The sequence below is a fragment of the Streptomyces musisoli genome (genome assembly GCF_016741855.1).
Taxonomy (GTDB): Bacteria; Actinomycetota; Actinomycetes; order Streptomycetales; family Streptomycetaceae; genus Streptomyces; species Streptomyces musisoli.
This window is the reverse complement of the sequence record NZ_JAERRH010000003.1, coordinates 1-57,671: the sequence shown is the minus strand read 5'-3', so window position 1 is coordinate 57,671 and position 57,671 is coordinate 1. Positions and strand designations below refer to the sequence as shown.

The 57,671-nt window shown below is 71.4% G+C and carries 43 protein-coding genes and 1 pseudogene (1 of these 44 running past the window's edge); 25 read left to right on the top strand and 19 right to left on the bottom strand.

What is annotated here, in order from left to right:
- Positions 1-442, bottom strand: the 5' portion of a protein-coding gene (locus JK361_RS08445; RefSeq protein ID WP_201815091.1) for a biliverdin-producing heme oxygenase. Its footprint begins 206 nt before the window's first position; the window shows 442 of its 648 coding nt (coding positions 1-442); it begins with the start codon at positions 440-442; its stop codon lies off the left edge, out of view.
- A gap of 149 nt (positions 443-591) precedes the next feature.
- Complete coding sequence (gene map, locus JK361_RS08440) at positions 592-1,449, bottom strand: type I methionyl aminopeptidase (protein ID WP_201815090.1); 858 nt, start codon at positions 1,447-1,449, stop codon at positions 592-594.
- Positions 1,450-1,507: 58 nt separating this feature from the next.
- On the opposite strand from map, the gene JK361_RS08435 reads away from it, so the two are divergent.
- Positions 1,508-1,741 carry a hypothetical protein gene (locus JK361_RS08435; protein WP_201815089.1) on the top strand — a complete coding sequence of 78 codons (234 nt, stop codon included), beginning with the start codon at positions 1,508-1,510 and terminating at the stop codon, positions 1,739-1,741.
- Positions 1,742-1,897: 156 nt separating this feature from the next.
- Here JK361_RS08435 and JK361_RS08430 read toward each other — a convergent pair whose 3' ends face one another.
- Together JK361_RS08430 and JK361_RS08425 are read right to left on the bottom strand one after the other, a co-directional pair.
- Positions 1,898-3,178 carry an MFS transporter gene (locus tag JK361_RS08430; RefSeq protein ID WP_201815088.1) on the bottom strand — a complete coding sequence of 427 codons (1,281 nt, stop codon included), beginning with the start codon at positions 3,176-3,178 and terminating at the stop codon, positions 1,898-1,900.
- A 258-nt stretch (positions 3,179-3,436) separates the two neighbouring features.
- Positions 3,437-4,033: a hypothetical protein gene (locus JK361_RS08425; RefSeq protein WP_201815087.1), complete on the bottom strand. Its 597-nt coding sequence runs from the start codon at positions 4,031-4,033 to the stop codon at positions 3,437-3,439.
- Between the two features lie 107 nt (positions 4,034-4,140).
- On the opposite strand from JK361_RS08425, the gene JK361_RS08420 reads away from it, so the two are divergent.
- The 3 genes from JK361_RS08420 (at position 4,141) to JK361_RS08410 (ending at position 6,216) form a co-directional block, all read left to right on the top strand.
- Positions 4,141-5,214 carry a sialidase family protein gene (locus JK361_RS08420; RefSeq protein WP_201815086.1) on the top strand — a complete coding sequence of 358 codons (1,074 nt, stop codon included), beginning with the start codon at positions 4,141-4,143 and terminating at the stop codon, positions 5,212-5,214.
- A 37-nt stretch (positions 5,215-5,251) separates the two neighbouring features.
- Positions 5,252-5,956 (top strand): NADPH-dependent F420 reductase, encoded by a 705-nt coding sequence (gene npdG, locus JK361_RS08415; protein WP_201815085.1) that lies wholly within the window; start codon positions 5,252-5,254, stop codon positions 5,954-5,956.
- Between the two features lie 74 nt (positions 5,957-6,030).
- Entirely contained in the window at positions 6,031-6,216 is a 186-nt protein-coding gene (locus tag JK361_RS08410) for a hypothetical protein (protein ID WP_201815084.1), read from the top strand.
- On the opposite strand, the gene JK361_RS08405 is transcribed toward JK361_RS08410, so the two are convergent.
- Positions 6,206-7,009 carry a site-2 protease family protein gene (locus JK361_RS08405; RefSeq protein WP_201815083.1) on the bottom strand — a complete coding sequence of 268 codons (804 nt, stop codon included), beginning with the start codon at positions 7,007-7,009 and terminating at the stop codon, positions 6,206-6,208. The two genes, JK361_RS08410 and JK361_RS08405, sit on opposite strands and share 11 nt — an antisense overlap.
- A 107-nt stretch (positions 7,010-7,116) precedes the next feature.
- On the opposite strand from JK361_RS08405, the gene JK361_RS08400 reads away from it, so the two are divergent.
- On the top strand, positions 7,117-7,614 hold the full coding sequence (locus JK361_RS08400) for a DUF6578 domain-containing protein (protein ID WP_236052699.1): 498 nt from the start codon (positions 7,117-7,119) through the stop codon (positions 7,612-7,614).
- A 14-nt stretch (positions 7,615-7,628) separates the two neighbouring features.
- Complete coding sequence (locus JK361_RS08395; RefSeq protein ID WP_201815081.1) at positions 7,629-10,886, top strand: ATP-binding protein; 3,258 nt, start codon at positions 7,629-7,631, stop codon at positions 10,884-10,886.
- A gap of 13 nt (positions 10,887-10,899) precedes the next feature.
- Here the strand turns inward: JK361_RS08395 and JK361_RS08390 are convergent, their stop codons facing one another.
- From JK361_RS08390 to panB, 3 genes are all read right to left on the bottom strand, one after another.
- Positions 10,900-11,721: an ABC transporter permease gene (locus JK361_RS08390; RefSeq protein WP_201815080.1), complete on the bottom strand. Its 822-nt coding sequence runs from the start codon at positions 11,719-11,721 to the stop codon at positions 10,900-10,902.
- On the bottom strand, positions 11,718-12,743 hold the full coding sequence (locus JK361_RS08385; RefSeq protein ID WP_201815079.1) for an ATP-binding cassette domain-containing protein: 1,026 nt from the start codon (positions 12,741-12,743) through the stop codon (positions 11,718-11,720). Before JK361_RS08385 ends, JK361_RS08390 begins: the two co-directional genes overlap by 4 nt.
- A 455-nt stretch (positions 12,744-13,198) precedes the next feature.
- The gene (panB, locus tag JK361_RS08380; protein WP_201815078.1) at positions 13,199-14,065 is read right to left on the bottom strand and encodes a 3-methyl-2-oxobutanoate hydroxymethyltransferase; all 867 of its coding nucleotides are present in this window, start codon (positions 14,063-14,065) and stop codon (positions 13,199-13,201) included.
- 336 nt (positions 14,066-14,401) lie between these two features.
- Between panB and JK361_RS08375 the strand changes: the two genes are divergently transcribed.
- The 4 genes from JK361_RS08375 (at position 14,402) to JK361_RS08360 (ending at position 19,288) form a co-directional block, all read left to right on the top strand.
- The gene (locus JK361_RS08375) at positions 14,402-15,991 is read left to right on the top strand and encodes an MFS transporter (RefSeq protein ID WP_201815077.1); all 1,590 of its coding nucleotides are present in this window, start codon (positions 14,402-14,404) and stop codon (positions 15,989-15,991) included.
- A gap of 75 nt (positions 15,992-16,066) precedes the next feature.
- The gene (locus JK361_RS08370; RefSeq protein ID WP_201815076.1) at positions 16,067-16,702 is read left to right on the top strand and encodes a TetR/AcrR family transcriptional regulator; all 636 of its coding nucleotides are present in this window, start codon (positions 16,067-16,069) and stop codon (positions 16,700-16,702) included.
- A gap of 182 nt (positions 16,703-16,884) precedes the next feature.
- Positions 16,885-17,934, top strand: coding sequence for an endonuclease/exonuclease/phosphatase family protein (locus JK361_RS08365; RefSeq protein ID WP_201815075.1), 1,050 nt, complete (start codon positions 16,885-16,887; stop codon positions 17,932-17,934).
- A gap of 94 nt (positions 17,935-18,028) precedes the next feature.
- The gene (locus JK361_RS08360; RefSeq protein WP_201815074.1) at positions 18,029-19,288 is read left to right on the top strand and encodes an MFS transporter; all 1,260 of its coding nucleotides are present in this window, start codon (positions 18,029-18,031) and stop codon (positions 19,286-19,288) included.
- Positions 19,289-19,500: 212 nt separating this feature from the next.
- On the opposite strand, the gene JK361_RS08355 is transcribed toward JK361_RS08360, so the two are convergent.
- The 3 genes from JK361_RS08355 to JK361_RS08345 all read right to left on the bottom strand — a co-directional run bounded on the left by JK361_RS08355 (position 19,501) and on the right by JK361_RS08345 (position 22,988).
- Positions 19,501-21,447 (bottom strand): S53 family peptidase, encoded by a 1,947-nt coding sequence (locus JK361_RS08355; RefSeq protein ID WP_201815073.1) that lies wholly within the window; start codon positions 21,445-21,447, stop codon positions 19,501-19,503.
- Between the two features lie 234 nt (positions 21,448-21,681).
- On the bottom strand, positions 21,682-22,314 hold the full coding sequence (locus tag JK361_RS08350; protein ID WP_201815072.1) for a DUF305 domain-containing protein: 633 nt from the start codon (positions 22,312-22,314) through the stop codon (positions 21,682-21,684).
- Positions 22,311-22,988, bottom strand: coding sequence for a thioredoxin-like domain-containing protein (locus JK361_RS08345; protein ID WP_201815071.1), 678 nt, complete (start codon positions 22,986-22,988; stop codon positions 22,311-22,313). Before JK361_RS08345 ends, JK361_RS08350 begins: the two co-directional genes overlap by 4 nt.
- 135 nt (positions 22,989-23,123) lie before the next feature.
- Here JK361_RS08345 and JK361_RS08340 point away from each other — a divergent pair, with 135 nt between their 5' ends.
- The gene (locus JK361_RS08340) at positions 23,124-23,570 is read left to right on the top strand and encodes an RrF2 family transcriptional regulator (RefSeq protein ID WP_201815070.1); all 447 of its coding nucleotides are present in this window, start codon (positions 23,124-23,126) and stop codon (positions 23,568-23,570) included.
- Between the two features lie 206 nt (positions 23,571-23,776).
- Here the strand turns inward: JK361_RS08340 and JK361_RS08335 are convergent, their stop codons facing one another.
- Entirely contained in the window at positions 23,777-24,961 is a 1,185-nt protein-coding gene (locus JK361_RS08335) for a globin domain-containing protein (protein WP_201815069.1), read from the bottom strand.
- A 307-nt stretch (positions 24,962-25,268) separates the two neighbouring features.
- On the opposite strand from JK361_RS08335, the gene glnA2 reads away from it, so the two are divergent.
- The 3 genes and pseudogenes from glnA2 to JK361_RS42595 all read left to right on the top strand — a co-directional run.
- Positions 25,269-26,630 carry a gamma-glutamylpolyamine synthetase GlnA2 gene (gene glnA2, locus JK361_RS08330; RefSeq protein ID WP_201815068.1) on the top strand — a complete coding sequence of 454 codons (1,362 nt, stop codon included), beginning with the start codon at positions 25,269-25,271 and terminating at the stop codon, positions 26,628-26,630.
- Positions 26,631-26,923: 293 nt separating this feature from the next.
- On the top strand, positions 26,924-27,850 hold the full coding sequence (locus tag JK361_RS08325) for a pentapeptide repeat-containing protein (RefSeq protein ID WP_201815067.1): 927 nt from the start codon (positions 26,924-26,926) through the stop codon (positions 27,848-27,850).
- 294 nt (positions 27,851-28,144) lie between these two features.
- A pseudogene (locus tag JK361_RS42595) lies at positions 28,145-28,231 on the top strand (glutamine synthetase); the annotation flags it as partial.
- Positions 28,232-28,485: 254 nt separating this feature from the next.
- Here the strand turns inward: JK361_RS42595 and JK361_RS08315 are convergent.
- Entirely contained in the window at positions 28,486-29,343 is an 858-nt protein-coding gene (locus tag JK361_RS08315; RefSeq protein WP_201815066.1) for a TRADD-N-associated membrane domain-containing protein, read from the bottom strand.
- Between the two features lie 325 nt (positions 29,344-29,668).
- The gene (locus tag JK361_RS08310; protein ID WP_201815065.1) at positions 29,669-30,079 is read right to left on the bottom strand and encodes a VOC family protein; all 411 of its coding nucleotides are present in this window, start codon (positions 30,077-30,079) and stop codon (positions 29,669-29,671) included.
- Positions 30,080-30,421: 342 nt separating this feature from the next.
- Here JK361_RS08310 and JK361_RS08305 point away from each other — a divergent pair, with 342 nt between their 5' ends.
- Positions 30,422-33,841 (top strand): NACHT domain-containing protein, encoded by a 3,420-nt coding sequence (locus JK361_RS08305; RefSeq protein ID WP_307787218.1) that lies wholly within the window; start codon positions 30,422-30,424, stop codon positions 33,839-33,841.
- Between the two features lie 10 nt (positions 33,842-33,851).
- Here the strand turns inward: JK361_RS08305 and JK361_RS08300 are convergent, their stop codons facing one another.
- The 3 genes from JK361_RS08300 to JK361_RS08290 are packed head-to-tail and all read right to left on the bottom strand — an operon-like array spanning position 33,852 to position 37,046.
- The gene (locus JK361_RS08300) at positions 33,852-34,871 is read right to left on the bottom strand and encodes a TolB family protein (protein ID WP_201815064.1); all 1,020 of its coding nucleotides are present in this window, start codon (positions 34,869-34,871) and stop codon (positions 33,852-33,854) included.
- Positions 34,868-36,157: an MFS transporter gene (locus tag JK361_RS08295; protein ID WP_201815063.1), complete on the bottom strand. Its 1,290-nt coding sequence runs from the start codon at positions 36,155-36,157 to the stop codon at positions 34,868-34,870. Before JK361_RS08295 ends, JK361_RS08300 begins: the two co-directional genes overlap by 4 nt.
- A gap of 1 nt (position 36,158) precedes the next feature.
- Positions 36,159-37,046 (bottom strand): alkaline phosphatase family protein, encoded by an 888-nt coding sequence (locus JK361_RS08290; RefSeq protein ID WP_201815062.1) that lies wholly within the window; start codon positions 37,044-37,046, stop codon positions 36,159-36,161.
- A gap of 127 nt (positions 37,047-37,173) precedes the next feature.
- On the opposite strand from JK361_RS08290, the gene JK361_RS08285 reads away from it, so the two are divergent.
- Together JK361_RS08285 and JK361_RS08280 are read left to right on the top strand one after the other, a co-directional pair.
- On the top strand, positions 37,174-38,064 hold the full coding sequence (locus tag JK361_RS08285; protein WP_201815061.1) for a DUF72 domain-containing protein: 891 nt from the start codon (positions 37,174-37,176) through the stop codon (positions 38,062-38,064).
- Between the two features lie 332 nt (positions 38,065-38,396).
- Positions 38,397-41,411, top strand: a complete 3,015-nt coding sequence (locus JK361_RS08280) for a bifunctional [glutamine synthetase] adenylyltransferase/[glutamine synthetase]-adenylyl-L-tyrosine phosphorylase (RefSeq protein WP_201815060.1) — start codon at positions 38,397-38,399, stop codon at positions 41,409-41,411.
- On the opposite strand, the gene JK361_RS08275 is transcribed toward JK361_RS08280, so the two are convergent.
- The gene (locus tag JK361_RS08275; protein WP_201815059.1) at positions 41,399-42,262 is read right to left on the bottom strand and encodes a phosphatase PAP2 family protein; all 864 of its coding nucleotides are present in this window, start codon (positions 42,260-42,262) and stop codon (positions 41,399-41,401) included. The genes JK361_RS08280 and JK361_RS08275 overlap by 13 nt on opposite strands.
- A 68-nt stretch (positions 42,263-42,330) precedes the next feature.
- Positions 42,331-43,365: a LacI family DNA-binding transcriptional regulator gene (locus JK361_RS08270; protein ID WP_285440305.1), complete on the bottom strand. Its 1,035-nt coding sequence runs from the start codon at positions 43,363-43,365 to the stop codon at positions 42,331-42,333.
- Between the two features lie 377 nt (positions 43,366-43,742).
- Here JK361_RS08270 and JK361_RS08265 point away from each other — a divergent pair, with 377 nt between their 5' ends.
- The 8 genes from JK361_RS08265 (at position 43,743) to JK361_RS08230 (ending at position 57,586) form a co-directional block, all read left to right on the top strand.
- Positions 43,743-45,017, top strand: a complete 1,275-nt coding sequence (locus tag JK361_RS08265; protein WP_201815057.1) for an extracellular solute-binding protein — start codon at positions 43,743-43,745, stop codon at positions 45,015-45,017.
- 105 nt (positions 45,018-45,122) lie between these two features.
- Positions 45,123-46,127, top strand: a complete 1,005-nt coding sequence (locus JK361_RS08260; protein WP_201815056.1) for a carbohydrate ABC transporter permease — start codon at positions 45,123-45,125, stop codon at positions 46,125-46,127.
- Positions 46,128-46,146: 19 nt separating this feature from the next.
- Positions 46,147-47,058 (top strand): sugar ABC transporter permease, encoded by a 912-nt coding sequence (locus JK361_RS08255; RefSeq protein WP_201815055.1) that lies wholly within the window; start codon positions 46,147-46,149, stop codon positions 47,056-47,058.
- A 170-nt stretch (positions 47,059-47,228) separates the two neighbouring features.
- The gene (locus tag JK361_RS08250; protein WP_201815963.1) at positions 47,229-48,914 is read left to right on the top strand and encodes a glycoside hydrolase family 13 protein; all 1,686 of its coding nucleotides are present in this window, start codon (positions 47,229-47,231) and stop codon (positions 48,912-48,914) included.
- A gap of 152 nt (positions 48,915-49,066) precedes the next feature.
- On the top strand, positions 49,067-50,446 hold the full coding sequence (locus JK361_RS08245; protein ID WP_201815054.1) for an alpha-amylase: 1,380 nt from the start codon (positions 49,067-49,069) through the stop codon (positions 50,444-50,446).
- A gap of 163 nt (positions 50,447-50,609) precedes the next feature.
- Positions 50,610-56,009 carry a pullulanase-type alpha-1,6-glucosidase gene (gene pulA / locus JK361_RS08240; protein WP_201815053.1) on the top strand — a complete coding sequence of 1,800 codons (5,400 nt, stop codon included), beginning with the start codon at positions 50,610-50,612 and terminating at the stop codon, positions 56,007-56,009.
- A gap of 32 nt (positions 56,010-56,041) precedes the next feature.
- Positions 56,042-56,404 carry a 5-carboxymethyl-2-hydroxymuconate Delta-isomerase gene (locus JK361_RS08235; protein WP_201815052.1) on the top strand — a complete coding sequence of 121 codons (363 nt, stop codon included), beginning with the start codon at positions 56,042-56,044 and terminating at the stop codon, positions 56,402-56,404.
- A 111-nt stretch (positions 56,405-56,515) separates the two neighbouring features.
- Positions 56,516-57,586: an IS630 family transposase gene (locus JK361_RS08230; RefSeq protein ID WP_443732161.1), complete on the top strand. Its 1,071-nt coding sequence runs from the start codon at positions 56,516-56,518 to the stop codon at positions 57,584-57,586.
- The last annotated feature ends 85 nt before the right edge of the window (positions 57,587-57,671 follow it).

Below are 57,671 nucleotides of genomic sequence, written 5' to 3'. Positions count from 1 at the left end.
CGAAGCCCCACGTCTTCTCCGCCCTGTCCCGGATGATCTGGCCGCCGGAGAGGTCGCCGAGATACCGGGTGTAGTGGTGGGCGACATAACCGCCGGGCCAGTGCTCGGCGCACTCCCGCACCCGGTCCGCGTACGCCCGGGTCGCGGGAAGGGCGCTCAGTCCCGCCCGCCAGTCCGGTCCGCGCAGGTGCGCGAGGTCCCGTTCCAGCGCGGGCAGCCGGAAGAGCTCGGGCCGGATGAACGGCCCGGCCACCGGATCCGCCGCCAGCCGCCCGGCGGTGCTCTCCAAGGCCTCGTAGACGAACCACAGTTGCTCGGTGTAGCGGGTGTAGGCGTCGACGCCGAGCCGGCCGCCGAGCAGGTCGCCCATGAACGTCGAGGTCTCCGCCTCCACGTGCTGGGCGTGGGACGCGGTGCGGATCAGGGACGAGAAGGAGTCCATGAACACATCCTCTGGGTCTACCTCAGTCGACGCCTTGCCGACCTCGTGTCGGCAACTTTACCGACGCCCTGTCGGTAAAAGCGTACAAGACAGAGCCCGCTCCGTCAGGGAGCGGGCTCTTCGAGGTCGAGGGCGGGCGGGTGGGCAGGTCAGGGGAGGGTCAGCAGCTCCGCTCCGGAGTCCGTCACCACGAGCGTGTGCTCGAACTGCGCGGTCCGCTTGCGGTCCTTCGTCACCACCGTCCAGCCGTCGTCCCACATGTCGTACTCGTGGGTGCCCAGCGTCAGCATCGGCTCGATCGTGAACGTCATGCCCGGCTGCATCACCGTCGTCGCGTGCGGGCTGTCGTAGTGCGGGATGATCAGCCCGGAGTGGAACGACGAGTTGATGCCGTGGCCGGTGAAGTCCCGGACCACGCCGTAGCCGAAGCGCTTGGCGTACGACTCGATGACCCGGCCGATGACATTGATCTGCCGGCCCGGCTTGACGGCCTTGATCGCCCGGTCGAGCGCCTCGCGCGTGCGCTCCACCAGCAGCCGCGACTCCTCGTCCACGTCACCCACGAGGTAGGTGGCGTTGTTGTCGCCGTGCACACCGCCGATGTACGCCGTCACGTCGAGGTTGACGATGTCGCCGTCCCTGAGGACCGTCGAGTCCGGGATGCCGTGGCAGATGACCTCGTTCACCGAGGTGCACAGCGACTTCGGGAAGCCGCGGTAGCCGAGCGTGGACGGGTAGGCGCCGTGGTCGCACATGTAGTCGTGGGCGGCCTTGTCCAGCTGGTCCGTGGTGACCCCGGGCGCGATGAGCTTCGCGGCCTCCGCCATCGCCCTGGCGGCGATTCGGCCGGCGATCCGCATCGCCTCGATCGTCTCGGGGGTCTGCACCTCCGGGCCCGTGTACGGCGTCGGCGCGGGCTTGCCGACGTACTCGGGGCGGCGGATGTTTCCGGGAACCGAACGGGTGGGGGAGAGCTCCCCTGGTACGAGCAGCGACTGGCCAGACATGCCAGCGAGTCTATCGAGCGGACATGGGGGAACATGTCGGTGGCGAGAGGAGCTGTCCATGGCCCTGTTCAAGAAGCGCACCGCCGGCAAGCCCGGCGAGTGGTACTACTGCCTGGAACACCGGAAGATCGAGGAGGGCCCGGACTGCCCGGGCAAGGACCGCTTCGGGCCGTACGCCTCCCCGGACGAGGCCCGGCACGCGATGGAGACCGCAGCCGAGCGCAACCTCCAGTGGGAGAACGACCCGCGCTGGCACGACACCTCCGCGCGCGGCAACGCCGACGAGGACTGATCCTTCCGCACCCGCCCGTCCCGGCCGGCCGGGCACCGGTCACACCCTCGGCGGTCACGGCGCCCGCCCATCCGTCCCGACGGGCCGGCGGACGCCGGTCACACCTCGGCGTTCACGATGTCCGCCCACCGCCCCGGCCGGCCGGCGGACGCCGGGTCACACCTCGGCGGTCACGGCGGAGGCCGTGCGCCGCTCGCGCATCCGTACCGCGTGCTCGTTCGTCCGGGCGTCGTACGTCATCAGGCCCGGCAGGCACAGCGCGAGCAGCCCCACCGCGCCGGCGCAGGCCAGGCCGCCGGACCAGACGGAGGCCCGGACGCCCGCCCAGGCGGCCAGGCCGCCGGCCCGGACCTGGCCGAGCTGCGGGCCGACCGAGTACGACAGCAGCTCGATCCCGGCGAGCCGGCCACGCAGCTCGTCCGGGATCGTCTGGTTCCACATGGCCGCCCGGAAGACGCCGCTGACCATGTCGAAGCCGCCCCCGACGGTGAGGAACAGCAGCACCAGCCACACGTTCCCGCAGACACCGGCCGCCGCGACCGCCAGGCCCCACCCCGCGGCCGACAGCACCACCAGCAGGCCGTGCCGGTGCACCCGCGAGGTCCAGCCGCTGGTCAGGCTCACCACCAGGGCGCCCGCGGGCAGGGCGGCGTACATCAGCCCGAGCGCCCACTCGGCGTCCAGGTCGTCGGCGAGGAACGGCAGCACGGCGAGCGGCATGGCCAGGAACATCGCCGCGAGGTCGACGGCGTAGGTGCCCAGGAGTTCCTTGCGGCTCCACGCGTACCGGGCGCCCTCCGCGACGGCCTTCAGATCCGGCTTCGCGGCCTCCTCGGCGGCGGGGGAGGGTGCGATCCGCGCCATGTACGCCAGCGAGAGCACGAAGGTCAGCAGATCGGCGGCGAAGGCCCAGCCGAGGCCCGCGTACGCCACGACCACGCCCGCGACCGCCGGGCCGGCGACCCCGCCGACCGTCCAGCGCAGCGAGTTCAGCGAGGCGGCGGCCGGCATGTCGTCGTGGGCGACGATCCGCGGCCACAGGGAGTCGAGGGCCGGCCGCTGGACGGAGACCAGGGCGGAGGAGAGGGCGGCGACGGCGTACAGCGGCCAGACCGCGGGGTGCGGCAGCAGGGCGTTCAGCAGCAGGACGGCGCTGAGCAGGCCCTGGCCGGCCTCCGTCCACACGATGAGCTTCCGCTTGTCCAGGGCGTCGGCCAGGGCGCCGCCGTAGAGGCCGCAGACGATGAGCGGAAGCAGCTCCACGGCGCCGATCGCGCCGACGGCCGCCGCCGAGCCGGTGAGTTCCTTCAGCTGGACGGGCAGCGCGACGAAGGTCAGGAAGCTGCCGAAGTTGCTGATCAGCCCGGACTTCCACAGCCGGCGGAAGTCGGCCGAGGCCTTCCAGGGGGAGAGGTCGGGGAGGATATCGCGGAGCACAAGGGGCCATGCTCGGCCGCCGAAGAGAACACGGCAACCGCTTTTCCCCACGGCCCCGCCCGCCCCGCCACGCCGACGCCCCACCCGCCCCCGCCACGCCGACGTCCCGCCTGTGCCGCCACGCCGACGTCCCGCCCGCCCCCGCCGCACCGACGTCCCGCCCGTCCCGCCGCACCGACGTCCCGCCCGCCCCCGCCACGCCGACGCCCGCCTGCCCCGCCCACGCCCCGCCCGTCCCCGCCAGGCCGGTATCCAAGGTCACCAAGGGGCGGGTGGCGGGGCCATCAGGGCCTCCGCCAGCCGGGACAGCCGGTCACGGAAACCCCGCCGCCCCCTCGGAGAGCCCGCGTTCTCGCCCGCCGCCGCGCTCACCAGGTGCTGCACGGTGTCCAGGTCCAGCTCCGCCCCCTCCGGCACGGCCAGCGTGTCGTGCGCCATGGCCGCCAGCTCGCCCCCGCCGGCGCCCAGAGCCAGCACCGTGACCCCGGCCCGCCGCGCCGAGTGGACCCGCTCCAGCAGCGGCTCGGGCTCCTCGGGCGCCACGACCAGCAGCGTCTCACCGCGCCGCGCCGCCGCGATCCGGCCCGGCCCGACCGCCAGATGCGCCGGATCGCCGGGCCGCGCGTCGTGCCGTACCAGGGTCGGCGCCAGCTCGGGCGTGCCCGACCAGGCCGCCTCGTCCACCAGGTGCGCCGCCAGGTGCCACGGCTCGTACTCCGGCGTGCCCACCAGCAGCAGTCCGCCCCCGTGCGCCACCACCGAGCCGCGCAGCACCCCCGCGAACCTCCGGGTGGCCCCCAGCCACTCCGTCCCGGTGAGCACTTCCCGCAGCCATGCGACCCGTACGGCGTCCATGCGACCGCATCCTGCCGCAACCGGACACTCGTGACCCGGAGTTCACCCCGAATTCGCCCGACGTGGGGATGGTGACGACCCAGCCACACATCGTGAGGAGCCGCCCGATGACCGATGTGACCGTCCCCTTCCGCGCGGGCCACGAGGGATACGCCGGCTTCCGCATCCCCGCCGTCGTCGCCACCAGGTCCGGCGCCCTCCTCGCCTTCTGCGAGGGCCGGGTCGACTCCGCGGCCGACCACGGGCACATCGACATCGTGCAGAAGCGGTCCACGGACGGCGGCCGCACCTGGGGCCCGCTCCAGGTCGCCGCGAGCAACGGCGGGAACCTGGCCGGCAACCCCGCCCCCGTCGTCCTCGACACCGGCCGGATCCTGCTCGTGCACGTCCGGGCCGCCGCCTCGGCCACCGAGGCCGCCATCCTGCGCGGACAGGTCGGGGACGCCGACGGCCGCCGGGTGTGGGTGCAGCACAGCGACGACGACGGGGCCGGCTGGTCCGCACCGAGGGAGATCACCGCGCAGGTGAAGAAGCCCGGCTGGCGCTGGTACGCCACCACCCCCGGCCACGCCCTCCAGCTCACCTCCGGCCGCGTCCTCGTCCCCGCCAACCACACCCTGCCCCCGACCGGCACCGACACCGGCGCCGAGGCCAGGTACAACAGCGGGCACTGCCTGCTCAGCGACGACCGCGGCGAGACCTGGTACCTCGGCTACCTGGACGAGAACACCGACGGATACGTCAACGTCAACGAGACCACCGCCGCCGAACTCCCCGGCGGCCGCGTCTACTTCAACACCCGCAACGACTCGCCGTCCCCCGGCAACCGCGCCGACGCCCACTCCGAGGACGGCGGGCAGACCCTCGTGAAGCCCTTCCGTCCGCAGGCCGGACTCACCGCACCGGTCTGCGAGGCCTCCGTGCTCCAGCTCCGCGACCCCGACCTGCTCCTCTTCTCCGCCCCGGCCGACCCCACCGCCCGCGCCCTGATGACGATCCGCGCCTCCACCGACGGCGGCACCACCTGGCGCACCGCGTTCACCGCCGACGGGCTGCCCGCCGCCTACTCCGACCTCGTCCGCGTCGACCCGCACACGGTCGGACTGCTCTACGAGACGGGCGACTTCGGGCCCTACGAGACCATCACCTTCCGCCGGGTCCCCGTGCACCGGCTCACCTGAGCCGGTGCCGTGCCGGCCACGGACGTAGAGTCGGGCCATGACCTCTACCGACAGCGCACAGAAGGCCCCCGCCAAGGACCCCTGGGACCTGCCCGACGTCTCCGGACACGTCGTCGGCGTGCTCGGCGGCACCGGACCGCAGGGCAAGGGCCTCGCCCACCGGCTCGCCCGGGCCGGCCAGAAGGTGATCATCGGCTCCCGCTCCGCCGAGCGCGCCCGGGCCGCCGCCGAAGAACTCGGCAACGGCGTCGAGGGCGCCGACAACGCCGAGACCGCCCGGCGCAGCGACATCGTGATCGTCGCCGTACCGTGGGACGGCCACGGCGACACCCTGAAGGCGCTGCGCGACGAACTGGCCGGCAAGCTCGTCGTGGACTGTGTCAACCCGCTCGGCTTCGACAAGAAGGGCGCCTACGCCCTCAAGCCGCAGGAGGGCAGCGCCGCCGAGCAGGCCGCCGCCCTGCTGCCGGACTCCCGGGTCACCGCCGCCTTCCACCACCTGTCGGCCGTCCTGCTCCAGGACCCGGAGATCGAGCGGATCGACACCGACGTGATGGTGCTCGGCGAGGACCGCGCCGACGTGGAGATCGTGCAGGCGCTGGCCGGGCGCATCCCCGGCATGCGCGGCGTCTTCGCGGGCCGGTTGCGAGGCGCCCACCAGGTCGAGTCGCTGGTCGCGAACCTGATCTCCGTCAACCGCCGGTACAAGGCACACGCCGGGCTCCGCGTCACCGACGTGTGAGCCGCCGGGGGCGATGGGGGACACTGGTCGGCGAAGCAGTTCCGAGCAGTGTCCCCGACAGGAGCCGACCGATCATGCCCCGCATCGCCCTCTACACCCTCGCCGTCTGCGTCCTCGCCGTGGCCGCGGCCGTCGTCTCCTTCACCCGGGGCAGCTGGCTGGGCGTCGTATGGGTGCTGCTGGCCGGCCTGTCGTCCAACATGACCTGGTACTACGTCAAGCGCGAGAAGGCGACCCGCGGCCCGTCCGTCACGAGCTGACCGCGGAGCAGTACTCGTTGGTGTCCTGCCAGAACCGGTAGAGGTCCTGCCCGCAGTACTGCGAGAAGTAGTCCACGTCCATCGCGCGCATGATCGCGTCGATCACGTCGAAGAACGCGTCGTTGACCGCCGGCAGCCACAGCAGCGCGAACACGAACAGCAGGCCGAACGGCGCGTACGGCTCCACCTGGCGCTTCACCTTGTACGACAGCCACGGCTCGATCACCCCGTAGCCGTCCAGGCCCGGCACCGGCAGGGAGTTCAGCAGCGCCGCCGTCACCTGGAGCAGCGCCAGGAACGCCAGCGCGAACCGGAAGTCCGCGGGCACGCCGTCCAGGGCGCCCAGCCAGAACGGGGCCGTGCACACCACGGCGAACAGCACGTTCGTCAGCGGCCCCGCCGCCGAGATCAGGCTGTGCCGCCAGCGGCCCCGGATCCGGTTCCGCTCGATGAACACCGCGCCGCCGGGCAGCCCGATCCCGCCCATGATCACGAACAGCACCGGGAGCACGATGCTCAGCAGCGCGTGCGTGTACTTCAGCGGGTTCAGCGTGAGGTAGCCCTTCGCACCGACCGTGATGTCCCCGCTGTGCAGGGCGGTGCGCGCGTGCGCGTACTCGTGCAGGCACAGGGAGACGATCCAGGCCGCCGTCACGAACAGGAACACCGCGATGCCCGGCTGCGCGGCGAACCCGCTCCAGGTGGCCCAGCCGGTCACCGCCGTCACGGCGAGAATGCCGACGAACACGGGACTGACCTGGCGGTCGCCGTGACGGGTGGTGGCGGTGGTCATGGTCGGACTCCTGTACGGCCGGAAGGGTCGGGACTGCGACCGTACCGGCCGCCGACGCGAGGGGAAAACGTCTCGCGGTGCCCGTCCGGTTCCAGGAGGGTGGGGGAATGACACGGACGAGGGTGTTCTACGAGGACTGGCAGATGGAGTGCTGCGGCACACCCTTCGCCGTCGGCGACGAGGTCGCCTGGCGGCTGGTCGCCGTCGACGCGCTCGCCCCGCGGGGCGAGTACTACGGCGCCGGGGCATGGGTGGAGAACCACGGCGGCCCCGAGCACGAGACCACCGGCCGGGTCCGAGCCATCGACCTGGTGCACCAGGAGTACCTGGCCCACCACGACCCGCTCGCCGTGACGCACCCCGTCCCGGAACCCGGGACCCTCGTCCTGCGCGGCACCGGACGCCGGATGGAGCCGGTGCCCGGCGCCCACACCCTGGAACCCGTCGACGACTGCCCGAAGTGGTTCGACGCGTTCGAGGACGAGGAGCCACCGCCCCGGCAGGTGCCGTTCCGGGTCCGCCGCGCCATCGGCGTCCTCGCCACCCTCGACGTCACCCCCGACGTCCCGGACGGCACACCGCAGCAGCCCCGTGACCCCCACTGACCACTCCGGAGACAATGGACCCCGTGCGATACCGGCTGCTCGGCACCACCCAGGCAATACGCCCCGACGGCACGGCCGTCCCGGTCGGCGGGGCGCGGCTGCGCGCCCTGCTGAGCGTGCTCGCCCTCCGGCCCGGCCGGACCGTGCCGGCGGCCGTACTGGTGGACGAGGTGTGGGGCGCCGATCCGCCCGCCGACGCCGCCGGCGCGCTCCAGGCACTCGTCGGCCGGCTCCGGCGGGCCCTCGGCGCCGACGCCGTCGCCTCGGCCGACGGCGGCTACCGGCTCACCGCCCCGCCCGAGGACGTCGACCTCACCCGCTTCGAGCGGCTGACCGGCGACGGCCTCACCGCCCTCGCCGACGGCGACCCCGCCAAGGCCGCCACCCTCCTCGACGACGCCCTCGCCCTGTGGCACGGGCCCGCCCTCGCCGACCTGCCCGACCACACCGCCGAGGCGGCCCGCTGGGAGACCCGCCGCCTCGACGCCCTGCGCGCCCGGCACACCGCCGCCCTCGCCCTCGGCGGAGCCGAGCAGTCGCTGCCCGAACTGACCGCCCTGTGCGACGACCACCCGCTGGACGAACCCCTCCAGGCGCTGCGGCTGCGCGCCCTGCGCGACGCCGGCCGCCCGGCCCAGGCGCTCGCCGCCTACGAGGACGTACGCCGCCTGCTCGCGGACCGGCTCGGCTCCGACCCGGGACCGGAACTGCGCGCCCTGCACGCCGAGCTGCTGCACCAGGAACCGGCGGACGCGCTCCCCGCCGCGGGCCCGGGCAACCTGCCCGCCCGGCTCACCTCCTTCGTCGGCCGGGAGGCCGACATCGAGGACATCGGCACCGACCTCGCCGGTGCCCGCCTGGTCACCCTGCTCGGCCCCGGCGGCGCCGGGAAGACCCGGCTCTCCCAGGAGGCCGCCGAGGCGGTACGGCACACCGTCCGCGACGGGGTGTGGCTCGCCGAGCTGGCCCCCGTGAGCGACCCGGACGCCGTACCGCAGGCCGTGCTCACCGCGATCGGCGCCCGCGAGACCGTGCTGCACGGCGCCGGCGTGGAAAGCATGCGCGCGGTCGCCGACCGGCACGGCGACCCCCTCGAACGGCTCGTGGAGCACTGCGCCCGCCGCCGGATGCTGATCATCCTGGACAACTGCGAGCACGTCGTCGACGCCGCCGCCCGGCTGACCGAGGGCCTGCTGGCCCGCTGCCCGGACCTCACCGTCCTCGCCACCAGCCGCGAACCCCTCGGCGTACCCGGGGAACGGGTGCGTCCGGTGGAGCCGCTGCCCGAGCCGGTCGCGCTCCGGCTGCTCGCCGACCGGGGCGCGGCGGCCCGCCCCGGCTTCCGCGTCGACGACGACCCCCAGGCGTGCGCCGAGATCTGCCGCCGCCTGGACGGACTCCCGCTCGCCATCGAACTGGCGGCGGCCCGGCTGCGCATGCTGACCCCCCGCCAGATAGCCGACCGGCTGGACGACCGCTTCCGGCTGCTCACCTCCGGCAGCCGCACCGTGCTGCCCCGCCAGCAGACCCTCAGAGCCGTCGTGGACTGGTCCTGGGACCTGCTGGACGACGGCGAACGGGACGTCCTCGCCCGGCTGTCGGTCTTCGCCCGCGGCTGCGACCTGGCCGCCGCCGAGGCCGTGTGCGGGCCGGCCGCCCTCGACGCCCTCGGTTCCCTGGTCGACAAGTCCCTCGTGGTGGCCGCCCCGGCCGCCGACGGCGGCATGCGCTACCGGCTGCTGGAGACCGTCTCCGAGTACGCCGCCGAACGGCTCGCCGAGACCGGCCACCGCACCGAGGCCGAACGCGCCCACCTGACCTATTACCGCGAACTCGCCCGCACCACCGACCCGCTGCTGCGCGGCCCCGACCAGCGTGCCGCCATCGACCGCTTCCAGCTGGAGTACGAGAACCTGCGCACCGCCCTGAGGCACGCCGTCGACGCCCGCGACGAGCAGGAGGGCCTGTGCCTGATCCACTCCCTGTTGTGGTTCTGGCAGATGCGCGACCAGCGGGTCGAGGCCCGCAACTGGTGCCGGGACGTCATGGCGCTCGGCCCCGACCCGTTCGCCGAACCGGTCCGCCGCGCGGAACCGGTGTGGGAGCGCTGCACCGACACCCCGCCCCCGTACACCGGCGAGGTCCTCGCCGAGGCCCGGCGCGGGATCCATCTGGCCCACCTCGCCTGCATGGACACCGAGATGCAGGCCTGGCAGAACCCCGCGTCCCAGGCGAAGCTGCGCGCGATCACCCGGGTCTACGAACCCGGCATGCCGCAGACCTGCCGGACGCCCGGCCTGCTGTGGTTCTTCGCCGTGCTGCTCACCGGGGGCGTCGACCTGCTGCGCACCATCGTGGACGCCGCCGTGCAGACCTCCCGGGACACCCCGGGCTACGAGTGGGAGCTGGCCGGAGCGCTACAGATGCGCGCCGGGCTGTTCGCCAACCGCACCGCCTGGGCCGGCGACGCGGCCCGCGACGCCGACGAATCCCTGGAGATCTACCGCCGCCTCGGCGACAACTGGGGCACCACCGAGGCCCTGTCCGCCCGCGGCGAGGCCCGTGAACGCAAGGGCGACTGCCACGAGGCCGCCGCCGACTACCAGGCGGCCATCGGCCACGCCGAACGCCTGGGCGCCCCCGCGCAGGTGGCCGTCCTGCGCGCCCGGCTCGGCAACGTGCTCATCGAGGCCGGCGAGAGCGAACGCGGCGAGCGGATGCTCCGGGACGTCATCGCCGGCCAGGACGGCAGCCTCAACGACGCGATGCCCACCGCCCGGCTCCACCTCGCGGCCTGGCTCGCCCTGACCGACCGCACCGCGGAGGCCCGCGAACAGCTGCGGCTGCTGCGCGAGGAGGGCGCGCTCGCGCACTTCGTCGTCTTCGACGCCGTGATCCTCTGCCAGGAGGGCTGGCTGGACGCCCTGGACCGGCGCACCGAGGAGGCCCTGTCCCGGATCCGCAAGGCACTGCGGCTCGCCGCCGACCCGCTGACCCAGGCCATCAACCCGCACCAGCACTCCCTCTGCCTCTCCGCCGCCGCGATGGCCCTGGCCGACGCCGACGGCGGCGGCCGGGCCGCCGACGGCGCCCGCTGTCTGGCCGCCGCGCACGCGCTGCTGCCGGCCGGCCATGTGCCCTCGGCCGCGGAGCGGCGCGGCCTCGACCTGACCGAGGCCCGGATCCGGGAGCGGCTCGACGAACGCTCCTACGCGGCCGCGTACGCCGAGGGCGGTGGCCTCTCCCTCGCGGAGGCCACCGCCCTGGTCTGACCGGCTCAGAACGTCAGCTCTTCGTACGGAACTTGTGGACCGCGACCGGGGCCATGACCGCGGTCAGCGCCACCGACCAGATCAGCGTCACCCAGAGGGCGTGCGCATCCGTGCCGCCCTCCATCAGCGCGCGAGCGCTGTCGGCCAGCGAGGAGAGCGGGTTGTAGTCGGTGAACGCCTGGAGCCAGCCGGGCATCGACGCGGTCGGCGCGAAGATCGAGGAGCCGAACTGGAGCGGCATCAGCACCAGGAAGCCCATCGCCTGCACCGACTGGGCGCTCTTCATCATCACGCCGAGGGTCAGGAACACCCACATCAGCGCCGAGCCGAACACCGCGGACAGCGCCACGGAGGCCAGCAGGCCGCTCCAGCTGTGGACGTCGTAGCCCACGAGGAGGGCGACCACCAGCAGGACCGCGCTCGCGAACAGCATCCGCATCATCTCCACCGCGATCTTCGCGAAGAGGACGGAGCCGCGCCCGATGGGCAGCGAGCGGAAGCGGTCCATGACACCGGAGTTGAAGTCCTGGTTGAAGCCGGTGCCCACGCCCTGGGCCATGTTCATGCCCATCATGGCGAGGAGTCCGGGGATCACGTACTGGACGTACCGGTCCTGGCCGCCGCCGAGCGACTGCCCGATGGAGCCGCCGAAGACGTACACGAACAGCAGGGTGAAGACGACCGGGAACAGGATGGCGTCGAACATCGACTCCGGGTCCTGCCGGATCCACAGCAGGTTGCGGCGGATCAGCGCGCCGGTGTGCCGCAGGTGGGACCGCAGCGGGATCGGCGTGTCGGTCTTCGTGGCGGCCGGGGACAGGGTTGCGGAACTCATACGGCGACCTCCTGGCGGTCGTCGGCGGGCGCGGTGTCCTGCGGGGCACTGGCACGGTGGCCGGTGAGGGACAGGAACACCTCGTCCAGGCTGGGCAGTTCGGTGGTGATGGAGGAGACCGTGACGCCGCGCGCGGTGACCGCGCCGACGACGGCGGTCAGCTGCTCGTCGCTCAGGATGGGCACCAGCAGGGTCCCGGTCGCGGTGTCCACGGTGGTGGCCGCGAGCCCGGTGAGACCCAGCTCGTCCAGCATCCCGGCGAGCGGGCGCAGCTCCAGCGGGTCGACCGGGCGCACCCGCAGCGTCCGCCCGCCGACGCGGGCCTTCAGCTCCTCGATGCCGCCCTTCGCGATGACCTTGCCCCGGTCCACCACGGTCAGCTCGGAGGCGAGCTGCTCGGCCTCCTCCATGTACTGGGTGGTGAGCAGCACGGTGACGCCCTCGCCGACCATCGCCTTCACCTCGTCCCACACCTCGTTGCGGGTGCGGGGGTCGAGGCCGGTGGTCGGCTCGTCCAGGTACAGCACGGCCGGCCGGCCGATCATCGAGGCGGCCAGGTCCAGCCGGCGCCGCATACCGCCGGAGTAGGTGCCCGCCGGGCGCCGGGCGGCCTCCGTCAGCGAGAACCGTTCGAGCAGTTCGTCGGCGCGGGCCCGGGCGTCCTTGCGGGACAGGTCCAGCAGCCGGCCGATCAGGTACAGGTTCTCCCAGCCCGGGAGCTTCTCGTCCACCGAGGCGTACTGGCCGGTGAGCCCGATGGTCCGGCGCAGCTGCCGGGGCTGCCGGACGACGTCGTATCCGGCGACGGTGGCCTGGCCGGCGTCCGGGGTGATCAGGGTGGACAGGATGCGTACGAGGGTGGTCTTGCCGGCGCCGTTCGGCCCGAGGACACCCATCACGGTGCCCTCGCGCACGTCCAGGTCGACACCGTCCAGCGCCTTGGTCTCGCCGTAGTGCTTGACCAGCCCCCGTACGGTCACGGCGGAGCGTCCGCCGGCGGGGTTGTCGTCGATTCGCGTCATGGCCAAGACAATGACAGCCCCCACCGACAAACCACCGACAGGCCACCGACAGGGGCCGCGGCACCACCGACACATCGCCGACGAGACCGCGACGCGGCATCACCGGTACATGCCCGACGAGCACCGCGGCCGTCGGCCGGGGGCCACGCCGACGGGCCGTCACGTCGGCGAGAGCGGCGCCGGAGCAAGCGCAAGGCGCAGGGGCGACGGACCGGATGCAAGGCGCCGGAACAGGCGCAGGGCGCCGGACGAGGCGTGAGGCGCCGGACCGGACGTGAGGTGCCGGAACAGGCGCAGGGCGCCGGACCGGACGTGAGGTGCCGGAACAGGCGCAGGGCGCCGGACGAGGCGTGAGGCGCCGGACCGGACGTGAGGCGCCGGAGCGGGTGCGGAAAGGCGACAGCCCCGCCGACGGGGGAAGATCGGCGGGGCTGTCGGGGTGTTGCCGCAATGGCCTAGTGGACGGAGTGCTCCTCCAGCGGGAACGTCCCGCCGACGACGTCCTCCGCGAACTCCTTCACCGCGTTCCCCATGACCTCACGCAGATTCGCGTACTTCTTGACGAACTTCGGCACCCGGCCCGACGTCAGCCCCAGCATGTCGGTCCACACCAGCACCTGCGCGTCCGTCTGAGGCCCGGCACCGATACCGACCGTCGGGATGTGCAGCACCCGCGTCACCTCGGCCGCCAGCTCCGCCGGCACCAGCTCCAGGACCACCGCGAACGCGCCCGCGTCCTGCACGGCCTTGGCGTCCCGGAGCAGCTGCTGCGCCGCCTCCTCGCCGCGGCCCTGCACGCGGTAGCCCATGGCGTTGACGGACTGCGGGGTCAGGCCGATGTGGGCCATCACCGGGATGCCGGACTCCACCAGCAGCCGGATCTGCTCGTGCGAGCGCTCGCCGCCCTCCAGCTTGACCGCGCCGACCCCGGCGTCCTTCACCAGCCGGGTCGCCGAGCGCAGCGCCTGCACCGGGCCCTCCTGGTAGGAGCCGAAGGGGAGGTCGCCGACGATCAGGGAGCGCTGCGTGCCGCGTACGACGGCCGCCGACAGCATGGTCATCTCGTCGAGGGTGACGGGCACGGTGGTCTCGTACCCGAGGTGGCAGTTGCCCGCCGAGTCGCCGACCAGGATCACCGGGATCCCGGCCTCGTCGAAGACGGACGCGGTCATCGCGTCGTAGGCGGTGAGCATGGGCCACTTCTCGCCCCGCTCCTTGGCGAGGGCGATGTCGCGGACGGTGATGCGGCGGGTGCCCTTCCCCCCGTACAGCGCCTTGCTGCCGTCGGAAGGCTTGTTCTGGGCAGCCGAAAGCTGCGTCATGGCAACGGCTCCTTCAGTCATCTCGAGGCGCCCTGACGGCGTCCCCGGATCGTGTCCATGGTGGCACTTCGTGCCGACCAGGACCAGGGGGACCCCCTGTGATCCCCGCCCGCGGTCCGGCACGAGCCCGCACCCCGGTCCCAGCCCGCGACCCGGTCCCAGCCCGCGACCCGGTCCCTCCCCACGGCCCGGTCCCCGCCCGCGGCCCGGTCCCCGCCCGTGGCCCAGTCCCTCCCCACGGCCCGGTCCCCGCCCCCGGACAGGGGCGAGTAAGGGCTTGGTAAAGAAATAAGATACGAGACGGTACCGTATCGAAATGCTCGTAGCCTCGGACGCATGACAAGTCCCGTCCATGCCTCCCCCCGAATACCGGAAGCGGTACACCGGCGCCGCTGGGCGATCCTCGGCGTCCTGATGCTGAGCCTGCTCATCGTGGTGCTCGACAACTCGATCCTGAACGTCGCCATCAAGACGATCGCGACCCCGGCCCCCGTCGGCCTCGGCGCCACCCAGAGCGAGATCGAGTGGGCGATCAACTCCTACACCCTCGTCTTCGCCGGTCTGCTGTTCACCGCCGGACTCGTCGGCGACCGGCTCGGCCGCAAGAAGGTCCTGATCGGCGGCACCGCCCTGTTCGGCATCGGCTCGGCGCTCGCCGCCGAGTCCGGCTCGCCGGCCCAGCTGATCGCCTTCCGCGCGCTGATGGCCCTCGGCGCCGCCTTCGTCATGCCCGCCACCCTCGCCGTCCTCATGAACGTCTTCGAGCGCGAGGAGCAGCCCAAGGCCATCGGCATCTGGGCGGGCGGCGTCGGCCTCGCCATCGCCATCGGCCCGATCACCGGCGGCGCGCTCCTCGATCACTTCTGGTGGGGCTCGGTCTTCCTCATCAACGTGCCCATCGTGATCCTCGCGCTCGTCCTGATGGCCTGGCTGGTGCCCGACTCCCGCGACCCGAAGCCGGGCCGCCTCGACCCCGTCGGCGTGGTCCTGTCCGTCGTCGGCCTCGTGCTGCTGGTCTACGGCATCATCAAGGGCGGCGAGCTGGCCGACTTCACCGACGCCAAGGTGCTGGGGACGATCGTCGCCGGCCTCGCCGTGCTGACCGGCTTCGTCGTCTTCGAGAAGCGCAGCGACCACCCCTCGCTCGACGTCACCTACTTCAAGAACAAGGTCTTCTCGGCCGCCATGAGCGCCATCGCCCTGGTCTTCTTCGCGCTGATGGGCGTCACGTTCTTCGGCGTCTTCTACACCCAGAGCGTGCGCGGGTACTCCCCGCTGGAGTCCGGTGTGCTGATGCTGCCGCTCGCCGCCGCCCAGCTGATCTTCGCGCCACGCGCCCGGCTGCTGGTCGACCGGTTCGGCTACCGGGCCACCACCACCGCCGGCCTGCTGCTGGTCGCCGCCACCCTGGCCGCCTTCGCCGCCTTCGAGGCCGACACCCCGATCTGGCTGCTCGAGGTCGTCTTCTTCCTCATGGGTACCGGCATGGCGCACATCATGACGCCGACCTCGGTCGTGATCATGCAGGCGCTGCCCCGCGAGAAGGCCGGTTCCGCCTCCGCGCTCAGCAACACCTTCCGCCAGGTGGGCGGTGCCCTCGGCATCGCCGTCCTCGGCTCGGTCCTCGCCACCTCGTACCGCAACGGCATCGAGGGCAAGCTCGGCATGCTGCCGCCCGGCCTGCGCGGCACCGCCGGGGAGTCCATCGAGGCCACCCTCGGCGTCGCCGAGAAGCTCGGCCCGCAGGGGAAGGCCCTGGTCACCCCCGCCAACGACGCGTTCCTGCACGCCATGCACGTCACCGCCCTGTGCGGTACGGGCGTCGCGCTGATCGGCGCCGTGGTGACCGCGCTGTTCCTGCCGGGCAGGCCGCCCGCCGGCCAGGAGGGCGAGAAGGAGCAGGAGTTGGTCGCCGCCGCGGACTGAGTCCGCGAGCGATTCCACGGGGGAGGGAGGCGGTTGCGGGACAATCCCCGCGACACAGTGAGAGGACGGAACGACGTGAGCCTTGCCGACAGCCGACCGCGGCCGGACACACCCGTGCGGGGACGGCCGCGCAGCGAAGCCGTGGAGCGCGCCATCCTGGAGGGCGTGATAGAGCTCCTGGAGGAGGGCGTGCCCCTCGCCGAGCTCTCCATCGAGCGCATCGCCCGCACCGCCGGGGTCGGCAAGGCCACCATCTACCGCCGCTGGAGCGGCAAGGAGGAACTCTTCGTCGACGTGATCCGGGCGGCCGAGCCACCCGAGCCCGAACTCCCCGGAACGTCCATGCGCGACGATCTCCTCGTCCTGCTGGAGAACCTGCGGCAGCGCGGACTGGCCAGCCGTTCCTCGGCGCTTCTGCACAACGTGCACGCCCAGATGAAGACCAACCCCAGGATCTGGGCCGCGTACCACGAGAACGTCATAGCGCCCCGGCGCAATCTCGTGCTCAACGTGCTGCGCCGCGGGCAGCGCGACGGCGAACTCCGGCCGGACGTCGACGTGGAGCTGGCGAACGACCTGTTCGTCGGCCCGATCCTCGTCCGCTCCGTACTGCGCCCCGACGCCGAACTGCCCGAGGGGCTGGCCGAGGACATCGTCGACACCGTCCTGGCCGGCCTACGACCCGTCAGCTCGACAGTCTCGCAGCGCTAATGTGCGCGTTTCGTCACAGACACCGCCCGCCCCGGGGATAACCGGAACTCCCCGCCCCGGCCCGTTCGTCCTCGTCTTCCGTACGGCCGTCATGGGACGGCAGGAACGGAGCCGATCATCCCCTAGGGTCGGAAGTGAACGGGGGACGAACGGTGTGCACGGCAGGCAGTGAGGCAGACGGTATGGCGCAGCAGGCGTACGTGACGGAGACGGCGGACGGCGGCTCGGGGCCCGAGCGACCGGGGGCCAGGCTCCGGCGTCTCGGGCGCCGTCTGCTCGCCGGCTGGCGGGGCGACCCGCGCGTCTGGCGCCGCGGCCTCGTCCTCGCCGTACTGGCCCTGCTGCTCGCCCTGGTGATGCTGGTCCACGCGCACATCCCGAACCGGGTGGGCAACCTGGGCAGTCTCACCGAGACGTTTCTGCCCTGGCTGGGCCTGGCCATCCCGGTGCTGCTGGTGCTGGGCCTGATCCGCAGGTCGGCGACCGCGCTGATCGCCGTACTGCTGCCGGCGACCGTGTGGCTGAACCTCTTCGGCGGACTGCTGACCGACAAGTCCGGCAGCGGCGGCGACCTCATGGTGGCCACCCACAACGTCAACGCCGACAACCCCGACCCGGCCGCGACCGCCACCGACGTGGCCGGGTCCGGCGCCGACGTGCTGGCCCTGGAGGAACTGCCCGCCTCCTCCGTGCCCGTCTACGAGAAGGCGCTCGCGGCGACGTACGAGTACCACGCGGTGGTCGGCACGGTCGGTCTGTGGAGCAAGTACCCGATGACCGACGTGCGGGCCGTCGACATCCGGCTCGGCTGGAAGCGCGCCATGCGCGCGACCGTCGCCACCCCCAAGGGCCCGTTGGCCGTGTACGTCGCGCACATGCCCTCGGTGCGGGTCAAGATGGAGGCCGGCTTCACCGCCCGGCAGCGGGACAAGAGCGCCGACGCGCTCGGCGAGGCGATCAGCGACGAGCCCCTGGGGCGCGTCGTCCTGCTCGGTGACCTCAACGGCACGATGAACGACCGCTCGCTCAACGGCGTCACCTCGCAGCTGCGTTCCACGCAGGGCGCGGCCGGCAGCGGCTTCGGCTTCAGCTGGCCGGCGTCGTTCCCGATGGCGCGGATCGACCAGATCATGGTCAAGGGCGTCGAGCCGGAGAGCTCCTGGACGCTGCCGCGGACGAACAGCGACCACCTGCCGGTGGCGGCCCGTGTGAAGCTGGACACAGCCTCGTAACCCGCTGGAATGCCGGGCCCCGGAGTATTTGTTCCGTACGGGAACTTACTGAGAGACTCGAACCCGTACGGCACTCCGCTCTGAAAGGTCCTTCATGCCCCTGGCCCTGCTCGCCCTCGCCGTGGGCGCCTTCGGCATCGGTACGACCGAGTTCGTGATGATGGGCCTGCTGCCCGACGTCGCGGACGACCTGCACATCTCGATCCCCGCCGCCGGGCACCTGGTCTCGGCGTACGCGCTGGGCGTCGTCATCGGTGCCCCGCTGCTGGCGGCCGTGACCGCGCGCATGTCCCGCCGCACGGTCCTGATGGCCCTCATGTCCCTGTTCGTCGTGGGCAATGCGCTCTCCGCGCTCGCCCCCGGGAACGGCTCCCTGCTCGCCGCCCGCTTCCTCAGCGGCCTGCCGCACGGCGCCTTCTTCGGTGTGGGCGCGGTCGTCGCCACCGCGATGGTCCCGCCGGAGCGCAAGGCCCGCTCGGTGTCCCTGATGTTCCTCGGCCTGACCGTCGCCAACATCGCCGGTGTGCCCGCCGCCACCCTCATGGGCCAGCACTTCGGCTGGCGGGCGACGTTCCTGGCGGTGAGCGTGATCGGCCTGGCCGCGATCGCCTCGCTGGCCCTGCTGATCCCGCACGACAGGGAGCACGCGGCCTCGTCGGCCGGCCTGCGCGGCGAACTCGCCGCCCTGACGTCACTGCCGGTCTGGCTGGCCCTCGGCACCACCGTGGCCGGCTTCGGCGCGCTCTTCGCGGCGTACAGCTACGTGACCCCCATGCTGACTGACGCGGCCGGTTTCGCCGAGGCGAACGTGACCCTGCTCCTCGCCCTCTTCGGTGTCGGCGCCACGGCGGGCAACCTGTTGGGCGGCCGCCTCGCGGACCACTCCCTGCGCGGCACCCTCTTCGGTGGCCTGGCCTCGCTCGTGGCGGTCCTGGCGCTCTTCCCGCTCCTCATGCGGGCGGAAGCGAGCGCGGCCCTCGCGGTGACCCTCCTAGGCATGGCGGCGTTCGTCACCGGGTCCCCGCTCCAGCTGATGGTGATGGAGAAGGCCGCGGCGGCCCCCTCCCTGGCCTCCTCGGCCAACCAGGCGGCCTTCAACCTGGCCAACGCCGGCGGCGCCTGGATCGGCGGCCTGGCCCTCGCCGCGGGCTTCGGCACGACGTCCCCCGCCCTCGCGGGCGCGGCCCTGGCGGTACTGGGCCTGGGCGTGGCGAGCGTGGCGCAAGCGGTCGACCGCCACAGGAAGACTCCCCCAACGCCCCGGAACACCCCGCCGTCCGGCCGTGGAACCCCGCCGCCCGGCCGGGTGGTCACCTCCCACCTCCCGGAGGAGCCGGGAGCCCTGCACCCCTGACCCCACCCCACCCCACCCCGCCCTCACCGCGGTGATTGGCAGTTCTGTACCACTTCCGCCACCCGCTCGCTCCTCTGACCAGCAGCTTTGTTACGCCCCCTGGAACGAATCCGCCAATCGCGGTGGGGGCTGAGGGGGCGGGGGATGCGGAGGGGGCGTGAGGCCGGTAGGCCTCACGCCCCCTTTGCTCGGTGGGTCAGAGCGTCAGCGGGTCAGTGCTTTCGCGTGTACGACTTCACGTAGCCGTTGGCCGGGGAGCCGACGCCCGTCACGTCGTCGTAGCCCTTCACCGCGGACAGCGAGCTGTCCTTGCCCAGGCTGCGGACCGAGTACAGCAGGCCGTCCTTGGCGTTCAGGCCGTTGGCGAAGTCCACGCGGGCGACCGCCAGGCCGGAGCCCGTCGGGTTGTCCGTGACGTCGTGGAAGACGCCCTTCTTGCCGTACTTGGCGTAGATCGCCGGGTTGGCGAAGCCGAGCGCCTTGCCGCCCTGCGCCTCCTGGGCCAGGGCCTGGACCGCCGCGATCACCGGAGCGGCCAGCGAGGTGCCGCCGATGCGGTACTCGCTGTACCTCTCCGAGCCGTCGGGGAAGGTCTGGGTCTGCCCGACGAGGAAGCCGGTGTTCGGGTCGGCGATGGCCGCGATGTCCGGCACGACGCGGTTGCCGGCGGCGTTGTTGGCCGTGGCCAGCGCCTTGGGCACGACGTTCTTCTGGTAGTACGGCTGCGGCACGGTCTTGCTGGTGCCGCCGCCCGCGCCCGAGGTGAACGCGCCGGGGAAGCCTGCCCAGCTCTTGCCGTCGGCCGACAGGGTCGCCTTCTCGGTGCCCCAGCCGGTCTCCCACTGGTACTTGTCGCCCTTGCCGACGGCCAGCGAGGTGCCGCCGACCGCGGTCACCCAGGCCGAGTTGGCCGGGGTGTCGACCTGCTTGGTGCCGGAGGCCGCGGCTTGGTCGCCGTCGTCACCGGAGGAGAAGTAGAAGCCGATGCCCTGCACCGCGCCCAGCTGGAAGACCTGGTCGTAGGCGGCCGCGAGGTCCGGCGTCTGGTTGGCCTCGATGTCGCCCCAGGAGTTGGAGACGATGTCGGCCAGGTGGTTGTCGACGATCTTGCCGAGCGAGTCCAGCAGGTCGTCGTCGTAGCAGGAGGCCGCGCCCACGTACGTGACGTCGGCGGCCGGCGCGACCGCGTGCACGGCCTCGACGTCGAGGGTCTCCTCGCCGTACCAGCCGGCCGCGCCGCACTCCTCGGTCTTCGTGTAGTTCTTCGGCAGCACCTGGTGCAGCTGGCCGGTCTTCCAGGCCGCGTCACCGTTCTTCTTCGCGTACGAGGCCGCGTCGAAGGCGATCGTCGGGGAGGCGTACGCGTCCGTGATCGCGATGCGGACCTTCTTGCCGGTGTACGCGCCGGCGCCGTACGCGGCGCGCAGCTGCTTGCCGGTGTAACCCTTGACCGCGTACGGGATCTTCTGGCCGTACGCGTCCGGCAGCGTGGTCGCGATGTTCGAGCCGTAGTACGAGGAGAACGGTCCGGCGTTCTTGAACACGGCGTCCGGCGGCGGAAGCTGGTCGTCGTGGTTCGACTTGTGCGGCGCGCTGTCCAGGCCGGTGACGGTCAGGACGGCGCCCTTGAGGCCGGCCGGCACGGAGGCCGTCTGCGCCGGGGCCCGGTAAGTCTTCGAGCCCTTGGCGAAGTTGTGCAGCTGGGTGCCGAACGCCTTCTCGGCGGCGGCCACGTCACCGGAGACGGCGACGTAGTGCGGGGTGACCGAGGTGATGGTCAGACCGGCCGACTTCAGCCAGGACTTGACCGCGGTGACCTGCTCCTTGGTGGCGCCGAAGCGCGCCTGCGCCTTCTTGGCGCTCAGGTACTTGCCGTAGAGAGGCGAGTTCGGGTCGGACACGGCCTTGGCGTAGGCGGCGAGTCCTGCCGCGTCCTTGCCGGCCAGGTAGACGCGGGCCTTGACCTGGGCGCTGTTCGAGGTCGCGCCCTTGTCCGCCTTGGCCGTGGCCCAGAGCGGCTTGCTGCCCTTCAGAACGTCACGGGCGGGGCTGTCCGCAGCGTGTGCCGCGGGTATGCCCAGCGCCAGCGCGCCGGCGATCATGGGCAGTGTCGCTGCCATGCTCACACCGGCGCGTACGGTGGCGCGGTTGGATCTCATAGAACCCCCTGCGATGCGGTTCGCATGCACGTAGTGGCTGGTACGTCGCGTTTCCGCGCGCCGGCCCGCGGCGGTGTCGGCCGGCGAGTGGATCACACGATGGGGGCCACTCTTTCGATGAACCGTTCATGCCAGGGGAACGTAAAAGTCAAGAGAAGCTCAAGTAGCCGTCAGATAGGGGGAATTGCGCCTTTCGTTCCTCACGGTTACGTAACGGAACGGCCGGTCGGCTGTTCACTGACGCGGTTGTGCGCCCCGCTCCTTGAGCATCCCGGTCATCAACTCGATCTCCGACTGCTGCGCGTCGACCATGCCCTGCGCGAGCCGCTTCTCCACGTCGACGGTGCACTTGGCGACACAGCCCTCGGCCATGTGGATGCCGCCCTTGTGATGGGCCGTCATGAGCTGGAGGTAGAGGATCTCCGCCTGCTTGCCGTTCAGCGACTGGAGCTTCTTCAGCTCCGTGTCGGTCGCCATGCCCGGCATCAGCGCGCCGTCCTCGCCGGAGACCATGCCGCGCATGCCCATCCAGGTCATCGGCGGGTCGGCCGACACCTTGGGCAGCTCCCACAGGTCCAGCCAGCCCAGCAGCATCCCGCGCTGGTTGGCCTGCGTCTGCGCGATGTCGTACGCGAGCCGCCGCACTTCCTCGTTCTTCGTGCGGTCCCGCACGATGTACGACATCTCGACTGCCTGCTGGTGGTGGACGGCCATGTCCCGCGCGAAGCCGGCGTCGGCCGACTCCGCGCTCGGCGTCCTCGCGCCCGGTCCGCCGGACTCCTCGGCGACCGCGTAGGTGATCGCGCCGGCCGCGACGAGCACCGCCGCCGCGGATCCGGCGACCCAGCCGATGCGGCGCCGGCTCACTTCATGACCCCGCCGGTGCACGAGGCGCCGGGCTCGGGCGTCTGGCGGCCCTGCACGTAGGTGGCGAAGAACTTGTCCACTTCCGGATCCTTCGCGCTCTTCACCGCCACCTGGTGGCCCCAGGCCGACAGGATCAGCGGGGCGTCCTGGTTCTCGTACGGGCTCATCAGCGAGTACGGCGTCTTCTTCACCTTGGCCGCGAGCGCGTCGACGTCGGCCTTCTGCGCCTTGGCGGTGTACGTCACCCAGACCGCGCCGTGCTCCAGCGCGTGCACGGCGTTCTCGTCCTGCACCGGCTCGGTGTACACGTTGCCGTTGCAGTTCAGCCAGACCGGGTTGTGGTTGCCGCCGACCGGCGGGTGCATCGGGTACGCCACCTTGTCCGTCACGTGCGTCCGGGACAGCTTGCCCGTCCAGGTCTTCACCCCGTCCTCGCCGGTGGTGAAGTGCCCGGAGTCACCCGAGCCCTTGCCGTCGTCGCTCGTGGCGATGTCCTTCTTGTCCGACTGCGAGTTCACGAGGACCACACCGCCGACCGCGAGACCGGCGACGACCACCACGCTGGCGGCGATGACGAGGATCCGGTTACGGCTCTCCCGGGCACGCTCGGCGCGCCGCATCTCCTCTATGCGCGCCTTGCGCGCCGCGGTGCTGCTGTTCTTGCCGGAACCCATGAGGCGTGTCCTTCTGGAAGGGAATGGGCTGGACGGTGGGGCCCGCTGATCGTAGTGCGGAAAGGGCACGCTTCCGTAGAGGGCACGGCAAGCGGAAAATTTGAAGCCAGGATGCGTATTACTTACCCTCGTCGTATGCGGCTGTTGCGCTCCACCGACCTGGCCCTGCGTGTCCTGATGCGACTGGCCGTGGCCGTCGGCACCACCCCCACGACCCGCCAGGTCGCCGCCGACATGGACGTGCCGTACACGCACGCCGCGAAGGTCGTCGCCGAACTCCAGCACCTGGGCCTGGTCGACGCCCGCCGGGGCCGGGGCGGCGGGCTGGCGCTGACGGAGCGAGGCCGCGCGGCGTCGGTCGGCGCGGTGGTCCGCACCTTCGAGGGCGACGGCGACGTGGTCGAGTGCGAGGGGGCGACCCCCTGCCCGCTGAACTCGGGGTGCCGGCTCCGCGGGGCGCTGCGCCGGGCCCAGGAGGCGTTCTACGCCGCGCTGGACCCGGTGACGGTCTCCGACATCGTCGCCGACCCGACCGGCCCGCTGCTGCTCGGCATCACCCGCGGTCCGGCCGAAAACGGCTGACCCCTGGCCGGAACCGGCCGCTGGTCACCGAGTGCGTCTGGTGACGGCCGGCCCCCGACTCGATACGACGACGGGGCCGTCATGACAGGCCGGACGCCTTCGACCTGGCCGTCGGCGCCGGCGCCGGCCACTCCGTGGTGCGCCGTCGGTCTTCGGCCCGCACTCCGGGGTGATCCGGCGCCTCGGGCTGTCCGAAGGGCCGGCGCTCAGCCCTGCGCCAGCCACAGGTCCGGGCCGAACACCTCGTAGTGGATGTCGGCCGGGGCCACGCCCTTCTCGACCAGCTGGGCGCGGACCGCGCGCATGAAGGGCAGCGGACCGCACAGGTACGCGCGCGTGCCGGGCCGCACCTCGATGCCGGTCAGGTCGACCAGGCCGGTACGGGCGCCCGGCCCGGCGTCCCGCTCGTAGAAGAAGTGCACGGCGGCGTCCGGCAGCTTGCCGGCGTACGCCTCGTGGTCGGCGCGCAGGGCGTGGTCGGCGGGGGAGCGGTCGCCGTGCACGACGGTGACCGGGCCGCCGTGGCCGGTGGCGGCGAGGTCGGCCAGCATCGCGACCATCGGGGTCACGCCGATGCCCGCCGAGGCGAGCAGCACCGGGGTGTCCGGACCGGCCTCCAGGACGAGATCACCGTACGGCTCGGACAGCTCCAGGACGTCGCCGGGCCGCACGCGCGCGTGGAGGTGGTGCGAGACCTCGCCGTCGGGGGTCTGGCCGCCGTGCACGCGCTTGACGCTGAACTGGCGCACCGCCTCGCCCGGCGCGCCGGACAGGCTGTACTGCCGTATCTGCCGGGCGCCGTCGGGCAGGGTGACGCCCACGGAGACGTACTGTCCGGCGCGGAAGCCGGCCACCGGCCCCCCGTCCGCCGGCCGCACCCGGAAGCTGACGACGTCGGCGGTCTCCTCGACCCGTTCGACGACCTCCCACGCGCGCAGGCCCGGCCCGCCGCTCTCCGCGTACAGCCGCCGCTCGATGGCGACGAGCGCGTTCGCCATGAGCCAGTAGACCTCGTCCCAGGCGGCGGCGACCTCGGGCGTGACCGCCTCGCCGAGGACCTCGGCGATCGCGGCGAAGAGGTGCTCGTGGACCACCGCGTACTGCTCGGGGGCGACACCGAGGGAGGCGTGCTTGTGCGCGATGCGGCCGAGCATGGCGTCCGGCCGCTGCTCCGGGTGCTCCAGCAGGTGCGTGGCGAAGGCGGCGATGGAGCCCGCGAGGGCCTGCTTCTGGGTGCCGGCGGCCTGGTTGCCGCGGTTGAACAGGTCGCGCAGCAGTTCGGGGTGGGCGGCGAAGAGGCGCGTGTAGAAGCGCTCGGTGATCTCGCCTATGGCCGCGCCGACGGCGGGCAGGGTGGCGCGGACGGTGGCTGCGGATTGCTCGGTCAGCATCGACACTCCTCGGAGAACTCGGCTGATCACCACGCTATGAAAACTTGCATTTGGGATGCAAATTAAACGGGGGTGGTGTCGGTCACGCCATGAAGCGGACCGGCCATTACGGATGTCGGTCCGAGCAGGCAAGATGGGCGTGAGCGCAGTACACCTGCCGTACGGGAGGCGTTCAGGGCGCGGACGCTCGGGCGATCAAGGTCCGCAACGCGCGTGAAATGGTGTTGTGGTGGGATGCTCAGGTGCCCGACCGCCTCCCGTGGTACCGGAACAGGCGGCCTGACCAGCAAGGATGGGGAAGCGGAAGATGGACAAGCAGCAGGAGTTCGTGCTCCGGACGTTGGAGGAGCGCGACATCCGGTTCGTACGCCTGTGGTTCACGGACGTGCTGGGCTTCCTCAAGTCCGTCGCCGTGGCCCCCGCCGAGCTGGAGCAGGCCTTCGACGAGGGCATCGGCTTCGACGGTTCCGCCATCGAGGGCTTCGCCCGGGTCTACGAGTCCGACATGATCGCCAAGCCGGACCCGTCCACCTTCCAGGTCCTTCCGTGGCGTGCGGAGACCCCCGGCACCGCCCGCATGTTCTGCGACATCCTCATGCCGGACGGCTCCCCGTCCTTCGCGGACCCGAGGTACGTGCTGAAGCGTGCCCTGGCCCGCACCTCCGACCTCGGCTTCACCTTCTACACCCACCCGGAGATCGAGTTCTTCCTCCTGAAGGACCGCCCGCTGGACGGCTCCCGCCCCACCCCGGCCGACAACTCGGGCTACTTCGACCACACCCCGACCAACGTCGGCATGGACTTCCGCCGCCAGGCGATCACCATGCTGGAGTCCATGGGCATCTCCGTGGAGTTCTCCCACCACGAGGGCGCCCCCGGCCAGCAGGAGATCGACCTGCGCTACGCCGACGCGCTCTCCACGGCCGACAACATCATGACCTTCCGCCTGGTCATGAAGCAGGTGGCGCTGGAGCAGGGCGTCCAGGCGACGTTCATGCCGAAGCCCTTCTCCGAGCACCCCGGCTCCGGCATGCACACCCACCTGTCGCTGTTCGAGGGCGACCGGAACGCGTTCTACGAGTCCGGCTCGGAGTACCAGCTCTCCAAGGTCGGCCGCTCCTTCATCGCGGGCCTGCTCAAGCACGCGGCGGAGATCTCCGCGGTCACCAACCAGTGGGTGAACTCCTACAAGCGCATCTGGGGCGGCTCGGAGCGCACGGCCGGCGCGGGCGGCGAGGCCCCCTCGTACATCTGCTGGGGCCACAACAACCGCAGCGCCCTGGTCCGCGTCCCGATGTACAAGCCCGGCAAGACGGGCTCCGCGCGCGTGGAGGTCCGCTCCCTCGACACCGGCGCCAACCCGTACCTGGCCTACGCGGTCCTGCTGGCCGCCGGCCTGAAGGGCATCGAGGAGGGGTACGAACTCCCGCCGGGCGCCGAGGACGACGTCTGGGCCCTCTCCGACGCCGAGCGCCGCGCGATGGGCATCGAGCCGCTTCCGCAGAACCTCGGCGAGGCCCTGACCCTCATGGAGCGCAGCGACCTGGTCGCCGAGACCCTCGGCGAGCACGTCTTCGACTTCTTCCTGCGCAACAAGAAGAGCGAGTGGGAGGAGTACCGCTCCGAGGTGACCGCGTTCGAGCTGCGGAAGAACCTTCCTGTGCTGTAACCGCAGGTCGGAATGGGTTTCCGCTAAAACGATCCCTTGGGGCCGGCGGTCGCAGACCGCCGGCCCCAAGGTGTCTCGCGACCTCTGGGCCGTCTTTGGGCCGTCTAAGTACATCTCCGTCTGGCGTACGACAAGTTGCTGCTGCTTGTCCCGCAGGATGGGCTGAGCAGGTGGTCGGGAATCTGAGGGCTGACAGGCTTCGCCGGACCGTTCGTCGGCATCGTGTCCGCCGGCGCCGGGACCACGGCAGATCGGCGCTGCCCAGGTCCGACAGGCGGGACCGGGTGCAGTGGGTGGGTCTGGTCGCGGCCGGCCTCCCGGGGCTCGCCGCTCTGGGGGCGCTGCTGTTTACCTGGATGCAGGTCGGACAGGCCAGCAAGGAACTGCGGATCTCTGAACAGGGACAGATCACCACTCGGTTCAACACCGCAATCGGCAATCTGGGGTCGCAGTCCCTGGACATCCGTCTGGGTGGCATCTACGCCCTGCGGCGCATCATGGAGGACTCCGCACGCGACCATCCCGCAGTCGTCTCCGTGCTGAGCGCCTTCGCACAGGAGCATGCCGGGTCGAGTACAGAAAGCTTGAAAGAACCTTTCGACGATCTCACTAAAGCCCTTGGTAACAGGCCGAAGCCAGACGTTCAGGCAGCCATCGACACGCTGGCCAGACGCAACCCCGACCGAGACGCCGGAGCAGTCATCGACCTCAGCAAGACCGATCTCCGTCACCTCCGCTTTCCTGGCGAAGCCGCCATCAGGCTCCCTAGGGTGGTCTTGATCGAGGCGGACTTGCGCCAGGCCTCTCTGACAGGAGCGGACCTTCGGGCCGCGAACCTGTACAGCGCACACCTGGACAACGCTTGGCTGGACAAGGCCAACCTCCAGGGCGCGGCCCTGTACAGGGCGAGCTTGGCCGGCGCAGCCCTCTGGGGCGCGAACCTGCGGGGCGTGGACCGCACATGCGGGGAGCAGGGGCCAACCAAGCGAGGAGAGTGCGTTGACCTGCATGATTCCCAGCTATCCGGTGCGGATCTTCGAAACGCCAAGTTGAGCGACGTGAACCTTCAGCACGCGTTCTTGCAGAGCGCTGACCTTCGTGGTGCGGACCTTACTCGCGCGAATCTGGCCGGCGCGGACTTCAGTGGCGCCAAGCTGGCCGGCGTGAAGCTGGAGGGTGCAAAGCGGGACGGCGCGACCGGGCTGCCGAATGAGCGCTAGTCGCGCTGGTTGGGCGTCGCGAGTCCCATGACCTTGGTCACGATCGCATGCGTGGCCCCTCAGGCGCGTCCGGCCAGGTCGCCATCGTCTCTCCGACCTCCGTGTCAGGGAAAGTGCAGGTCGCAGGGCGTGGGCGGAGCCCGCTGTAAATCTCCCGACGCTCTGAAGCTGGGCCGTCTCTGGGCCGTCGAAGGGTGGCCCGCGACGCCCGACGACGACCAACAACGACCGCTCGATTGCTGGTCTGCGCTGGGCCGGCCTCGATCGCGCCAGGTCCATCCGGGCCGCCGTCACTTCCTGCGCAACAAGAAGTCGGAGTGGGAGGAGTACCGCTCCGAGGTCACGGCCTTCGAACTGCGGAAGAACCTGCCGGTGCTGTAGGCGCAGCCCGGAGCCGGTTTCCGGCGAAACGATCCCTTGGGACCGGCCGCCGCGACGCGTCGTCCCGTACCGTCGCCGCGATCGTGACCACCGCGCGAGCGCCGCGTCTTCGGCGACGGCCGATCCCGGCCGTCGCCGGAGACGGTCGCCGCTGTCGCAGGGATCTGCGGGGGCGCGTGGGAGTCACCGGTTTCCCAGGGGTAACGGTTCGACGGTCATGACCACCTACGGCCGCATGTTCCGCCCGCCCCCTCCTACGGCTGGGTCTGCTGCTGCGCATCTCCTTCGTTCGCCGCGGTCGGTCCACCTGGCGGAGCCACCATCGTCTGCACCAAGGCCATCAGCACCTCCGCCCGCTGCGCCGGCGTCAGCGCCGCGTCCGTGATCAGACGTTCCGCGGCCAAGTGGCGGGAGAACTCCAGTGGCTGATCGAAGTAGGCCCGCAGATGAGCAGCAGCAGTTTCCTGAGATTTCACGAAAGTGCGGCTCACGAACCCGGCGAGTGCGGCCGACACGGCCCCCAGCCCACCGGCCACGATGCTCCCCGCGGTTGTGCTTGCCCGGAGAGCGACGGCCACGAAGACGACCAACAGGAAGAACCCGGCAAACATCGCGATCTGCGCGTTGCGGAAGGAGCGGCGCGCTTGCCCCGTAGCGATGTCGTGATACAGATCGAGTCGCCTGTGGGTCAGTGTCCACAGCTCCGGCAAGGTCAGGCGTGAAGCCGGGATCCGCTCGTCCGCGACCCGGGCGCCATGCCTCGCCGGCACCACTTCACCAGCATGCTCACCTGCCCGCCGGGCGGCTTCTGGATCTTGGGCGTCCCGCAGTGCCGCTTCCAGGTCACGCTCGGCTGCGCGCACGCGCTGGCGACTTTCCGTGATGCGGACATCCTGCCGTTGCGCTTCCCGCCAGGCCGAGTAGCTGCCACCGAAGAGGGCCACGCAAGAGGCGGCAAGAACGGCCAACTTCGACAGCGAATCTATGATCCCGAAGGGATCCAGCGCCACCACGCCGAAGACGAGTACGCCGGTGACGGTGGCCAGTATCGCGGTCGCGATGCGGCGGACGGGGCCACGCTCAGGGCCGGCTGTGGAATCGGATCTCGACACGACGGTCAGCCTGCTTGCAACACGTACGCCGCGCCACCGCTTCCCGGGAATCACCCGACATCACGAGGCTCATCGGTCACGGTGAGCAGCCGATGGGCCCGGGAACGGGGAAGCGGGGGCTGCGGGGAGCGGCGGCGAGGGTGCGGTCGCGGCCGGATGCCGCCGTCATGGAGCAGGTGCGGCTCGTCCGCCGGAGGAGGGATGGGGGGCGACGGCCGTGGACCGCCGGCGCCCCCCGGATGCGCCGCCGCTGCCCAGCCGCTCCCGGGTCGTTCTCCGGCCGCCCCCGGTCGGCCTTCCCGGCGCGCTCGGAATCGCCCCGGGGCTACCGCTCGACGATGTTGACCATCCATGTGATGCCGAACTTGTCGGTGCACATGCCGAAGACGTCGCCCCACATCTGCTTCTCCAGGGGGACGGACACGGTGGCGCCGTCGGACAGCTTGTCCCAGTAGCCCCGCAGTTCGTCCGCGTCGTCGCCGCTCAGGCTCACCGCGATGTTGTTGCCGGGGGTGCGTTCCATGCCCGGCGGATTGTCGGCGCCCATCAGGGTGAACCCGCTGCTGGTCTCCAGCATGCCGTGCATGATCTTGTCGCCGTACCCGGGCGGCGTCTCGGAGCCGAACTCGCCGAAGGTGTGGACGGTCAGGTCGCCGCCGAAGACCTCCTTGTAGAACTCCAGGGCTTGCTTCGCGTCACCAGCGAAGCTGATGTACGGATTGAGGCGAGAGGCCATGTCCACACCTTTCATGACGAATGGTCGGTGCGGGCAGCCTACGTCCGCCGGCGGCCGATCCGGGTGACCCGAGGGCCGCGGCCGGCGGCGGCGACGACCGTGTCCGCCGGCGGCCGGCGCGCAGGCACCGGGTCCCACGTGCCCCCGCCTCCCCGCGGCTCGCCCGGCCGCCGCCCCCGAAGGTCTCCGGGACGACCGTGTGCGACGACGGCGACCGTGCAGCGCAGACCACCGTGACGACGGAAAACCGGGGCCTCGATTTGCCCCGAACCGGCACCCGGACGCGGGCCGGACGTCCTACGATCGCCGTGAAGACGGGCAGTTGCAAAGAGAAGGGCACGCGTGGAACCCGCGACCACAGGCACTCGCCTCGCCTCGGCCGTCGTCGGCCCCCTGGTCAAGAAGCTCTTCGTCACCGAAGGCCCCGGCGCCGGCCTGGTCGACAAACCGGTCCGGCTCTCCGGATACGTCTCCTTCAAGGGCGAGAAACGCCGCCTCACCGCGCCCGACCTCCGCGGCCTCGCCGCCCGGCTGGTCGAGCAGGCCCTGTGCTCCGGCGAACCGCCGATCGCCGACGACGAGCGCGAAGCCGTCACCGAAGCCCTCTTCCGCACCCTGCACGCGCTCGGCGGCCTCACCCTCACCGACCTCGACGCCGTGCGCCTCGGCCACCAGGCCCTCGCCCGTGAGCTGCGGCGCGCCGCACGCCACCCCGAGCGTGAACTGTCCGCGGACGCGGCCCTGTTCCACGAGCGCCTGCTCGACACCGCGTGCCTGCACATCCTGCACTTCTTCACCCAGCGCTCGACCTTTGTCGCCCACACGCTGGTCGAGCAGACACGCGCGCTCGACTCGCTCACCGCCAAGGTCGACGAACTGGTCCGGCGCAACCCGCCGGCCGGGGGCGAGGACACCGCCTTCGAGCAGGCGTACCTGCGGCACGTGGCCAAGAAGCACGGCAAGCTCACCATCTACGGCCTCGACCTCGACCACACGCCGCGGCGGTGGCCGCTGGACGTCGCCTACCTCAGTCTGGAGGCTTCGTCGCCGGAGAGCCCCGCCCGGACGGCGGCCCGGCGGCGGCTCGCCGAGGTGCTGTGGGCCGAATCCGACGCGACCTCCGATGCGATCCTGACCGATCTCGACTCCCCGGCCGCGCACGGCGGCACGGACGACGGCCGCGGCGACGAGGAGACGGACACGGCATGGGGCCGGCTGCCGGCGGACCGGGCGGTCCGGCTGCTGAGGGCGGCGTCGTACCGCGACGCCGCGGCCGCCGCCGACATGCTCCACGGCATCTTCGACCGGCTGCCGTCCGAGGCGCCGGACCACCGGCCCGCCGACCGGGCGCTGGCCGACAGCCCCCGGATCCTGCTGCGCGGCGAGGCGGGCTCGGGGAAGAGCACCCTGGTGCAGTGGCTGGCCGTCACGGCCGCCCGTCACGACGTCCCCGAGCACGCGGCCTACCTCCAGGACCGCATCCCGTTCGTGCTGCCGCTGCGCACCCTCACCCGGCACGGCGAGGCGCTGCCCGCGCCGAAGGACTTCCTGGCCGCCGTCGGCAGCCCGCTGGCCGGCAGCCAGCCCGCCGGATGGGAGCACCGCGTCCTCACCGCGGGCCGGGGCCTCATCCTGGTCGACGGCATCGACGAGGTCCCCGACGCCGAACGCGAGCGCACCCGCACCTGGCTGCGAGACCTGGCCGAGACCTACGACGGCGACAACCGCTGGCTGGTCACCTCCCGCCCGCCCGCCGTGGCCGAGAACTGGCTCGCCGAGGACGGCTTCACGGAGCTGACGCTGTCCCCGATGAGCCCCGCCGACATCGCGACGTTCGTCGAGCGGTGGCACCGGGCCGCACGCCCCGGCACCGACGACGACGCCGGCCTGGACCGCTACGAGCGGCAGCTCCTCACCGCCATCCGCACCAAACCGGACCTGGGCCGGCTGGCGACCAACCCCCTGATGTGCGGGCTGATCTGCGCCCTGCACCGCGACCGGCACGGCTACCTCCCGCAGGGCCGCAAGGACCTCTACGAGGCCGCGCTGTCGATGCTGCTGAGCCGCCGTGACCGCGAACGCGACATGGCCGTGCCGGATCTGCGGGAGGAACCGCAGCTCGACCTGCTCCAGCGGCTCGCCTACTGGCTCATCAAGAACGGCCGCACGGAGATGGACCGGTCGCGGGCCGAGACCATCATCGACCGGGCCCTGCCCGCGGTCCCCGAGGCGGCGGCCCTCGGGGACGCGTCGGCCGTCTTCGCCTACTTCCTCAACCGGAGCGGCCTGCTGCGCGAACCGGTGCCCGGCACCGTGGACTTCATCCACCGCACCTTCCAGGACTTCCTGGGCGCCCGGGCCGCCGTGGAGGAGAGCGACTTCGGCCTGCTCGCCGGCCACGCCGCCGACGACCAGTGGGAGGACGTCATCGGCATGGCGGTGGCGCTGGGCCGGCCCCGTGAGCGGGAGACGATCTTCCAGGCCCTGCTGGCCCTCGGCGACAAGGCCCCCGGCAAGCGCACCCAGGCGCGCGTCTACCTGCTCGCGGCCGCCTGCCTGGAGCACGCCACCTCCCTCGCGCCGTCCGTCCGGGAGGCCGTGGAGCGGCGCACCGCCACGCTCATCCCGCCGGAGAGCCCGGAGCAGGCCCGCGCCCTGGCGGAGGTGGGCCCGCTGATCCTCGGCCTGCTGCCGGAGCCGGAGAAGCTGAGCGACGAGGCCGCCTTCCACGTGGTCGTCGCCGCCTCCCACGTCAAGTCCGACGCGGCCCTGCCCTTCCTGGCCCGGTTCGCCGGCCACCCGTACCAGGCCGTCCGCGCCCAGCTCGTGTGGGCGTGGTCGCGGTTCGACTGCACCCGGTACGCCGACGAGATCATCACGCGCCTCGATCCGTCCGGCCTCGACTTCACGATCCAGTCCGACGCGCAGCTGCGGGAGCTGGACCGTCTGGGGCTCCGCCCGGACCGCCTGGACCTGCGGACCGGTGTCTCCTCGGCGGCCGTCGCCGCGTACACCTCCCGCAACAGGCTCACCGAACTGATCCTCGCCAGCGCCACCGTGCACGATCTGGGGTTCCTGGCCGGGCAGGAGAACCTGAGGCTGCTCATCGTCGACGACTGCCCGGCGCTGGTGGACCTGTCCGCGCTCGCCGGGCTCCCGCTGGAGGTCCTCTCCCTGACGGCCTCGGGGCCCGACGTCGGCCTGCGCCCGCTCGCCGGGCTGTCACGGCTGGGCCTGCTGACGCTGCGCGGCCGTGCGGGCACGGTGTGGTCCCCGGAGGACCTCCCGGCGGGCTCGCTGCACGGCCTGTGGCTGGAGGGCGGGATGAGGCCGGCGAACGGCCTGCGCGGTCTGGCCGGTCTGCGCGCCCTGCGGTCGCTCGGCCTCAACTCCGCGTCGAACCCGGCCTCGGCCGAGGACTGGGAGGAACTCGGCCGGATGCCCGCCCTGCGGGACCTCGCGCTCAACGCCTCCTCGCTGGAGACACTGCCGCCCACCGCGGTCCTGGCGGACGTCGCGTCGCTCACCCTGCTCGGCGGCGGCGGCGAACGGGCCCTTCAGGCGGCTGTCCACCGGCTGCCCGAGGCGTTTCCCTCCCTGGCCGACTGCACGCTCACCGGGGACATGAGCGCGGAAGGGGACATCGACCTCGCGCCGCTCGCCGAACTGCCCGGGCTGCGCCTCGTCAGCGTCACGGCCGGCCGCGACCGCGTCCGGGGCGCGGCCGAACTGCCCTCCTCGGTGACGCTGCTGAGCACCTGAGCGCGGGACCTCAGGGAACGTACGCCGGCGACACGGCGGCCGGGCTGATCCGCCGGGGCTTGCCCGACCCGTCGGCCGGGACCTGGTACAGATCGGCGCCGTAGTCCCCGGGCAGCGCGTACACGACCGTACGCGCGTCCCGCCACACCGCCTGGTCGTCCACGCTGCGCGACTCGGCCAGCGGGGTCTCCCGCATCGTCCGCAGGTCCAGGACGTACAGCCGCCAGGGGGCGTCCTTCGGCAGGCCCTCGACGCGCTTCTTGTACGCGATCCGTGTGCCGTCGGGCGACAGGGACGGGCACTCGACGTTCTCGTGCACGGTGGTGACCGTACGGGCCCGCAGGTCACCGCGGACCAGGTACGTGTGGCCCTTCGTCGCCAGCGTCGCGTAGAACGTGCGGTCGTCGTCCGCGAAGGTCACGCCCCAGAAGTTGACGTCCGCCGCCCGGTAGGGCCGCCCGTCCCGGACGATCCGGAAGGTCTCCAGGGACGGGATCAGCTTCCCGCTGCGGGTGTCCACGACGGCCGCGCGCGTGGAGAAGTCCGTGCCGGCGTACGAGTCGCCGCCCACGAACGCCGTCCAGGCCGCGAAGTGGCCGGTGGGGGAGACCCGGGCGCGGGAGGGGATGCCCGGCACGTCGTAGCGGTCCACGGTGTGCAGGCGTGCGTCCAGGATCAGGGCGCGGTAGGTGTCCGACACCGGCCCGTGCACGGCTTGCAGGCACACCCCGGTGCCCGAAGCCGCGTAGAACCGCAGGCACTTGACGCCGGAGGCGGTCCGCGGCCCGTCCGGGGCGGTGGCCGGCACGCTCGTCAGCTCGTCCCGGTGCGGTCCCCACGCCATGTTCCGGAACACCAGCCGCCCGGATCCGTTCAGCGTCACCGTCCCCGGCGTGACCCGCGGGCCGCCCGCCTGCGTGTGGTTGCGCCGGTCCGCCCGCGCGGAGGCGTGCAGCACCGCGGCCAGCCCGACCGCGGCCAGCACGGCGACGGCCGCGACCAGGATCAGGACGCGGTTGCGTACGGTCATGCGGTCACCGTCCCCTTCGTCTCCTTCGTTCCCTGCGGCCCCTTGGGTCCTTGCGGGCGCAGCGTGCGGGCGAACGCGGCGCAGACGGCCAGCGCCCCCGCCGCCCCGGCCAGCGCCGCCCGGTCGCCCCACATCGTCCAGGCCGCGCCGAACAGCAGCGAGCAGGCGAACCGGGTCAGCGCCTGCCCGGTCTGCACGACGGCCAGCCCCGACGAGCGCAGCGTCTCGGGCACGCTGTCCGACGCCGCCGCCATCAGCACCCCGTCGGTCGCCGCGTAGAAGGCGCCGTGCAGGGCGAGGACGAGGTACGGCAGGCCCGTGCCGTGCCAGGAGGTGAGCAGCAGGAGGTAGGCGAGGAGCAGGGCGCCGTGGCCGGCCAGGAACACCGTCCACCGGCCCACCCGGTCCGCGAGCCGGCCGAGGGGCACCGCCAGCAGCAGGAACGTGGCGGCCGTGCCCAGGGGCAGCAGCGCGAACCAGCGGTCGGGGACGCCGAGGCGGCGCTGGAGCAGCAGGTAGACGAAGGAGTCGCTGACCGTGGCGAGGCCCAGCAGCAGCGCGCAGACGGTGATCCGGCGCAGGTCCCGGCCGCGCAGCAGGGTGAGGGCCGCTCGGACCGTCGGCGGTTCGGCCGGTGCCGCGCCGCCGCGCCCGCCCGGTACGAACAGGACCAGCACCAGGACGCCGAGCACGGCCACGCAGAAGCTGACGGTGAACACCGCGTCGTAGCCGTCCACGGTGGCCCGCAGGATCCAGAACGCCACCAGCGGCCCGAACAGGGCCCCGGCCGTGTCCATCGCCCGGTGCACCCCGAAGGCCCGCCCCCGCGTCTCCGGCGTGCTGGACAGCGAGATCAGCGCGTCACGCGGAGCCGTCCGCAGCCCCTTGCCGGTCCGGTCGGCGGCGAGCACGAACCCGATCGGGGTCAGCGCATGCGCCGTCAGCAGCAGCGGCTTGCACACGGCCGAGATGCCGTAGCCCAGCCCGGCGACCCACTTGTGCCGGCCGCCGCCCCGGTCGGCGAAGTGCCCGCCCACCAGGCGTACGAGCGCCGAGAAACCGTTGTAGATGCCGTCCAGCAGTCCGAAGCCCAGCGGGGAGAGGCCGAGCCCGGTCACCAGGTACAGCGGCAGCACCGCCGTCACCATCTCCGACGAGACGTCGGTGACCAGACTCACCGTCCCCAGCGCGACCACGGTCGGCGCGACCGCGGCACGGCGCCGCCCGGCGGGGGACCGGGCGGCACCATGAGCGGACGTGCTGGTGCGGCTGTCCGCTACGTACACGTCAGGACGCCCAGATGCCGGTGATGTCCTTGGCGGCGGCCGCGTTGCCCGCGTGCGTGGTCAGGCCCTGGGTGTCCTCCAGGGTGCGCAGCAGGTCGTAGTGGTTGTACGTGGTCGCCGAGTCGGCCCCGGGGGTGACGGGCTGCCCGTAGAACACGGTCGGGATCCGGTTCCCGCTCAGCCGGTTGTCCTCGTCGAACGTCACGACGAGCAGGCTGTTGTGGGTCTTGGCCCACGTCGCGTAGGCGCCCAGGTTGTTCTTCAGCCAGGTGTCACCGCTGGACACCGAGCAGTCGTGCATGTCACTGCACAGGTTCGGCACCACGAACGACAGCTGCGGCAGCGTCGAGTAGTCCGTCGGGAACTGCGCGAAGGTCTTGGCGCTCGACGTCGGCACGTTGCTGAAGCCGAACCAGGGGTTGTGCTTGCGCGCGTACTTGCCGCTGCTGCAGGTCGTGGACCCCTGGGTCGGCAGGGTCTCGTTGTAGCTGGCCCAGCTGCGGCCGGCGGCGATCTGCTCGGAGGCGAGGTTGGGCGCCGACGAGAAGCCCGGGGTGTAGCAGCTGTCGTCGGTGATGCCCTGCGTCGAACCGGAGAACAGTGCGAAGTAGTTGGGCTGGCTCGGGTGGGTCTCGGCGTACGACTGGGAGAGGTTGGCGCCTCCCGCCTTCAGCGAGTTGATGTAGGGCGCGCTGGAGGAGCCGATGACCTGGCTGTACGCATGGTTCTCGAAGACGACGACGACCACGTGGTCCGGGCTGGGCACGGCGCCCGCGGCGTGCGCGGACCCCTCACCGACCCCGGTCCACACCCCGACCGCGGCCGCGGCGAGGGCCGCCGCGGCCGCGACGACGGTACGGGCACGGCGGTACACGGAACTGCCGGACACATCAACCTCCGGTTGTGGATGGACGGCTGGCGGTGCGGACAGAGCATGCGCACGCCAATATGCCCGCGGCCCACGGTGACCAACCCCGAGGGTGAAGACCGGATGAACGGCGGGTACCCCCGCCCCCATGGCGGACATCCTCATCGGCACATGCGGCTGGACCGACCCGGCACTGCTCGGCAGCGGCTGGTACCCACCCGGCCGCCGGGACCCCGAGAAACGCCTGCGCCACTACGCGGCCCACTTCCCCGTGGTGGAAGCGGACTCCCCGTACTACGCCCTGCCGGGCCCCCGCACCACCACGCTCTGGGCGGAGCGCACACCCCCCGGTTTCCGCTTCGACGTCAAGGCGTTCTCCCTCCTCACCGGCCACCCCACCCGCCCGTCCGCGCTCCCCCCGGACCTGCGCGGTCACCGCCGGGACGAGGCCCTGCGCACCGAGATCTGGACCCGCTTCGCCGCGGCGCTGACCCCCCTGCGTGACGCCGGCCGTCTGGGCACCCTCCTCTTCCAGTACCCGCCCTCCCTCGCCCCCGGCCCGGAGGCCGAGGCGTTCCTCCGCGCCGCCCGGGAGCGCGCCCACGACTGGCCGTTCGCCGTGGAGTTCCGCGACCCCGCCTGGTGGCACCCCGACCGGGCCGCCCGTACGACCGCGTTCCTCAGGGACCTGAACGCCACGGCGGTGGCCGTCGACACGGCCCAGGGCCTGCCGAGGTCCATGCCCGGGAACGCACCGGCCACCACCGCGCACCTCTCGGTGGTCCGCTTCCACGGCCGCAGCCCGCACTGGGGCACGGGCGGCAAGGAGGACCGCTTCCGCCACACCTACACCGAGCCGGAGCTGAGGGCGTGGCTGCCCCGCATCCGGGCCCTCGCGGCGGCCACGGACGAGGTACACGTCCTCTTCAACAACTGCTGCGGCGACGCGGCACCGCGGGCGGCCGAGACCATGCGGACCCTGCTGGGCAGCACGCTCCCGCACCCGAGGCCGGCCGAGCGGGAGCCCGACCGGACCTGAGGGACGGCAGGCCCGTACGGCGGGATGGAAGACGTGCCGGGGCGTCTCCGCCCCTCCGGCCGCGCTCCGCGCAGGACCCCCGCACCCGTGGACGAAGCCCCGCCCGCCCCCTCCGGTCAGGCTCTGGGCAGGACCCCCGGACCCGTGGACGAAGCCCCGCCCGCCGCCTCCGGTCAGGTTCTGGGCAGGACCCCCGGACCCGTGGACGAAGCCCCGCCCGCCGCCTCCGGTCAGGCTCTGGGCAGGACCCCCGGACCCGTGGACGAAGCCCCGCCCGCCCCCTCCGGTTAGGCTCTGGCCAGGACACCCGCACCCGAGGGGAGGCCACGGAGATGACGCCGGGGCGCAGGAGCAGTACCTTCACCCGTCTGCTGCGACACGGCTTCACGGACCCCTCCGCCGCCGAACGCCTCCTCGACGGCCCCGAACTGGCGCCCGTCCGCGACGACCCGGTCCTCCTGGAAGCCCTCGGCGCCACCGCCGACCCCGACCTGGCGCTGCACGGCCTGGCCCGCCTCCTGGAGGCCCAGGACGGCCCCACCGCCCACCGCGAACTGCTGGACACCCTCATCGCGGCCAAGCCCCTCCGGGACCGCCTCCTCGGCATCCTCGGCGCCTCCGCCGCCCTCGCCGACCACCTGACCCGCCACCCCAGCGACTGGCAGGTCCTGGTCATGTACGAGCCGCACGACCTCCACCCGGGCCTCGCGGAGTTCGAACACGGCCTGGCCGCGGCCACCGACCCGGTCTCCCTCCGTGTCGCCTACCGCCGCTGCCTGCTCTCCATCGCCGCCCGCGACGTCTGCGGCACCACGGACGTCGCCGAGACCGCCGCGGAACTCGCCGACCTGGCCACCGCCACCCTCCGTACCGCCCTGGCCCTCGCCGAACGCGCCGCCCCCGCGGACGCCGCCGCCTGCCGCCTCGCGGTGATCGCGATGGGCAAGTGCGGCGGCCACGAGCTGAACTACGTCTCGGACGTGGACGTGATCTTCGTGGCGGAGCCGGCCGAAGGCGTCCCCGAGCCCAAGGCCCTGGGCTCCGCGACGAAACTCGCCTCCCACCTGATGCGGATCTGCTCCGAGACGACCGTCGAGGGCTCCATCTGGCCGGTGGACGCCAACCTCCGCCCCGAGGGCCGCAACGGCCCCCTCGTCCGCACCCTCAGCAGCCACGTCGCCTACTACCAACGCTGGGCGAAGACCTGGGAGTTCCAGGCCCTCCTCAAGGCCCGCCCGGTGGCGGGCGACGCGGAACTCGGCCGGGCGTACATCGACGCGCTCGAACCCCTGGTCTGGAAGGCGGCCGACCGCGAGAACTTCGTCGCGGACGTCCAGAAGATGCGCCGCCGCGTGGTCGAGAACATCCCCGTGGCCGAGCTGGAACGCGAACTCAAACTGGGCCCCGGCGGCCTGCGCGACGTCGAGTTCGCGGTCCAGCTCCTCCAGCTGGTGCACGGCAGGACCGACCCGGCCCTGCGCAGCGGCACCACCCTGGACGCCCTCCAGGCCCTCGCCGCCGGCGGCTACGTCGGCCGCGAGGACGCCGCCCGCCTGGAGGAGGCGTACCGCTTCCTGCGCTCCATGGAGCACCGCATCCAGCTGTACCGCCTGCGCCGCACCCACCTCGTCCCCGAGGCGGAGGCGGACCGCCGCCGCCTCGGCCGCTCCCTGGGCCTGCGCACCGACCCGGCGGCCGAACTGAACCGCGAGTGGCGGCGCCACACCGGGGTCGTACGCCGGCTGCACGAGAAGCTCTTCTACCGTCCGCTGCTCGACGCCGTCGCCCAACTCGCCCCGGGCGAGGCCCGCCTGCGCCCCGACGCGGCCCGTGAACGCCTCGTGGCGCTCGGCTACGCCGACCCGGCCGCCGCCCTGCGCCACCTGGAGGCCCTGGCCTCCGGCGTGACCCGCAAGGCGGCCATCCAGCGCACCCTCCTCCCGGTCCTCCTCGGCTGGTTCGCCGACTCCGCCGACCCGGACGCCGGCCTGCTGAACTTCCGCAAGGTCTCCGACGCGCTCGGCAAGACCCCCTGGTACCTGCGCCTGCTGCGCGACGAGGGCGCGGCGGCGGAGAACCTGGCCCGCGTCCTGTCGGCGGGCCGCCTCGCCCCCGACCTGCTGATGCGCGCCCCCGAGGCGGTCGCCCTCCTCGGCGACGGCACCGGTGCGGGCCCGGTGGCCGTCGGCGGTGGCCTCGCCCCCCGCGACCGCGCCCAGCTGGAGCAGGAGATCCTGGCGGCCGTGGGAAGGGCGGAGAACGCCGCGCAGGGCGTCACCGCGGCCCGTGGTGTCCGCCGCCGCGAACTGTTCCGCACCGCCGCCGCCGACATCGTCGGGTCCTACGGCACCGAGACCAGCCCCGCCGAGGCCGACCAGGGGGCCCTGGTGGACCGGGTCGGCGCGGCCGTCTCCGACCTCACCAAGGCCACCCTCGCCGGCACCCTGCGCGCGGTCGTCCGGGACGGCTGGGGCAACACGCTGCCCACCCGGTTCGCGATCATCGGGATGGGCCGCTTCGGCGGACACGAACTGGGCTACGGCTCGGACGCCGACGTGCTGTTCGTGCACGAGCCCCAGGACGGCGTGGACGAGCACGAGGCGTCAGCCGCCGCCAACAAGGTCGTCGCCGAGATGCGCCGCCTGCTCCAGCTGCCCAGCGCCGACCCGCCGCTGCTCATCGACGCCGGCCTGCGCCCGGAGGGCAAGTCGGGCCCGCTGGTGCGCACCCTGAAGTCGTACGAGGCGTACTACCGCCGCTGGTCCCTGGTCTGGGAGTCGCAGGCGCTGCTGCGGGCCGAGCACGTCGCCGGCGACCAGGACCTCGGCCGGCGCTTCACCGAGCTGATCGACCCGCTGCGGTATCCCGCCCACGGTCTCACGGACGAGTCGGTCCGCGAGATCCGCCGGCTGAAGGCCCGGATGGAGGCCGAGCGGCTGCCGCGCGGCGCCGACCCCAAGCTGCACACCAAGCTCGGCCCCGGCGGCCTGTCCGACGTCGAGTGGACCGTCCAGCTGCTCCAGCTCCGCCACGCCCACCGCGAGCCCGGCCTGCGCACCACGCGTACCCGCCGGGCCCTGGCCGCCGCCCGCGAGGCAGGGCTGCTGTCCGCCGAGGACGCCGACATCCTGGACGAGGCGTGGGTGCTGGCCACCCGGGTGCGCAACGCGGTCATGCTGGTCCGCGGCCGGGCCGGGGACACCTTTCCCACCGAGCCGCGCGAGCTGGCCGCCGTCGGCCGCTACCTGGGCCACGGCGCCGGGCACGCCGGGGACATGCTGGACGCCTACCGCCGTACCGCACGCAGGGCGCGCACGGTCGTGGAGGAGCTGTTCTACGCGGACTGAGCGGACCCGAGCGGCCGCGCCGCGGGCACCGCGACCAGCCGGGGCAGCGCGTACGGCAGGCTGCCGTACCAGGCGCGGGCCAGAACGAACCCGAAGCCGAGGCAGAGCACACCGCCCACCGCGTCCAGCCAGAAGTGGTTGGCCGTGGCAACGATCACCGCGAGGGTGGCCGCCGGGTACAGCAGCCCCAGCACCCGTGCCCACGGCACCGACGCCAGCGCGAAGATCGTCAGCCCGCACCACAGCGACCAGCCGATGTGCATCGAGGGCATCGCGGCGTACTGGTTCGACATGTGCTTGAGGTCGCCGGAAGCCATCGAACCCCAGGTGTGGTGCACGGTCACGGTGTCCACGAAGTGCCCGCCGTTCATCAACCGAGGCGGCGCGAGCGGATACAGATAGTAACCGAGCAGGGCCACACCCGTGGTCGCGAACAGCACCAGCCGGGTCGCCGCGTACCGGCCGGGATGCCACCGGTACAGCCACACCAGCACGCCGAGCGTCATGACGAAGTGCAGTGTCGCGTAGTAGTAGTTCATCCCGATGATGAGCCAATTCACCGAGTTCACGGCATGGTTGACCGACTGTTCGACGCCGACCCCCAGGGCATGCTCGGCGCGCCAGATCCAGTCCGCGTTGCGCAGTGCCGCGGCCCGCTGCTCCGGGACGGCGTTGCGGATCAGTGAGTACGTCCAGTAACTCACCGCGATCAGAAGGATCTCGAACCACAGCCGGGGCCGCCGTGGGCGCCGCAGCCGGCCCAGCGGACCTCGTCCGTCCTCGCCCGTGACGGCCTGCGGAACGGCCACCTCCTCGCGACCTTCCGGCTCTGTCACGGTCGAGTCACTCATAGGCACAGAGTCTGCCAGAAAAGGCTTCTTCGGCCGATCATCCCAAGGTTGGGTCCGTAACGCACCTTCTACGACGTACGGAGGACATTCGGTGCCGAAGCGGTTGAACCGCGCACCACCAGCTCCGGCATGAACACGAATTCACTGTGCGGCGCCGGCGTCCCGCCGATCTCCTCGAGCAGCGTGCGCACCGCCGCCTGCCCCATCGCCGGGACCGGCTTGCGGACCGTGGTCAGCGGCGGGTCGGTGAAGGCGATGAGCGGGGAGTCGTCGAACCCGACCACCGACACGTCCCGGGGGACTTCCAGTCCGCGCTGCCGGGCCGCCCGTATCGCGCCCAGCGCCATCATGTCGCTGGCGCAGACCACGGCCGTGCAGTCCCGCTCGATCAGTGCGGTCGCCGCCGCCTGGCCGCCCTCCAGCGTGTACAGCGAGTGCTGGACCAGTTCGGTCTCGACGGTCTGGGCGGAGAGGTCGAACCGGTCCTGCATCGCCCGGACGAAGCCCTCGATCTTGCGCTGCACGGGCACGAACCGCCTGGGGCCGAGCGCGAGCCCGATCCGGGTGTGCCCCAGCGACGCCAGGTGCGTCACCGCGAGCGTCATCGCCGCCCGGTCGTCGGGGGAGATGAACGGCGCCTGCACCTTCGGCGAGAACCCGTCCACCAGCACGAACGGCACGCCCTGCGCCCGCAGCCGCTCGTAGCGCTGCATGTCGGCGGTGGTGTCGGCGTGCAGTCCGGAGACGTAGATGATCCCCGCGACCCCGCGGTCCACCAGCATCTCGGTCAGCTCGTCCTCGGTCGACCCGCCCGGGGTCTGCGTGGCGAGCACCGGCGTGTAGCCCTGGCGGGTCAGCGCCTGGCCGATGACCTGGGCCAGGGCCGGGAATATCGGGTTCTCCAGCTCCGGCGTGATCAGCCCCACCAGCCCCTCGCTGCGCTGCCGCAGCCGTACCGGGCGCTCGTAGCCCAGCACGTCCAGTGCGGCGAGCACGGACTGGCGGGTGGTGGCGGCGACGCCCGGCTTCCCGTTGAGGACCCGGCTGACCGTCGCTTCACTCACCCCCGCCTGCGCAGCGATGTCGGCAAGCCGTGTGGTCACGCCACTGGACTGTACCGGTCGTATCCCCCCTTGCACACCGGCCGGTCGCCGGGCACGGACGGGCGCACGGCCTGCCGTGGGTTGCTGCGTCATCGCGCTCCCTCGGTTTCATGCTGGCAAGAGCTTGCAGAGTCTTGCACAAGAGTCGTCCCCGCCGCTCACACCCTTCACTGCGGGGTTGCGACGCGGTCGACGGCCGGTCACGGCCGGGTAACCATCGTGTCCTCTTGCACTTTTTTTCTGCAAGGTCTTTCGCAACGCTTACATCGCTGTTACGTTCCCAGTCGCCCGGCCGCGGCAACGGCGCAGTCGGCAAGTCGCAGGGGCGGGCGGGACCGCCCTCTGTACCACTCGGGCTTAACCCTCAAGGAGAACTCATGCGGCGTGGCATAGCGGCCTCCGCGCTGGTGGCGTCCCTCGCCCTCACGGCGACGGCGTGCGGCGGGAGCGACAGCGACAGCGGGAAGTCGGACGGCCCGGTCACCATCACCTGGTGGGACACCTCCAACGCCACGAACGAGTCGCCGACCTACAAGGCCCTGGTCCAGCAGTTCGAGGCTGCCAACAAGGACATCAAGGTCAAGTACGTCGACGTCCCCTTCGACCAGGCGCAGAACAAGTTCGACACCGCGGCCGGTGCCAAGGGTGCCCCGGACGTGCTGCGCTCCGAGGTCGGCTGGACCCCCGCCTTCGCCAAGAAGGGCTTCTTCCTGCCGCTGGACGGCACCGAGGCCCTGGCCGACCAGGCCAAGTTCGAGCCGAACCTGATCAAGCAGGCCCAGTACGAGGGCAAGACCTACGGCGTCCCGCTGGTCACCGACACCCTCGCCCTGGTCTACAACAAGGCCCTGTTCAAGAAGGCCGGCATCACCGAGGCCCCCAAGACCTGGGACGAGCTGAAGACCGATGCCGCCAAGATCAAGGCCAAGACCAAGGTCGACGGCTACTGGGGCTCCACCCAGGCCTACTACGCCCAGTCCTTCCTCTACGGTGAGGGCACCGACACCGTCGACGCCGGCGCCAAGAAGATCACCGTGAACTCGGCCGCCGCCAAGAAGGGCTACGGCACCTGGCTGAGCCTGTTCTCCGGCAAGGGCCTGCACAAGGCCGACGCCACCGCCGACGCCTACGCCCACATCCAGGACGCGTTCGTCAACGGCAAGGTCGCCGCGATCATCCAGGGACCCTGGGAGATCACGAACTTCTACAAGGGCAGCGCCTTCAAGGACAAGTCCAACCTCGGCATCGCCACCGTCCCGGCCGGCTCCGCCGGCAAGGCGGGCGCCCCGACCGGCGGCCACAACCTCTCGGTCTACGCCGGCTCCGACAAGGCCCACCAGGAAGCGGCCCTGAAGTTCGTGAAGTTCATGACCTCGGCGCAGGCCCAGGAGACCATCGCCCTGAAGAACTCCACCCTGCCCACCCGCTCCGACGCCTACACCGAGAAGGTCAAGGCCGACCCCGGCATCGCCGGCTACCAGGGTGTCCTGTCCGCCGCCCAGCCCCGCCCGGCGCTGCCCGAGTACAGCTCCCTGTGGGGTCCGCTCGACACCGAGCTGCCCAAGGTCGCCAGCGGTAAGGAGTCCCTGGACAAGGGCCTGAGCAACGCCGAGCTGGCCATCTCCAAGCTCGTGTCCGACTTCAGCAAGTGAGCCCTTGTGGCCGTCGGATCCTCCCGGCACGAGACGGGGGGAAGGATCCGGCGGCCACCGCCCTGTGCCCAGCCCAACCTCTCGAACCATTGAAGGTGTCGAACCATGACAGTCGCCATCGACCGCGCCACCGGCAAGCGCCGCGGTGACCGCGCGCCTCGGCCCGGGCTGGGGCAGCGCATCCGCAACGGTCTCCAGAAATACTGGTACGCCTACGCGATGATCGCCCCGGTGGTCATCGTGCTCGGCGTCCTCGTGGGCTACCCGCTGGCGCGGGGCTTCTACCTGACCCTCACGGACGCCAACAGCCTCAACTCGGCGCGCACGATCGGCGTCAACCACATCGACGCCACCTACAAGTTCATCGGCCTCGACAACTACCAGGACATCCTGTTCGGCCCGACGGCCTACGACCGCTTCTGGTCCCACTTCCTGTGGACCGTCGTCTGGACGGTCGCCTGCGTGGCCCTGCACTACTCCATCGGCCTCGGCCTCGCGCTCATGCTCAACCAGAAGCTGCGCGGCCGCACCCTCTACCGGCTGCTGCTCGTCCTGCCCTGGGCCGTGCCGACCTTCGTCACCGTCTTCTCCTGGCGGATCATGCTCGCCGACTCCGGCGTGCTCAACCAGATCCTCGGCGCGCTCCACCTGCCCCAGCCCGAGTGGCTGGAGGACACCTTCTGGCAGCGGTTCGCCGCGATCATGGTCAACACCTGGTGCGGTGTGCCGTTCATGATGCTGTCCCTGCTCGGCGGCCTGCAGTCCATCGACTCCACGCTCTACGAGGCCGCGGAGATGGACGGCGCGAGCGCCTGGCAGCGCTTCCGGCACGTCACCCTGCCCGGCCTGCGCTCGGTCAGCTCCACCGTCGTGCTGCTCGGCATCATCTGGACCTTCAACCAGTTCGTGATCATCTTCCTGCTGTTCGGCAAGAACTCCGCCCCGGACGCGCAGATCCTCGTCACCTGGGCCTACGCCCTGGGCTTCGGCCAGCAGCCACGCGACTTCGCCCAGTCCGCCGCCTACGGCGTGCTACTGCTGTCGATCCTCACCGTCTTCACCTCCTTCTACTTCCGCTGGCTGAAGCGCAATGACCAGCTCGCCGTCTGACGCCGCAGGAGCCGCCGCCATGAGCACCACGACCCTGGACAAGACCGACACCGCACCGGCCCCCGCCCCGGGCACCGCGCCCCGGCGCCGCGTGCACCGGCGCGGCGAGCGCGGCCCGCTCGGCGCCGCCCTCCTGCACGGCGGCCTCATCGTTGCGAGCCTGATCGCCCTGGCCCCGGTGGCCTGGCTGTGCTACCTGTCCCTCGGCCCGGACAAGGAGGACTACCTCCACCCGGGCGGCATCGCGGGCAAGGCGACCTTCTCCAACTACAGCTTCGTGCTGGAGCACACCGGGTTCTTCGACTGGTTCAAGTCGACGATGATCGTGGCCCTGGGCACCACCCTCATCGGTGTCCTGGTCGCCGCCACCACCGGTTACGCGGTCTCCCGCATGCGCTTCCCCGGCTACAAGCAGCTGATGTGGGTCCTGCTGCTGACGCAGGCGTTCCCGATCGCCATCCTGATCGTGCCGATGTACGAGATCTTCAGCGACCTCGGCCTCATCGACACCTATTGGTCGCTGATCATCATCAACTGCTCCACCGCCGTGCCGTACAGCGCCTGGCTGCTCAAGGGGTACTTCGACACCATCCCCTTCGAGATCGACGAGGCCGGACGCGTGGACGGGCTCAGCCCCTTCGGCACCTTCTTCCGGCTCATCCTGCCGCTGGCCCGCCCGGGCCTGGCCGTGGCCGCGTTCTACAACTTCATCACCGCCGTCGGCGAGGTCGCCTTCGCGACCACCTTCCTCCTGGACGACTCCAAGTACACCTTCGCCGTCGGCCTCCAGACCTTCGTCAGCGAGCACGACGCCCAGTGGAACTACATGGCCGCCACCGCGGTGCTGATCGCGATACCCGTGACCGTGTTCTTCTACCTAGTGCAGAAGAACCTCGTCACCGGCCTCACCGCCGGCGGCACCAAGGGCTGACCGCCCGCCGGAGCAGGACTCCCGCGCGCCCGATCGCGCGGGTAGGCGGGCCGCGGTGCCCATCCGACCCCGCTGTCACCGCGGCCCGCCTCGCATCCGTCTCCGCCCCGTCCGGCCCGCCGCCGCACCCACCGTCTGCCCACATGCCCCAGTTACGTATCAAGGACGCCATGAGCCAGCAGCACTCCGCCGCACCGGCCCGCCACACCGCCGCCGCCACCGTCGCCGACCGCCGCGACTGGTGGCGGGACGCGGTCATCTACCAGGTCTACCCGCGCAGTTTCGCCGACAGCAACGGCGACGGCATGGGCGACCTGCAAGGCGTACGCTCCCGCCTGTCCTATCTGCGCGACCTCGGCGTCGACGCCGTGTGGCTCAGCCCCTTCTACGCCTCGCCGCAGGCCGACGCCGGCTACGACGTCGCCGACTACCGTGCCGTCGACCCCATGTTCGGCAACCTGCTCGATGCCGACGCGCTGATCCGCGACGCCCACGCGATGAGCCTGCGCATCATCGTGGACCTGGTCCCCAACCACTCCTCCGACCAGCACGAGTGGTTCAAACGCGCCCTCGCCGAGGGCCCCGGCTCCCCGCTCCGCGAGCGCTACCACTTCCGCCCCGGCAAGGGGAAGGACGGCGAACTCCCGCCCAACGACTGGGAGTCCATCTTCGGCGGCCCGGCCTGGACCCGGGTGACCGAGCCGGACGGCACCCCCGGCGAGTGGTACCTCCACCTCTTCGCCCCCGAGCAGCCCGACTTCAACTGGGAGCACCCGGCCGTCGGTGACGAGTTCCGCTCCATCCTGCGCTTCTGGCTGGACATGGGCGTGGACGGCTTCCGCATCGACGTCGCCCACGGCCTGGTCAAGGCGGAGGGCCTGCCGGACCTCGGCTCCCACGACCAGCTCAAGCTGCTGGGCAACGATGTCATGCCGTTCTTCGACCAGGACGGCGTGCACGCCGTCTACCGGCAGTGGCGCACGATCCTGGACGAGTACGCGGGGGAGAGGATCTTCGTCGCGGAGGCCTGGACGCCGACCGTGGAGCGCACCGCCAACTACGTCCGCCCCGACGAACTGCACCAGGCGTTCAACTTCCAGTACCTGGGCACCGAGTGGGACGCCGAGGAGCTGCGCACGGTCATCGACCGCACCCTGGAGGCCATGCGCCCGGTAGGCGCCCCCGCCACCTGGGTCCTGTCCAACCACGACGTCACCCGGCACGCCACCCGGTTCGCCAACCCGCCCGGCCTCGGCACCCAGATCCGCACCGCCGGCGACCGTGAACTCGGCCTGCGCCGGGCCCGCGCCGCCACCCTCCTGATGCTCGCCCTGCCCGGCTCGGCGTACATCTACCAGGGCGAGGAACTGGGCCTGCCGGACGTCGTGGACCTGCCCGACGAGGTGCGCCAGGACCCGGCGTACTTCCGGGGCGCCGGCCAGGACGGCTTCCGCGACGGCTGCCGGGTGCCGATCCCGTGGACCCGCGAGGGTTCCTCCTACGGCTTCGGCAGCGGCGGCAGCTGGCTGCCCCAGCCGCCGGCCTGGGCCGGGCTGAGCGTGGAGGCGCAGACGGGCGTCCCCGGCTCGACGCTGGAGCTGTACCGCTCGGCGCTGCGCCTGCGCCGGTCCCAGCCGGACCTGGGCGCTGGCGACGCCGTGGAGTGGCTGCGGGCGCCCGAGGGCGTCGTGGCCTTCAGGCGGGGCGAGTTCGTGTGCGTCGCGAACACGACCGGCGAGTCCGTGACCACCCCGTCCTACGGCCGCGTGCTGCTCACCAGCGGTGAGGTGACCGAGGCGGACGACGAGACGAAGGTGCCGGCCGACACCACGGTCTGGTGGACGACCGTCGCCTGACGGGCCCCGTCTGAAAGTTCTTGCATCAACTTCACAACGGCCCGCTGTCTTTCGGACGGCGGGCCTTTAACATCTGCGTCACCGCAAGTTTGCTGAAATATTTCAGCAAGCGCCTTCAGCGGTCCCTGCCTTCAACGTCGAAGGAACCCCACATGGCACGCAGAATGCTCCCCGCGGCGGTCTCCCTCACGGCCGCCGTCGCTCTGGTTGGCATGAACCCGACCACCGCCGCGGCCTCCCCGCCCGGCACCAAGGACGTCACCGCCGTCCTCTTCGAGTGGAAGTACGACTCGGTGGCCAAGGAGTGCACCAGCGCCCTCGGCCCGGCCGGCTACGGATACGTGCAGGTCTCCCCGCCCGCCGAGCACATACCGGGCTCGCAGTGGTGGACGTCGTACCAGCCGGTGTCGTACAAGATCGCCGGCCGCCTCGGCGACCGCACGGCGTTCCGGAACATGGTCGGCACCTGCCACGCGGCCGGTGTGAAGGTCGTCGTCGACACCGTCGTCAACCACATGTCGGCGGGCTCGGGCACGGGCACCGGCGGCTCCTCGTACACGAAGTACGACTACCCGGGCCTGTACTCCGGCTACGACTTCGACGACTGCACCTCCCAGGTGTCGAACTACTCCGACCGCTGGAACGTCCAGCACTGCGAACTCGTCGGCCTGGCCGACCTCGACACCGGCGAGGAGTACGTCCGCAAGACGATCGCCGGCTACATGAACGACCTCCTCACCCTCGGCGTGGACGGCTTCCGCATCGACGCGGCCAAGCACATCCCGGCCGCGGACCTGGCGAACATCAAGAGCCGCCTGACCAACCCGGCCGTCTACTGGAAACAGGAGGTCATCTACGGCGCGGGGGAGGCCGTCCAGCCCTCCGAGTACACCGGCAACGGAGACGTCCAGGAGTTCCGGTACGCCTACGACCTCAAGCGCGTCTTCACCAACGAGAAGCTGGCGTACCTGACCAACTACGGCGAGAGCTGGGGCTATCTGGGCAGCTCCTCCGCGGGCGTCTTCGTGGACAACCACGACACCGAGCGCAACGGCAGCACGCTGAACTACAAGTCCGGCGCCAACTACACGCTGGCCAACGTCTTCATGCTCGCCTGGCCCTACGGTGCCCCCGACGTCAACTCGGGCTACGAGTGGACGGACGCCGACGCCGGGCCGCCCAACGGGGGCACGGTGAACGCCTGCTGGCAAGGCGGCTGGAAGTGCCAGCACGCCTGGCCGGAGATCAAGTCCATGGTCGCCTTCCGCAACGCCACCCGGGGCCAGGCGGTCACCGACTGGTGGGACAACGGCAACAACTGGATCGCCTTCGGCCGGGGCGGCAAGGGGTACGTGGCGATCAACCACGAGCCGGGCAGCATGACCCGGACCTACCAGACGTCGCTCGCCGCCGGCACCTACTGCAACGTCCAGAACGACACCACGGTGACCGTGGACGCCGGCGGCCGGTTCACCGCCACCCTGGGCTCGAACACGGCCCTGGCCCTCTACGCCGGCAAGTCCAGCTGCTGAGCCGGCCTGCTGACGGTCCGTGAAACCTCTTTCTCAAGGTTTCACAAGTCTTGCTGTAAACCTTTCGTCGGCGGTACGGTCGCGCGGGCGCCCGGCAGCGCAGCCGTGCCGCGGGCGTAGGGGTCGGACCCGAATGAGCCGTAATCGCAAGGAGTTCCCGCCTGTGATACCGAGATGGCCGGCGCCCCCGAGGCGCCGTACCGCCCACGCCGGACGGGCCGCGGCCGTCACCGCCGCCGCCCTCGCCGCCGCACTGATCCAGCCGCCGGCCGCCCGCGCGGCCACACCGCCCGCACCCCCCTCGGACGCCGCCCTCGCCGCCCAGCCCGCCCGGCACGACGACACCCGCGAGCAGTTCTACTTCGTCATGCCGGACCGTTTCGCCAACGGGGACACGTCGAACGACCGGGGCGGCCTGACCGGCTCACGCCTCAGCACCGGCTACGACCCCACCGACAAGGGCTTCTACCAGGGCGGCGACCTCAAGGGCCTGTCCAGGCGGCTCGACTACATCAAGGGGCTCGGCACCACCGCCATCTGGATGGCGCCGATCTTCAAGAACCGTCCGGTGCAGGGCACGGGCGCCAACGCCTCCGCCGGGTACCACGGTTACTGGATCACCGACTTCACGCAGGTCGACCCGCACTTCGGCACCAACAAGGACCTCGAGGACCTCATCGCCAAGGCGCACGCCAAGGGCATGAAGGTCTTCTTCGACGTCATCACCAACCACACCGCCGACGTCGTGGACTACCGGGAGAAGACCTACGACTACCTGTCCAAGGGCGCCTTCCCGTACCTGACCGAGGACGGGCGGCCCTTCGACGACGCCGACTACGCCGACGGCCGCAGGAGGTTCCCCGCCGTCGACGCCGGCTCCTTCCCGCGCACCCCGGAGGCCACCCGGAAGTCCAAGGTCCCGGCCTGGCTCAACGACCCGGCGATGTACCACAACCGGGGCGACTCGACGTACGCCGGCGAGTCCACGACCTACGGCGACTTCTCCGGCCTCGACGACCTGTGGACCGAGCGTCCCGAGGTCGTCACCGGCATGGAGAAGATCTACCAGCGGTGGGTGAAGGACTTCGCGATCGACGGTTTCCGCATCGACACCGTCAAGCACGTGAACATGGAGTTCTGGACCCGGTGGGCGACCGCGCTCGACAAGTACGCGGCCGCGCACGGACGGAAGAACTTCTTCATGTTCGGCGAGGTCTACTCCGCCGACACCTCGGTCACGTCCCCGTACGTCACCCAGGGCCGCCTCGACGCCACCCTCGACTTCCCCTTCCAGGACGCGGCCCGCTCCTACGCCTCCCAGGGCGGCAGCGCCCGGCGGCTCGCGAGCGTCTTCGGTGACGACTACAAGTACACGACCGACAAGGCCAACGCCTACGAACAGGTCACCTTCCTCGGCAACCACGACATGGGCCGCATCGGGTACTTCCTGAAGCAGGACGACCCGAAGGCGACCGACGCCGAGATCCTCAGGAAGGACAGGCTCGCCAACGAGCTGATGTTCCTCAGCCGCGGCAACCCGGTCGTCTACTACGGCGACGAGCAGGGCTTCACCGGCTCTGGCGGCGACAAGGACGCCCGCCAGACCATGTTCGCCTCCAAGGTCGCCGACTACCTCGACGACGACGAGATCGGCACCGACCGCACCCACGCGAGCGCCGCCTACGACACGAAGGCCCCGCTCTACCGGCAGATCGCCGCCCTCTCCGAGCTGCGAGGGGCCAACCCGGCCCTGACCGACGGTGTCCAGACCGAGCGGTACGCCGCCGACGGGGCCGGTGTCTACGCCTTCACCCGCACGGACGCCAAGTCCGGCCAGGACTACGTCGTCGCCTTCAACAACGCCGGCGAGGCGAAGTCCGCCACCTTCACGACCGGCTCCGCGGGCATGACGTACCGCGGCGTCTACGGCACCGACGCCACCTCCCGGACCGACGCGGACGGGAAGATCACCGTCACCGTCCCGGCCGGCTCCGCCGTCGTCCTCAAGGCGTCCGGCACCCCCGCCGAGCCCACCGCCGCGCCCACGGTCACCCTCAAGGCCCCGGCCGCCGGTGCCACCGGGACCGTCGAGCTCTCCGCCGGCGTCGACGGCGGCCGACTCGACCGGGTCGTCTTCGCCGCCCAGGTCGGCAACGGCACGTGGCGCACCCTCGGCTCCGCCGACCACGCCCCCTACAAGGTCACCCAGACCATCGGCGAGGACGTGCCCGTCGGCACGGCCCTGCGCTACAAGGCCGTCGTCGTCGACTCGGCCGGCCGCACCGCGAGCGCCATGGCGAGCAGCACCACCGGCACCCCGGCCGCACCCGAGGTCCCCACGGCCTCGTCCCGGGACTACGCCATCGTCCACTACAAGCGCACCGACGGCGACTACGCCGGCTGGGGCCTGTACGCCTGGGGCGACCTCGCCGACGGCGAGGCCACGAACTGGCCCGCCAGCCACCCCTTCACCGGCCGCGACGCCTACGGCGCCTTCGCCTACGTCAAGCTGAAGCCGGGCGCCTCGAACGTCGGCTTCCTGGTCATCGACAAGGACGGCGACAAGGACGTCTCCGCCGACCGGACGATCGACGTCACGAGGACCGGTGAGGTCTGGATCGAGCAGGGCAAGGCGGACGTCCTGACGACGAGGCCCGACCACCCCGCCCAGGACGAGACCAAGGCGGTCGTCCACTACCACCGCGCCGACGGCGACTACGACGGCTGGGGCCTGCACGTCTGGACGGGTGCCGCGCACCCCACCGACTGGTCGGACCCGCTGAAGCCGGTGGAGACTGATGCCTATGGCGCGGTCTTCGAGGTGCCGCTCACCGAGGGTGCCGGCAGTCTCAGCTACATCATCCACAAGGGCGACGACAAGGATCTCCCGACCGACCAGTCGCTGGACCTCAAGGCGAACGGCCACGAGGTGTGGCTGTTGAACGGCCAGGAGAAGTACCTGCTGCCGCAGCCCGCGGGCAGCGCGGCCGCCCTCGACCTGACCACCTCCAAGGCGGTCTGGATCGACCGGGACACCGTCGCCTGGAACGGCTCCGACGGCGCCGCCTCCACCCAGCTGCTGTACTCGCGCGACGGCTCCATCGCCGTCGAGGACGCCACGCTCACCAGTGACGACGAGCGCTGGATCCGGCTGACGAAGACCACGCTCAGCGACGCCCAGAAGGCGAAGTTCCCGCACCTGAGGGACTACACCGCCTGGTCCGTCGACCCGCGCGACCGGGACCGGGTGCGCGAGGCGCTCAAGGGGCAGCTGGTGGCCTCGCAGCGCGCCGCGAACGGTGCCGTGCTGGCCGCGACCGGTGTGCAGATCGCCGGCGTGCTGGACGACCTGTACCCGGGCGCGGCCCGGGCGAAGCTCGGCCCGGCCTTCCACGACGGCAGGCCGACCCTCGCCGTGTGGGCGCCGACGGCCCAGAGCGTCTCCCTGGAACTGGACGGCTCGCTCAAGGCCATGCACCGCGACGACACCACCGGCGTGTGGTCCGTCACCGGGCCGGCGTCCTGGAAGGGCAAGCCCTACCGGTACGTCGTGAAGGTGTGGGCGCCCAGCGTCCGCAGGATGGTCACCAACAAGGTCACCGACCCGTACTCGGTCGCGCTCACCGCGAACTCCGAGCGCAGCCTGGTCGTCGACCTGAACGACAGGTCCCTCGCCCCGAGCGGCTGGTCGGCCCTGCGCAAGCCCAAGGCCGTACCGCTGAAGGACGCGCAGATCCAGGAGCTGCACATCCGGGACTTCTCCGTCGGTGACCCCACCTCGAAGCACCCGGGCACCTATCTGGCCTTCACCGACAAGGACAGCGACGGCTCCCGGCACCTGAAGGCACTGGCGAAGTCGGGGACCTCGTACGTCCACCTGCTGCCCGCCTTCGACATCGCCACCATCCCCGAGAAGAAGGCCGACCAGGCGACCCCCGGCTGCGACCTGGCCTCCTACCCGGCCGACTCCGACAAGCAGCAGGAGTGCGTGGCGAAGACCGCCGCGAAGGACGCCTACAACTGGGGCTACGACCCGTACCACTACACGGTCCCCGAGGGCTCGTACGCCACCGACCCCGACGGCACGGCCCGCACGGTCCAGTTCCGCAAGATGGTCCAGGCGCTCAACCAGGACGGCCTGCGGGTCGTCATGGACGTCGTCTACAACCACACGGCGGCCAGTGGCCAGGCGGACACCTCCGTCCTGGACCGCATCGTGCCCGGCTACTACCAGCGGCTGCTCGCCGACGGCTCGGTGGCCGACAGCACCTGCTGCGCCAACACCGCGACCGAGAACGCGATGATGGGCAAGCTGGTCGTGGACTCGATCGTCACCTGGGCCAGGGAGTACAAGGTCGACGGGTTCCGCTTCGACCTCATGGGCCACCACCCGAAGGCCAACATCCTGGCCGTCCGCAAGGCCCTCGACGCGCTGACCGTCGCCAAGGACGGCGTCGACGGCAAGAAGATCATCCTCTACGGCGAGGGCTGGAACTTCGGCGAGGTCGCCGACGACGCCCGGTTCGTGCAGGCCACGCAGAAGAACATGGCCGGCACCGGCATCGCCACCTTCTCCGACCGCGCCCGTGACGCGGTGCGCGGCGGCGGCCCGTTCGACTCCGACCCCGGCGTCCAGGGCTTCGCCTCCGGGCTCTACACCGATCCCAACGCGTCCACGGCCAACGGCACCGAGGCGGAGCAGAGGGCCCGGCTGCTGCACTACCAGGACCTGATCAAGGTCGGCCTGACCGGCAACCTCGCGAAGTTCCGCTTCACGGACACCGACGGCAAGGAGGTGACGGGCGCCGAGGTCGACTACAACGGCGCGCCCGCCGGATACGCCGCCGCACCCGGCGACGCCCTGGCCTACGTGGACGCGCACGACAACGAGTCGCTGTTCGACGCCCTGGCCTACAAGCTGCCCAAGGACACCTCCGCGTCCGACCGGGCCCGGATGCAGGTCCTGGCGATGGCCACGGCAGCCCTCTCACAGGGGCCGTCGCTCTCCCAGGCGGGCAGCGACCTGCTGCGCTCGAAGTCGCTGGACCGCAACTCCTTCGACAGCGGCGACTGGTTCAACGCCATCCACTGGAACTGCGCCGACGGCAACGGCTTCGGACGCGGCCTGCCCCCGGCGGCAGACAACCGGTCCAAGTGGGACCACGCCAGGCCGCTGCTCACCGCCGTCAAGGTGGGCTGCCCGCAGATCACCGGCGCCTCGGCCGCCTACCGGGACCTGCTGCGGATCCGCACGGCCGAGCAGGCGTTCTCGCTCGGCACGGCCGCCCAGGTGCAGGACCGGCTGTCCTTCCCGCTGTCCGGCAAGGACGAGACGCCCGGCGTGATCACCATGCGGCTGGGCGACCTGGTCGTCGTCTTCAACGCCACGCCGCAGGAGCAGAAGCAGCGCGTCGACGCCCTCGCCGGGACGCCCTACCGGTTGCACCCGGTGCAGGCCACCGGCGCGGACCCGGTGGTGAAGACCTCCGCGTACGCGGCCGGCTCGGGCACGTTCACCGTGCCGGCGCGGACCGTGGCGGTGTTCACTCGGGCGAAGAACTAGGGTGAGGCCGTTGTCGTAGAACAGGAGTGCGCATGCCGCAGATCACCATCGACTACTCCGGCACCATGGAGAACGCCTTCGACCGCGAGGGCTTCGCGCGGGCGCTGCACGAGGCGACCGTGGAGATCGCGGCGGCGAAGCCGGAAGCCTGCAAGACGCAGTTCCGGCCGAGCGCGTACACCGCTTTCGGGTACGAGGACCCCGGGGCGCGCGGGCACGCCGTCGTGCACGTGACGATCGGGCTCCTCGCCGGACGCAGCGACGAGACGAAGGCGAGGCTCGCGGAGACGGCCCTGGAACTGCTCCGCAAGCATGTGGCGGACGTGGCGTTCAGCGTGCACGCTTCCGCAGAGGTCCGCGACCTCGACCCCTCGTACCGGAAGTTCGACCGTTAGGACCTCTCGTTCGGATCAGGCCGGGCCCGCCGGCCTGATCCAAACGAAAGACCCTAGTGACCTGAGTCAGAGGTTCGTCGTTGGTTTGGTGTGAATCGTCGTGGACCGAAGATCCCGCCGTTGTCGGTGACTGATGCCCAGCGGGCTGTGCTTGAGGGATGGGTGCGTCGCCGGTCGACGGCTCAGGCTCTGGCCCTGCGGTCCCGGATCGTCCTTGAGTGCGCCGAAGGGCACTCGATCATGGAGGTGTCACGTCGGCTGAAGGTCGCTCCGGACACGGTCCGCACCTGGCGGAGACGCTTCCTTGACCGTGGTCTGGACGGCCTGTCCGACGAGCCCAGGCCAGGTGTCCCCAGACAGATCACGGACGCGGATGTCGAGCGGGTCATCGTCAAGACACTGGAGGAGAAACCGGCGAACGCCACGCACTGGTCGACAAGGTCGATGGCGGCTGCGACCGGGATGTCCCAGTCGGCCATCTCGAGGATCTGGCGAGCGTTCGCCCTGGCCCCGCACCGCTGCGAGACGTTCAAACTGTCCACCGACCCGCTGTTCATCGACAAGGTCCGCGATGTGGTCGGCCTCTACCTTGACCCGCCGGAGAAGGCCCTGGTGCTGTGCGTGGACGAGAAGTCCCAGATCCAGGCCCTGGACCGTTCGCAACCGGTGCTGCCGATGATGCCTGGCGTTCCTGAACGCCGCAGCCACGACTACGTCCGCGCCGGCACCACAACCCTGTTCGCAGCCCTGGAAGTGGCCAGCGGCAAGGTGATCGGTTCACTGCACCGCCGGCACCGGGCCGCCGAGTTCAAAAAGTTCCTGGCCAAGCTCGACAAGGAAGTCCCCGGAGACCTCGACGTGCACCTGATCCTGGACAACTACGCCACCCACAAGACGCCCGCCATCAAGAAGTGGCTGCTGGCACATCCCCGCTTCCACCTGCACTTCACACCCACCGGCTCGTCATGGTTGAACCTGGTGGAGCGATGGTTCGGCGAGCTGACCAGCAAGAGACTCCGCCGCGGCGTCCACCGCTCCGTCCAAGCCCTCGAACGTGACATCCGAACCTGGCTCGCCGACTGGAACGCACACCCCCGACCCTTCATCTGGACAAAGACCGCCGACGAGATCCTCGACAAAGTCGCCGCTTACTGCCAACGAATCTCCGACTCACGTCACTAGTAGTGCTTCGTTAGGTCTTTTCGTTGTCGCTGATCAAGAGCATGTTGGGGCGTGTGGATGCGCATGAAGTGAACCGATTACGGGC

Coding starts and splice junctions, on each gene's coding strand:
- JK361_RS08410 (WP_201815084.1), top strand. CDS start 6,031: ATGCCCCGCATCGCCCTCTACACCCTCGCCGTCTGCGTCCTCGCCGTG.
- JK361_RS08390 (WP_201815080.1), bottom strand. CDS start 11,721: ATGAGTTCCGCAACCCTGTCCCCGGCCGCCACGAAGACCGACACGCCG.
- JK361_RS08435 (WP_201815089.1), top strand. CDS start 1,508: ATGGCCCTGTTCAAGAAGCGCACCGCCGGCAAGCCCGGCGAGTGGTAC.
- JK361_RS08400 (WP_236052699.1), top strand. CDS start 7,117: ATGACACGGACGAGGGTGTTCTACGAGGACTGGCAGATGGAGTGCTGC.
- JK361_RS08420 (WP_201815086.1), top strand. CDS start 4,141: ATGACCGATGTGACCGTCCCCTTCCGCGCGGGCCACGAGGGATACGCC.
- JK361_RS08260 (WP_201815056.1), top strand. CDS start 45,123: ATGACAGTCGCCATCGACCGCGCCACCGGCAAGCGCCGCGGTGACCGC.
- JK361_RS08385 (WP_201815079.1), bottom strand. CDS start 12,743: ATGACGCGAATCGACGACAACCCCGCCGGCGGACGCTCCGCCGTGACC.
- JK361_RS08300 (WP_201815064.1), bottom strand. CDS start 34,871: ATGACCGTACGCAACCGCGTCCTGATCCTGGTCGCGGCCGTCGCCGTG.
- JK361_RS08250 (WP_201815963.1), top strand. CDS start 47,229: ATGAGCCAGCAGCACTCCGCCGCACCGGCCCGCCACACCGCCGCCGCC.
- JK361_RS08255 (WP_201815055.1), top strand. CDS start 46,147: ATGAGCACCACGACCCTGGACAAGACCGACACCGCACCGGCCCCCGCC.
- glnA2 (WP_201815068.1), top strand. CDS start 25,269: ATGGACAAGCAGCAGGAGTTCGTGCTCCGGACGTTGGAGGAGCGCGAC.
- JK361_RS08340 (WP_201815070.1), top strand. CDS start 23,124: ATGCGGCTGTTGCGCTCCACCGACCTGGCCCTGCGTGTCCTGATGCGA.
- npdG (WP_201815085.1), top strand. CDS start 5,252: ATGACCTCTACCGACAGCGCACAGAAGGCCCCCGCCAAGGACCCCTGG.
- JK361_RS08395 (WP_201815081.1), top strand. CDS start 7,629: ATGGACCCCGTGCGATACCGGCTGCTCGGCACCACCCAGGCAATACGC.
- JK361_RS08235 (WP_201815052.1), top strand. CDS start 56,042: ATGCCGCAGATCACCATCGACTACTCCGGCACCATGGAGAACGCCTTC.
- map (WP_201815090.1), bottom strand. CDS start 1,449: ATGTCTGGCCAGTCGCTGCTCGTACCAGGGGAGCTCTCCCCCACCCGT.
- JK361_RS08355 (WP_201815073.1), bottom strand. CDS start 21,447: ATGAGATCCAACCGCGCCACCGTACGCGCCGGTGTGAGCATGGCAGCG.
- JK361_RS08360 (WP_201815074.1), top strand. CDS start 18,029: ATGCCCCTGGCCCTGCTCGCCCTCGCCGTGGGCGCCTTCGGCATCGGT.
- JK361_RS08265 (WP_201815057.1), top strand. CDS start 43,743: ATGCGGCGTGGCATAGCGGCCTCCGCGCTGGTGGCGTCCCTCGCCCTC.
- JK361_RS08345 (WP_201815071.1), bottom strand. CDS start 22,988: ATGGGTTCCGGCAAGAACAGCAGCACCGCGGCGCGCAAGGCGCGCATA.
- JK361_RS08285 (WP_201815061.1), top strand. CDS start 37,174: ATGGCGGACATCCTCATCGGCACATGCGGCTGGACCGACCCGGCACTG.
- JK361_RS08425 (WP_201815087.1), bottom strand. CDS start 4,033: ATGGACGCCGTACGGGTCGCATGGCTGCGGGAAGTGCTCACCGGGACG.
- JK361_RS08310 (WP_201815065.1), bottom strand. CDS start 30,079: ATGGCCTCTCGCCTCAATCCGTACATCAGCTTCGCTGGTGACGCGAAG.
- JK361_RS08375 (WP_201815077.1), top strand. CDS start 14,402: ATGACAAGTCCCGTCCATGCCTCCCCCCGAATACCGGAAGCGGTACAC.
- JK361_RS08275 (WP_201815059.1), bottom strand. CDS start 42,262: ATGAGTGACTCGACCGTGACAGAGCCGGAAGGTCGCGAGGAGGTGGCC.
- JK361_RS08245 (WP_201815054.1), top strand. CDS start 49,067: ATGGCACGCAGAATGCTCCCCGCGGCGGTCTCCCTCACGGCCGCCGTC.
- JK361_RS08405 (WP_201815083.1), bottom strand. CDS start 7,009: ATGACCACCGCCACCACCCGTCACGGCGACCGCCAGGTCAGTCCCGTG.
- panB (WP_201815078.1), bottom strand. CDS start 14,065: ATGACGCAGCTTTCGGCTGCCCAGAACAAGCCTTCCGACGGCAGCAAG.
- JK361_RS08335 (WP_201815069.1), bottom strand. CDS start 24,961: ATGCTGACCGAGCAATCCGCAGCCACCGTCCGCGCCACCCTGCCCGCC.
- JK361_RS08280 (WP_201815060.1), top strand. CDS start 38,397: ATGACGCCGGGGCGCAGGAGCAGTACCTTCACCCGTCTGCTGCGACAC.
- JK361_RS08365 (WP_201815075.1), top strand. CDS start 16,885: ATGGCGCAGCAGGCGTACGTGACGGAGACGGCGGACGGCGGCTCGGGG.